The following is a 54,039-nucleotide window of genomic DNA, read 5'->3' as shown; positions in this document are numbered from 1 at the left end:
TCCGAACAGAGAAGTTAAGCCCGCCTGCGCAGATGGTACTGCATCATTGTGGGAGAGTATGTCGTCGCCTTTCTTTAGGAATCCTCATCATTGACTTGATGAGGATTTTTTTTTGCCTCATGGTTTATTAAAGATGAGAATGGAAGACCAGGTTCAAAAACCTGTGGAGCTCTAAAAAATTAAGCATAAACTTCCTTAGAATTGCTTTTCGAAAGCCATAATCTGCTTTTAAGCTTTTTTTTGCCATTATATTTTACTTTTGGATAAGAAGTTCTTTTGCTTAAAGAAGATTCTTTAGAAAGCATTTTTTTGTTGGTTTTATATTGTTCATTTTGATTTATTGATAAATTTGCTCTAAACATTTTGAAACATGAAAGAGCTTATTGAAGTTATTAATAGCTTTCAAAAATTAGATTTTGAAACGGAAGAAGCAATAAAAAAACATTTCGTTATTGAGGAATACAAAAAAGATGAATTTATTGTCGAAGAAGGCAAAATCTGTAGAAAAGTCTATTTTATAAAGACAGGTACTGTCCGTCGATTTTGTTTTGAAAATGAAATAGAAAAAACAAAATGGATTTATACAGATAATCAGTTTATAACTTCATTGAGCAGTTTTTTTGAGCAAAAACCATCGTTTGAGAATTTTCAGGCCTGTGAAGATACTGTACTTTATTCTTTGACCTATTCTGACGAAAAGACCTTATTAGAATATCCTCTTTTTTCAAAGTTTCATATTAATCAACTTCGCTTTTATCTTTCTAAGATTAATGAGTTCCATCATTTGTTTAGAGTAATGAGTGCTCATGAAAAATACTTATTTCTGCTTACTTCTTTTCCGCAAATTATTATCAAAACCAAACTGAAACATATTGCTTCATTAATAGGTGTCAGCCAAGAAACTTTGAGTAGAATTCGGGCTTCAATTTCTTGATATTACATCAAATAATGCGATTTATTATTTTCCAATTTTTGTAATTATATCAAAACAAATAAAATTGAAAAATAATAGCATAGGAAATAGAACAGTTTTTGGAAAGAATGTTCATATTGGAAATTTTACTACAATAGAAAATGATGTTGAAATTGGTGATAACAGCTGGATTGGCAATAATGTTACCATATTGAACGGAACAAGAATTGGCAAAAACTGTCAAATTCATTCGGGAGCAGTTTTAGGAGGTATTCCACAAGATTTAAAGTATAATAATGAATATACTCTCCTTGAGATTGGCAATTGCAATATAATTAGAGAATTTGTTACGATAAATAGGGGAACTGCATCAAAACACAAAACTTTTATTGGAAATAATAATTTGATAATGGCCAGTGCTCACATTGGACACGATTGTATCATCGGCAATAACAGTATTATCGGATTTAATGTTGGAATGGCTGGGGAAGTAATTGTTGGTGATTGGGTAAATTTAAGCGGTTTAACAGCAATTCATCAATTTTCGGTAATCGGTGATTATTCTATGGTGACTGGCTTGAGCCGTATAGTTAAAGATATCCCTCCGTTTGTGTTAGCTGCGCGCGAACCTTTGAGTTATGCGGGTCTAAATTCCGTCGGCTTAAAGAGACGTGGTTTCGAAGCTGAAAAATTAGATGAATTAAAATCAATTTATCGAATACTTTTTCAACAAAGAATGAATGTAAAAACAGCTTTAGAAATAATCGAAAAAGATTTTTGCCCAACTTTAGAGCGGGATGCTATATTAAATTTTGTTAGAGAATCTAAAAGAGGAATTATTAAAGGTTTTATTTGAAATTTTTTTCGCTAACTATTAAAACCAAATCAAAGTTTGATTGAGAATAATAGTAAAAAAATGAGTTTTTTTTTCTTTTTTGAGAGCGTTTGGAAAAAGCATAAAGAAATATTTTGAAGATTGTAAACGTAAGGTTTAAATGATTAATTTGCGCTTAGCTTTAGTAACCGAAATTAAGAAAAGCAGGTTTTTTTTGAGCATTTAATTTTTTCTATATGATATTAGCCTTTGATACGTATTACTATGACAACAAAGCCAAAACGGTCTGTCTTGAGTTTGAAAATTGGAATGACAGTACTGATTTTAAAATCCATAACGAAATTATAGAAAATGTTGCAGAATATATTCCCGGAGAATTCTATAAAAGAGAACTGCCTTGTATTTTGAGTCTGTTGCAACAAATCGATTTTAAAAATGCAGAAGCAATTATTGTCGACGGATTTGTCTATTTGAATGATGAGAAAAAGTATGGTTTAGGAGGATATTTATATGAAAAGCTAGATGAAGAAATTCCGATAATTGGTGTTGCTAAAACCAATTTTGCGAGTATCGAAAAAAATAAAAAAAGTTTACTTCGAGGTGATAGTCAAAAACCGTTATACATAACTGCGATTGGAATAAATCTAGAAGAGGCCTTTGATAAAGTAAGCAGTATGGCTGGTGAATTTAGAATGCCAATTTTATTGAAAGAATTGGATAGATTAACAAAAGAGCTTTAATTATATGAATATACAGCTTTGGACAGCAATCGAAAAATTTGATTTTGATAATCCTGCAGATGAATATGGCTTCTCTATACGACTAGCAGTCGAAAACAGCTGGACAATTTTCTTTGCAAAAACAGCCATTCTTGAATATAAAAAGTTTATGTATCTAGCTGCAACATCAAACGAAATGGTTTCTCCTTCGGAAATTGTTGATATAGTCTGGCATCAGCATTTGATTTTTACAAATTTATATTCTGACTTTTGTGCCATTTTAGGCAAACGAATAGATCATATTCCGTCAACTCATAATAAGGCTGAATTTGAGAAATTTCAAAAAGCGAAAGAAACTACTCAAAAACTGTATGAAATCAATTTTGGAAAACAGCCTCACGAATTCTGGGACAATTCAAATAATGTTTTTTCTTTAAATCTGGAAAGCAGCAATACGACGCCGAAGAAAATTGCACAAAAGTATATATTGGGATTTTTGATTATGCTTTTCCCATTTTATTGGGTTGTAAGTCCTGTTTTGACTCAAATTGATAATCCGTATTTTTTGTATTATTACATTTCACTCTATGCTTTCAGTGTGTTTTTATTGTTGCAGTACACGAAAAATGCCGGAAGCAAATTAATCGAAAATCTCAAATCAAACTTTATTGTCAATAATCTGACCGCTTTTGAATTGGTCTTTTTTCAAAAAGATCAATTAGAATTTGTAGTGCGCGGAGTGGTAAATAATTTGATTGAAAACCACAGGGTAAAAATTGTGAATAACAAATTGGAGTTGGTTGTGGAAGAAAAGACCGATAATCAGTATGAAAATTGTATTATCGAAATTATGAAGGAAAACGATCCAATGCCATATCCGCAATTGTTTCATACCGCTTGCAACAAACCGCTTTTTGAGCAGATTAGTAAAAGTGTTGGTAACATAAAATCGGTGATTCTCAATTCTAAAAAGTTTTTAAAAATTATCAAAATCTCAGTATTTGTTTTTGGATTTTTGTTAAGCATTGGCATGTGTAGAATTGTAACAGGTCTCTCTAGAGGAAAAGCGATTGGACTTCTTGTTGCCTTGATGTTTGTTCTTGTTATCGCTTCTTTTGCATTTTTTGATAAAATATTAAATGATTTGTTTTCAAAGCGAATGCATTCTTCACATTTGCAAGAAAAACAAAATACGGATGCTCAAAAGAATTGGGAATGGAATTATTTTTTATACGGAAATGTGGCTTTCGTTTTTATGCCACTAACAGTTCCGTTTAATAATACTAGTAGCGATAGTTCAAGTAGTAATTCTAGTTGCAGCAGTTCTTGTGGGAGTTCTTGCGGAAGCTCATGTGGCGGTTGTGGTGGTGGGGACTAGTCTTTGTAGTCAAATCAATTAAATTTTTCATTCATTACAATTAAATAATGCTTACTAAATATTATTTTTTAGGATTATTTTTATCAATCCATCTGTACGGTCAGGTTCCTGAAATCGAAACTAATTATACTAAAAAGGATTCTGCTACTAATCCGTTGCTTCAAACGTTTTTAAAAGATTATGATTTTGTTCTGACTTACTCGGAGCAATGTTGTGCTGAACAATATAATGTATTAGCATTGAAAAATGGAAAGTGGAAAAGCTGGACCTATTTAAGTAATTTTATTCAATGGAAAAAAGAAGGCAAAAATGGTCCAATTAAAATTGATACTATTAAAACAGGTACTTTTTTTGGCAACGGTAAAGACGTAAATAGCTCGAAAGTAAATAAGTTGCTGGCAAAATTTAAAGAAAATGATTTTTGGAAATTGAAAAATGATTCGCTGAATCAAACTCGAATTATTCAAACATACATAGATGGTGGTGATACTATTCGAAAAAAAGCAGTGATTACTGATGGTAAAAATTACGTTTTTAATGTGCTGACAAGAAATAATGCAAGAAAAATTCAATCTTATTATCCAGAGTATTTTGTGAAGTTATTTCCGGATATGACAGACAGAAAAAAGTTTATAGAAAGTAGAGATTATTTTCTGGATTGGTGGAAGAAATTTCATAAATAGGAAAATGGAAGATAAAGTAAGAGAAGGAATATTTGAAGTTATTGAAAGTTTTGCAATCAGAAATAGAAATGAATTCTACCTGATTGGCAAAATGAAAGAAGGAATTGTGAAGGAAAATTGGTTTTTGAATGTTCCATTTAATCCTTCACTGGCTCTAACTTTAAGAATAAAATCGATTGAAGAAGTTGAATTTTCAAGCGAAAGAAAAAATTATACATTAATAGTTATCGAAGCCGATTCTGAATTGACTGATTTTCTTTTAGATTTTAATATCGGAAGTGAATGTCTAGATGTTACTATTGAAGGGGAAGATTAAGTCAGTTCAAATTGCTAAGAATCTCTTTTAAAGGAAAACTAATTTGATTTGAATCATAATTATGTATATTTTGCAAGCTAAATGATCCTATACCATTTCAAAAAAGCAAATGAATACAAACAAAAATCCCGAATTGACCCTACAGAAAAAACAACATTTTGAAATTCTTGATGGACTTCGGGGAATTGCTGCCTTAGCAGTTGTGGTCTTTCATTTTATGGAATGGATTTTTACCGATCCGAGTCAGAATTTTATTGGCCATGGATTTTTGGCTGTTGATTTTTTCTTCTGCCTTTCTGGATTTGTAATCGGGTATGCATACGATGATCGAATTGCAGAAATGGGACTTCGAAATTTTTTTATTTCAAGAATCATAAGACTTCATCCGTTGGTTATTGCAGGTTCTGTATTGGGTTTGTTGGCGTTTTTGTTTGATCCTTTTGGAGGTCATCTCGAATTATACAGTACAGGAAAAATCATTCTGACATTTATCTGTTCGCTGTTTCTTATTCCATTTCCGGTAATTGCAGATCGAGGTTTTAATCTCTTTAGTTTCAACGCGCCAGCTTGGTCATTGTTTTGGGAGTATATCGCCAATATCGTTTATGCTTTTGTCCTGTTTAGAATTGGAAGAGTTTTGCTACTAGCAAGTACAATAATTGCAGCTTTTGCAATTTGTTACGTAGCTTATGTTTCTGGCAATCTGCTCGGAGGCTGGAGCGGTCCAACTTTTTGGGATGGATGTGCGAGAATTTCATATTCTTTTTTGGCAGGATTACTTATTTACCGATCTAATTGGATCATCAAAAATAAATTTGGATTTATAAGTCTGGCTGGTTTATTGCTTTTGGCTTTTGTAATGCCGTTCTCAAAATGGAATTGGATCTCAGAACCTCTTGTGGTTTTGTTTTACTTTCCGTTGCTTATTTCTTTGGGAGCAGGCGCCGTTTTAAAACCAAGTTTAAAAAAGATATGTCTCTTTTCGGGTAACATTTCATATCCGTTATACATGACCCATTATGCCGTTTTATGGATGTTTGGAAATTATTTTCTAAATTATAAACCCAATATGCCTCAACTCATATTTATTGTAACAACAAGTGTGGTGCTTTTAGTCGGTTTTGCTTATCTGGTAATGATTTTTTATGATATTCCGCTCCGAAAATATTTGACTGAAAGGAGGAAAAGATAATTGTAGAAAGCTATTTCAATAGAAATACTTCAGTATAAAAATTTTATGAAAAAACATTATTTAATTGTGATGCTTTTGCTTTTTAGTTTTTCAAAAGCACAACAAAACAAAAAAAATCCATCTCAAATGAAATCAGAAGCAACTGCAAATTTTATTAATGTCTGTAAAAGTAAGCTTGATATTTTTGATCGTTTTATGAATAAAGGTGCTACCGATGCCGAAATACTAGAATTGGAAAGTTTTACAGGTCAAAAGCTTCCTCTATCTTATGTTCAGCTATTGAGAACATATAATGGAGAAAAAAGAAGATTGGGTTTTCTAGGAGGATTTGGATATTTATCCATTGAAGAAGTTAAAAATGAATGGACATTTTTTAAAAATGCGCCTGATACAAAACCTGAAGGAGTTAATCAGGTAAAAAAACTGGCCAATGTGCTGTATTCTACAAAAAGAATTCCTTTTGCTCACGATGGTTCTGGAAATTTTCTTTGTATTGATTTTATTCCGAATTCCGAAGGTGTTTCAGGACAGATTATCTATCTTCCGTGTGGAAGTCCAGAGCCGGTTTCTGTAATTGCAGACAATTTTGATGCTTTTCTAAATTTGATGATTGAGAAAATTCGGTCTGAGAAATTAGAACTAGTTGATGAAAGAGAAGATTGGGACGCAAAAGACTGGGAAAAGGCAGAGGTTTATTTTTACCGTACATGGAAAAATGACTGGAGCGATATCGCTGAAGAATACAATTCAAAAAAATAAATCCTTTATTCACCATAATTAAGATGAAAAAAGCATTGGTTATTTCAATACTGAGTTCCTTTTTTTTGGCTCAGTGTTTTTATAAAGATTACAAGTATAAAGAAAGCCTGGCGAGTAATTTTTATTTGATGGAAAGCGACATGCTGCCTTCAAAATATGTTTCTATAGAAAATCAGAATTCTGGATTGGTGATTATTGATGATGTAATTGAATTAATCGGAAACGATTCTGAAATCCTTATTAAAACAAAAGACCAACAGAATAAAATCACTTATAATCTGATTAAAGTCGGTATTGTAGAATATCCAGAAGATGTGAAAGTTCTTTCTGCTGCTGAATTTTCCAAGAAAAAGAAAACATTAAAATCTGAATATTCGTATGATGAGAATAATGGCTTTGAGAGATATTTTAGGTTGAAATAATTACGGAATCGAATGCATTAATTTGGCAAGATTTAAAAAGAAGATTATTAAATTTCTAAATTCGCCAACACGAATAATTATAAAAGAAAAGTGGAAAATGAAGATGTAAACTGGGCAGCTTGTCCTGAATGCAAAGGACAGGGCAAAAAAAGCCGCGGACTCAGCAAGAAAATGAAACTTCGCTATCAAAATGAACTTAATCTCTTTGAGAAAAGTAATAGCGAAGGAAAACCCCCAATTCGCCCAAAAGCACATCAGCATAGCTGCAGCAATTGTTTGGGTTCGGGACTTGTGCGCGTGGCAAATCGTCTGGTAGCAGATGCTGGAACTTTTCCGCATGTTGCCATTATAGGAGGCGGAATTGGCGGTGTGGCTTTGGCTGTAGCTTGTCTTCACCGAAATATTCCTTTTACACTTTTTGAAAGAGATCAGAATTTTGAAGCCCGTTCACAAGGTTATGGACTCACCTTACAACAAGCCAGTAAAGCAATCGAGGGATTTGGGATTTTTTCGTTGCAAGATGGTGTCGTTTCGACAAGACATGTAGTTCACACAATGGAAGGGAAAATAATTGGAGAATGGGGAATCAGAAAATGGATTCAGTCCGATGCTGAGAAATACGAAAAAAGAACAAACATACATATAGCAAGGCAATTACTGCGGTTGCAACTTCTTAAACAACTTGGTGGCAGTAAATTTGTTCAATGGGGACATCAGTTGGTTGATTTTAAAGAATCGGAAAATCAAGGTCTTGAATTAACTTTTCAGACCAAAAACGGAATGAAAAAAACAAAAGCAGATCTTGTGGTTGGAGCCGATGGTATCCGTAGTTCTGTGCGAAGACAGTTGATAGGAGATGAGGCTACGCCTTTGCGTTATCTCGATTGTATTGTTATTTTGGGAATTTGTCCATTAGAAGCGCTCAAAGATATAGACGATTCTTTATTGGATTCGGCCACGGTTTTTCAGACAGCCAATGGTAACGAACGCATTTACATTATGCCTTATACGGCAGATTCGGTAATGTGGCAGCTTAGTTTTCCGATGCCAGAAGAAGAGGCAAAAGCGCTAAGTGTTCTCGGTACAAAAGCGCTAAAAGAAGAAGCCTGTCGCAGAATACAATGGCACAAACCGATTCCGCAGATTTTAGAGGCAACTCAAGAGTCAGAGATTTCAGGTTATCCCGTTTATGACAGAGAATTACTGACTTCTGAAATGCTTCAGAAAGGGAATAGTGTAACCTTAATTGGTGATGCTGCGCACCCAATGAGTCCGTTTAAAGGTCAAGGTGCAAATCAGGCTTTACTTGATGCGCTTTTGCTGGCGCGCGCAATATCGCTTGGTTGCAGATCTTCATCTGAATGGAAAAAAATTGGACTAAGAGAAAAAGTACTAAATGAATTTGAAGTAGAAATGCTTGCTAGAAGCGCTATAAAAGTAAAAGATTCCGCCGCAGCTGCAGAATTTCTGCATTCTGACATTGTACTTTATGAAAGCGATGAACCAAGAGGAAGATGTTTGAAGAAAAAGGATAAATGAAATTTTAGAAAACAGCATCATTTAGAAACAATAAAATAAAACAAAATGGGCTTTAATCGATTAGAAATTCAAAGATTCGATGAATCAGGTTATTATGTTTTAGACGAAGAATTCCTTTTTTCCTGTATTTATTCGGATGGTTGGACAGAACGTCTCTTAACATTTGAAATTTTCGTTGATATCTATTATGAATGCAGAGGCGAAATCTGTTTTTTTGCAAATGGATACGAAAAGAAAGAAATTGAAAGTTTATTAGGTTTTGAATTACCTACTGAAATTAAAAACCTAATCGGTCTTTTGATGAACCAGAAAGAATTGCAATTAAAAAAATACTATTCTGATTGGTTTATGGAAGATCCAAGTAAGGTTGATTTTGTTATTAATCGTGATGGAATTTCGCATAATACAAGAATTGCGATTATGCTGAAAAAACTCGAAAATCCGAACGAATCAGAAAAGTTGCTTTTTCTTTTAAATGAAGAATTCGAAAAACTCCGAGAAGATCTTTACAATAAAAAACTGTTAGAGCTGGGTTTGATTAAACCAGTATTGACAAAGAAGGAAAAGAGACGAAACAGACGTTTGTAAAATATCTTGTATTTGTAAAACGTTATTACCAATCTAATTTTTTTTCTGCTAATCGAGACTACATGAAAAATACATTTTTGCTGGCTTTTTTATTATTATGCTCGTTTTCATTTGGGCAAAATCTGACTTTCAAAATTAAATATTCAGAGCAACTGGCTGTTTTTGTGTTTTTAGAAAATTTATCCGAATATTATCCAGATAATGTTTTTAAAACAGAATTTCAAAAGTCAAAATATAATGTCGAGAAGTATAAAAATATAGTCTCAAAATTTGAACAGCTGTCTATTTATTATAGTTTTCGATTTGAAGATTTTCCATATGGCTCCAAAAAAACAATGCAGACATATGATGTTTTGAAAAAGAATTTGATTGAAACTGCCGACTTAAATGATTTCAAAGTTCGTTCTGTCGGAATGGTCTCCAATAAAACGCTCAGCGATTTAGCAGCATGCATTGTTGAATTTACCCCGATTTACAACGAGCTGATTTACAATCCAAACAAAGAAAAGTTTGAAAAACAGCTAGACGAAATTAGAAAATGCGCTAGGGAACATCAGATTGAAAATTATTTTAAAATGGGATTGGTTTTTTATAATTCCAGCTGGGATAACTCCATTCCGTTTGAAGCGGCTTTTTATCCGTTGCCCAATTCAAAAGGATTTACAGCTTCTGCATTTTGCAATAATTTTGTCAGCGCCATTCAAACCGATTTAAAATCGCATAAAGATTTGTTTAGTGTAATGATGCACGAAACCTTTCATATAATTTACGACGAACAACCGCTTGAAGTTAAAACACAAATTGATGTTTGGTTTAAAGAAAATAAATCAAAATCCAGCAATTATGCCTACCAGTTAATGAACGAAGTGCTCGCAACAGTATTAGGAAATGGCTATGTTTACGAAAAACTCGATAACAAAATTGATGAAGGCGAGTGGTATAACAATAAGTACATCAACTTGATGGCGAAGCAGATTTATCCTTTAACAAAAGAATATATTGAACAGAAGAAACCAATAGATGAAAATTTTATAGATCAATACATTCTGCTGTACGAAACTAATTTTCCTGATTGGATAAATGAGCTTAACAACATCATGACGTATCGTTATGTGATTACAGAAAACAAAAAAGATTTTAAGGTAATCGATAAAATCTTCCGTTATCGTTCGAGAACAGAATACGAAGACCAGATTACAGAAAGCAGTATCGAAAAAATGCTACAAACACCGCTGACCAAAATGGTGATTATCTCGAAAGACAGCAAAGTAAAATTAAAGCTCTTAAAAAATAAACTTAAAGAACTGAAAAACTGGAAAGCAAATCCCGACAAAGAATTCGTAGAAAAGATTCTTTTAGAAGACAAAAGTCAGCTGATTATTATCAATCAGAAAAATACCGATTTAGAAACGCTTATTAAGTTTGTGAAATAGTAGAAACGCTTATTCTCTACTTCTTCTTTTGTCGTTAGGGATGTTTACGATGCCACATCCGTCAACCAACCATTTTCCATTTACTTTTACCACTTTCATCGAAAGCGTAAATTCTGGCCAATCTTTTCCTTTTACGATAAGGTAATTTGTATTTTCATCTAAAGATTCAAGTTCAAAAGCATTCGGATTGTCTTGAGCATCAAATACTGGATCGCTTCCAAGACCTAATTCTGGATCTTCCTTATAAGCTTCGTCCATAATCCTTTTTAATTCTTTCTTAAAATGAGGAGTTGCCAAGGAGCTCGAATTAACCCATTCTTGCATACCTACTGCTTTATTCATTTTATTAGCATTATCGGTGTATCCATTAATAAAAGTCAAGGCGTTTTTAACTTTATCTTCTTTTGTTTCTACTTTTTCTCGTTCTAGAGGAGAACTTTTAAGAGGTTTATCTGCAGTTTTGTTTTGGTTGCATGCAGTCAATAAAATTGCGGTAAGAAATAGTGTTAGTTTGAACTTGATCATAATTTTTAGATGAAAGAAAAAGCGAATTTATTAAAATTAAAGAAAGTAATAAAGATGTTTTGAGATGCAAGTACAAAAACTCTTATATTAGCTTTAAATGTTGATTGGTATCATATAGGCAAAGCCATACTAAAAATCAATTTTACGATTAAAAACTTAAAAAAATAAAATGAAAGGTTTCTGTATTTTGACCGTAATTGCTTTTAAGTCTATTTTTTTGGTGTTAACTTTTTTATTCGTTGGCCAAATAGCAATTGCCCAAAACAGTAACGACTCATTAAATGATTGGGATAAAATAATTATCAAAGACTCTCATTTCGCTTGGTCACACTTTGAAAATGACTTTCAAATTAATAGGCATGATTTGTGGCTTACTCCTTTAGAAAAACCAGATTCGATAATCAAAAAAGTCGACTCTAAACAGGTTTCTGAACTAGTTAGATTAATCGGAAGAAGAGGCGTTAATGATTCAATATCTTTTGAAAAGCCTTTGATTTCTTTTGGAAGAGATTCTTTATGGCTTGTATCCAATGCTGAAAACCTCTGGAAAGAATATTCAAAGAAAAAAGAGAGACTAAAAGAAATGGATTCTATTGCCATAAACACGATAAAAGATTATAAAAAAGCAAATCAGGCCGCTTCGTCACTTGAAGGTGCGCCCAGCACAGATGATTACCCTTTTATTATGGTTCTTGTAATACAAAAAAGCGATACATTATCGGTATTTTCAAGTGGACAAAATCCATATATGTTGCCATGGCGTACAATGAAAAGGAACGTTTACGATTCAAAAATTTCTGAGTTAGTCGCTGCATTATTACCCGATCACATTCCAAGCAACAAAGAAAGAGTTAGCGGCAGAAATTTTAATAATTCATTTGTAAAAGCTCTTTATGATTCTTTTTTGGAGGATAAAGAAAATTATTTAGATGCCAGACATAAATTTCCAAGAACTTTTAAATCTTTACAAAAGGAGTTTGAAATTACTAAAGCAGAAATTGTAGATATGGCATCAATTGAGTGGGAAGGAAAGGAGTGTCTCGAAATGTACTTAAAAGATGTAAAAGGTTCAAAAAATATTCAGTTCAATACGATTTCTGGCGTAAATGAGCTGTTCAGTTCTAAGAAATCAATACTTCGTAAAAAGGATTATTTAATAAATTCATTAAAAGAAAATCCAGTTTATAAATATACGTTGAGTTGTGATAATTGTTTGGGAGAAATACATTGGGTTAAATCCAAGTCCTTAAGCGCGAAAGCCAAAAATAATTTTAAAGAAGATTTAGTAGAAAATGGTATCGATAAAAACAAATACGACAAGTTATACAAGGATGCGATTTTTTATGAATTAACAGAAAAAAGAGATTCCAAAAGTAGTTTTTCTCGCTGGATTTTCCTTAAAAACGGAACATTCATACTGTGGCAATTACAAGGAAATTATTTAATGAATTTTCCGAATGATTTTTTTGAAAAGCAAGGTTATATCTGTAAGGAGATTAAATTTTAATAAAAATCAATTGACTGTTCGAAGTGGGTTAAAGAATGCAACGATATTAAAGAAATAGTTTTTTTAATAAATCCCTACATCAAAAATTCGCATTATAACGATTGCCCCAACAAAAGTTCCAATAATGATATAATTGATTTTTTTTGGAACTTTCATCAATCCATGTAAAATAAGCATTAAACCTGTAAATAAAGAAAATACCGTTAATCGAGTCTTGTACACCTTTCGATTTTGATAAAATTCTTCTGGCGCCATTAAAGTATTTCCATTTAGACTAATGCCTCTTATTGTAATACCTTCTTCTCCTTTGCTAAGGTTTTCAAAGCTTGATGATGAGATGAGCAAATCGACTATTTGTCCGGCTTTTAAGTTTTCTATGGCTTCGTTTTTTCCTCTGGTTACACTTCCATTCAAAATGTTAAATTGATTATTGTAGTTTTTTGTCCACAACTTATAATCAACAGAACTTCTGCTTCCTTTTACAGTGGTTATATCTTTAAATAGTTCAACCGTTATTTTCTTTAATTCGGGTTGTTGTGATGTATTAGAATCTGGTAAGCTGAGATACAGCATTATAATTCCTATTAATAGAAAATACCAATTTATGCTTGATTTTTGTTTTGCCAATTTTTGCGGATTAAAATTACTGCGAAATATTTCAGTAAATATAGGAGTTCGTGGGCTGTTAAAAAAAGAAGTTTTTTAAAACTATTATTCAGTAATATTTACAAAAGTATGTTTTATATATTTGTTTAGAATTCCGCTTAATAGTGATTGCTTTAATAATTTGTCGACTATAAAGACATTAAAAACAAATGGAGATTAGACTCATTGTAATACGAACAAAAGAACAAAAGCGTTTAGCCAATTTTTATAATTTGCTTGGTTTGACATTTGACTATCATAAACATGGTAATTCTCCTATGCATTATTCCGCGACAATAGGAAGTTTGGTTTTTGAAATTTATCCGCTGACAAAAAATCAAACGGAAGCAGACAAAAGTACAAGATTAGGTTTTGCAATTGATAATTTTGAAAAGACCTTAGATCTGTTAAGGAACAACGGAATCGCATTTTCAGAACCTATACAAACAGATTTTGGTTTTTTGACTATAATTTCCGACCCTGACGGAAGAAAAATCGAACTTTATAAAAAGTAAATTAATTTGTAATGAACTGTCGACGACAAATCATAAGAGATACAAAACCAAATTTACATTAAGCGAATTACTGAAATCTGTCGAAAATAAAACTCTTAGCAAGTTAATTACCATATGAAATTCGTAATGTGGTTTCTACTAAATAATCGACTGCTATGCCTTTATTACTAGCTGCTTCCATTATTTTTATTTTGCTCACATTTTGCATTATTTCTTCACAAAGTTTCTTATTAGGATGTGATGCTTGAATGTTTATAATTTCTTTGTTTTTATCAACTATAAATTTTAATCCAATTCTTTGGATTCCAGGAGGCAAATTAAAATCTTCATAATCAACATTAATGTATCTTGTTATGCTTTCTATAAAACATCGTGCTGATTTGTCATTTTTGTTTAAGCACATTTTGGTAATAGGAACTTGGTCTACAGTATTAGCACGAAATAAATTCTTAGGGTCTATTTCGCGATATACTAATTCTTTCTTCGGTACAAATTGGTGTTTGAGTTTTCTTTCTCCTTCATTTCTTTGATATTCTAAGGTAATCACAATATACCCTGGTCTTTCCCTATCGAACTTGATAGAGACATCAGTATAGTCTTTAGTATCAGTAGATCCTGCTTTTACATTATCATTAGAATTGCTGTAAAGAGCTAATTTTTCAGATCTGATTTTTTCTATTTCAATTTTTTTATCTCGATAAAATATTTTTGCTGCTTTAGGATTTGAAAAATGATAATAGCTCCAGACAATTAGTAAATTTTGGTAATATTTGTCAATTTCTGAAGAAACAATTCCTCCAGTCGATAACAGAATTTTTATACTATCAGCTAATACGGTTGCAGGTTCTTTTGTATCTAAATAACCATGAAATGTTTTAATGATAGTATCATCTTGAGATACAGTTCCCTTGCGACCACTTTCTATGAAACCATATTTTTTAATTGCTGAGTAGATTGTATCCCTACTTGCTTCTAAAGGGAGATTAAAAAATAACCTATTAATGTCATTTTGAGCATATGAACTTAATACATTCAAAATGCATATTATAAGGATTGCTATTTTTTTGTTCTGTGGTTTCATATTTTGCTAATTGACTGCAACTTAAAAATGATTTCTCACTTATAACGCATGTCTTTCTAATTATGGATGTCTTTGCTCTCTAATACAATACTACAGAAAAAAGGAATGCTATTGTGAAAATTTTTAAAATTTCTGAAAAAAATACGCCTAAATAATTTGAGTAAATTATAAATATCTTTTAAAGACCTTAAAAAGGGAAACAATTAGTATATTTGTAATGGTAAAGTATAGACTATGCTCTATGCTTTGTTGTTTTGTTAAAAAAAAAATACGATGCTTATAAACGAATTATCAAAAAAGACAGGACTTTCAATTCATACGATTAGATATTATGAAAATTTAGGAATGATCAAGGGATTGACTAATGAAAATGTGAAATCTAATAACTATAAACATTACGATGCTAATACTATTGAACGTTTAGAAATTATTATAGAAGCGAGAGAAGTCGGTTTTAGCTTAGCTGAAATAAAAAAAATATTGACCAGTTGGTTTGAAACTATTGATGCGAAACCAGAGACACTAGAGCTTTTTCAAGCAAAAATTAAAGAAATCGATGATAAAATGAAATATTTCAGACAAACGAAGAGGCTTCTTGAAAAAGTATGTGAGAAGATTCAAAACAATGATTTACAGTAAATTGTTTGTAGAAAAGAAGAAAACTACCTAATTCGTTAAGTAATTTTTTGGCATATCTAAATCTATTTGTAAAACATCTAGAGAAATTTCTTTTTTAATTTCTCGAATGCAATTATGTCTGCTTGTAAAACAAAAGGATTGTTTTCTGAATCAATAGCAATCCATTCTAATTTTTCTAATCCAGGAATTTGAACCTTTAAATCTTCAAGATTAAGTATTTTGACAGTATAATAAATATTCAGAATTTGTTTGTTGTCTTTGATACGAGATTCTATAAAGCTTTCTTGAGTATAAAAATGATCTAGGATTTCAATTTTTAAGTTTAATTCTTCTTCAAATTCTCTGTGAAGACATTCAATGGTGCCTTCTCCAAACTCAAGGCCTCCTCCAGGTAATTTGCATATCTGTGTTCCTGCATATTTTTCATGCAACGCCAAAATTTTGTTGTCGTTTAAGCAAAATGCGTAAACTCTAACATTAAATCCAATTAATTGATTACTCATAAGTTTTTTTAGTTTTTCCCCAAAAAGCGTTCTTTTTTACATACAGAAGCTTTTCAATATAAATTGCAAGTCTTAATTGTAAGGTGTTGTTTTTAGCAAAATTAAAAAACATTGATTAGAGTTTGGCGAGAATTATTTTTGTTGGAACTAAATGAGATAAATTTGCACTTGAAAATTTTCTTATATTCGTAAGAAAAGAGATAAAAAAGACAAAACTGCTTTGTCTTTGTATGCTGAGGAATAATAAAAATCCAACTGTTTTATTTAGCTGATAAATGATCGAATCAAATCAATTACTTTTCTTTCTGAGCGCTTTAGGAGCTTTCAATGGTTTTATACTTTCGCTGTACTTTGCTGTAAATGCCAAAAAGAAAGTTTTTGCAAATTATTTTTTATCCTTGCTGCTGCTTGTTTTGAGTGTCAGAATTATTAAGTCGGTTTTTTTTTATTTTAATCCGCATTTATCAACTATTTTTATTCAGATTGGACTTTCGGCTTGTGTTTTAATTGGCCCATTTCTTTTTTTATATCTCAAAACGTATACAGAAGGAGGGAAACAAGATTGGCTGAAACATGTTTTTTCTCATTTGATAGGGATAACCATTTTAGGGATTTTTTATCCTTACGGTGAACATCGGGAAATTTGGAGTTTTTGGATTGTAAGGGTAATTTATTTTCAATGGTTTGTCTATATTGTTTTGTCCTTTCGATATGTTTTGCCAGTTGTACAAAAGCTAAAAAGAAAAGAGAATTTAAAGAAAATTGAGGTTTGGTCTCTGAGTATTTATTTAGGAGTCATCTTTATATGGCTGGCTTATTCTACAGCAACTTATACTTCGTATATCGTTGGAGCATTATCATTTACATTTATTTTGTATTTGATTGTTTTGCTTTTAGTTTTTAGAAATAGCAGTGATTCTACTTTTTTTGAAGAAAAACAGAAATACAAAAACAAAGAATTAGACGCAGAAAAACTGAATCTAATTGGTCAAAAGCTGTCTATAATAATCGAAAAAGAACTGTATCTCAATCCAGATTTCAGTCTGGAAGAAGCGGCAAAAGAATTAAAAATAACCAAGCATTTATTGTCTCAATATGTGAATGAGATTCTGGGTAAATCTTTTTCGAATCTTATTAAAGAATACAGAATTGAAAAAGCTAAAAGACTATTAGAAACCGAAAAAAACTTCACATTAGAAAGTTTAGGGTATGATAGTGGTTTTAGTTCCAAATCGACTTTTTTTACTGCTTTTAAAAAAGCGACTGGCTTAACTCCCGCCGAATATCAAAAAGAATACACAAAAGCGGGTCAGATATTATAAATTAAGAGTTCTACTTTATAAATTAAAACCTTTTAGATATCCGTCTTCGGGATATTTGCACTCATTATTAACAATTTAAAATTTTAAAAATGAGAAAAGTGGTTTTATTTATTTCCTTTAGTTTTGTGTTTCTTAATGTAAAGGCTCAGGCAAACGATTCTGAAAATGATTTGCTTTTAATTCAAAAAACGCTGAATTTTTACATTGATGGTCAGGCTACTGGTGATTCTGTTATGGTAGGTAAGTCATTTCATAGTGCGTGGCAACTAAAATACCTCGCCGATGACAAACTAAATATTGTTACCAAATCACAGTATTTGTCAGGTTTTAAAAAACCATATGCCAAGCAACCAAATTGGTCAGGACGTATTATCTCTATAGACATAACAAATCAGATTGCCAGTGCAAAAATCGAAATCAGTACTTCAAAGCTTTTGTTTATCGATTATTTCAATCTCATGAAAACGAGTAAAGGTTGGTTTATTGTAGACAAAATATCGACCAGAACGCCTCATAAAATTGTTGAAGCTACTGCTCCTAAACCAAAGGAATAAGAAAAGTTTAATCTTAATAATTCTTAGAGAATGAAGAAAATTATAGTTTTAGTGCTTATTCTGATATCCTTATATCCTGCAAATAATATTGCACAAAATAAAATCTTGTTTGTGACTTCAAATCAGGATTTTTATGGCGCAACTAGAATTGCGGCAGCCAATCATTTTGAGGAAATTATCGTTCCTTATGATGTGTTTATAAAAGCGGGATATACAGTCGATTTTATTAGTCCAAAGGGCGGCGCGATTCCTATTGGTTACATTAATGCATCTGATAGTTTGCAGAAAAAATACTTATACGATGGATGGTTTATGGATAAGTTAGAGCATACTTTGAAACCAAACGAAATTATTGCAGACGATTATTCCGCCATTTTTTACAGTGGAGGTGGAGCTGCTATGTTTGGCGTTGCGGAAGATGCTGTTATTCAAAAAACGGCAAGAGCGATTTACAGTAAAAATGGAGTCGTTTCTGCGATTTGCCACGGAACGGCAGGCATTAGTTATTTAAAAGATGAAAATGGAAAATCGCTTTATGCGGGAAGAAAGATTACGGGTTTTCCTGATGAATTTGAAAATAAAGAAGCGGCATATTACAAAACTTTTCCTTTTGCGATAGACAAGGCAATTCGAAATAATGAAGGGAATTTTGTATATTCTAAAAAGGGCGGAGATGCTTTTTGCGTTGTCGATGGCAGATTTGTGACTGGACAAGATCCAACTTCTGGCTCTAAAGTGGCAAATGAAGTAATACAAATTTTAAAAAAGAATTTAAAAAAAGGCAGTAAAGCCAATGGCGACTTAGAGCAGATTAAAGGAGTTTTGTTGGATTATATTGAAGGAACCGCCAACGGACAACCCGAAAGGCTAAGAAAAGCTTTTCATCCTAATTTTAATTTGTACACGGTTGTAAAAGATACTTTGTGGATTCGGTCTGGTGAACAATATATTTCGGATGTAAAAACGGGACAAAAAACAGATAGGATAGGAAGAATACTTTCAGTCGATATTGAAAAAGATGCGGCAATTGCCAAAGTAGAAATCAAAATGTCTAATAAGCGAATTTTTACAGACTATTTTTTAATGCTTAAATACAAAGGTTTCTGGAAAATAGTGCAGAAAAGTTATTCGTGGAGAGAATTAATTTGAAAGTTTGCCTATAAATCACAAAACTTCCAAATGTTTAAAATCTAAAACCTCCAAAATCAAATGACTTTGGAGGTTTTGAGTTTTGTAGTATTTCGAATCTCTTGACAGCCTTGAATTTTCATACCTAAAAAACGACTTTTCGTACCTAATCCCTGATTTTATAAGGAATTGAGTTGTCTTTGGGTTTATTTTGCCTCTCAAATCGAAACTAGATAATTTATGAAAAAACTGTGGATTAAGAGATTGCTGTACGCTTTTATTGTGTTTTTAGTTATTCTTGTCAGTGCTTTTATATGGGCAGATAATGAATTAAATAAAGTCTTAGGGAAATCCACCAAGGTTATTGCTATTTCTTCAATTGTTAAGCCTTCTAAAACAACTCAAATAAAAAATGTAAATGTCCTTTCAGAAGATTGCACCTATTTTATAGAAAATCTAGATGTACTTATTAAAGGTGGTGCCATAATTCAAATTGGAAAAAATCAACACCTTGATAGCACAGTTACAGTTATTGACGGAACAGGGAAATTTCTTATTCCGGGTCTTGTAGATAGTCATGTTCATCTAAAAGAAAGCAAAAATGATTTGTTTTTGTATTTAGTAAATGGAATAACCTCTATCAGAGAAATGGCTGGAAGCGATATGATTTTGGAATGGAGAAAAGAAATTCTGAAAGGAGAAATTGGTCCAAAAATGTTTATTGCCTCGCCTCCCATATTTAGTGAAAGCGGACTAACTGGTTATTATTACAGTTGGACAAGGCATTCCATTAATTATTCCACTCGAAAGGATGCGGAAAAAGCAATCAGAAAGATAAAAAATAAAGGGTATGATGCCGTTAAAATGTATGGTTTTGTTAATCCTCAAATGTTTAAAGCTACTGTAGAGATTGCTGCAAAACAGGATATTCCGATTATAGGTCATATTCCGTTAGTTGGTTTGGAGACTTTTTATCAATCCGGTCAAATTGAAGTGGCTCATATTGAAGAGCTAACCGTAAAAACAATCGATGAATTTGGGAAATCAATTTCAAAGAATCGAAAAGAATATCTTCAGTTTCTAAAAGTACGTTCTGAACAGATTGCAAAAAAAATAAAAGAGAACAATATCAGTGTTACTTCCACTATTTGGTTGTGCGAAAGTTTTTCGAATCAAAGGTTTGGCTTGAAATCTAAATTGAAAGAGATAGAACTTCGATATGTGAATCCAAAGATTATTGAAGGAACTCCGCTTTATAAAATGGGTTGGTTGCCTGGTAAAAATGGTTACGAATATGATGGGAAGAATGACGATGAGGCAAAAAGATTATCTCAAATTTTTTGGAATACCTATGCCGAAGCCATTCATATTATGACAAAAGCACTAGTGGATCATAAAGTTGTAATTATGGCTGGGACAGACGCTAATGTAGCTACTGTTGTTCCGGGATTTTCGCTTCATAGCGAATTAGAATCTTTATCAAAAACGGGGATGACAAATGCGCAAACGCTTTATTCGGCAACTGTGGCGCCAGGCAATTGGATGAAAAGGAATATAGGAAAAGTGAAAATAGGATATAAAGCCGATTTGGTTCTGCTTGCAAAAAATCCTTTAGAAGATATTGCAAATACAAAAACGATTGAATCTGTATTTTTTGATAACTATAGCATTGATAAAACTCAAATAAGAATTATTCTAAAAGCGATTGCAGAAGCAAACAATCAAAATAGAAGTGTAAATATTGATGAGTATAAATAAAAAAACTCCAAAATCATAAGGCTTTGGAGTTTTTGGAATTTTGTGGGCGATGATAGCTTGTTCCGATTTTTCATCGGAAGGTTCGAACCCCCGACCACTTCCGATGAAAAATCGGAATGCTCTGAGCCAGATGAGCTAATGTTTATTTTTGATTAGTTCTTGTATTTTAATTCTGCTTTTCCAAGATTTAATCTGTAGCTCTCTTTTGTTTGCTAGCTCTTTAGTTTCGTAATTTTCGGTATAAACAATTTTCCAGTCATTTGTATTTCCTGTAAAGCCTTTGCTTTTTTGATTGTGCCTAATGAGCCTTTCTTCTAGATTGGATGTGAATCCTATGTAGAATTTGTTCTTGCTTTCGCTAAATAGAATGTAGACAATAAAGTTCATAAATTGTATTAAAGCAAAAAACTCCAAAATCATAAGACTTTGGAGTTTTTGGAATTTTGTGGGCGATGATAGCTTGTTCCGATTTTTCATCGGAAGGTTCGAACCCCCGACCACTTCCGATGAAAAATCGGAATGCTCTGAACTAGGTGAGCTAATGTTTATTTTTGATTAGTTCTTGTATTTTAATTCTGCTTTTCCAAGATTTAATCTGTAGCTCTCTTTTGTTTGCTAGCTCTTTAGTTTCGTAATTTTCGGTATAAACAATTTTCCAGTCATTTGTATTTCCTGTAAAGCCTTTGCTTTTTTGATTGTGCCTAATAAGCCTTTCTTCTAGATTGGATGTGAATCCTATGTAGAATTTGTTCTTGCTTTCGCTAAATAGAATGTAGACAATAAAGTTCATAAATTGTATTAAAGCAAAAAACTCCAAAATCAAATGACTTTGGAGTTTTTGGAATTTTGTGGGCGATGAGGGGTTCGAACCCCCGACCCCCTCGGTGTAAACGAGGTGCTCTGAACCAGCTGAGCTAATCGCCCTATTTTATTAGGTTGCTATCATTTGTGATTGCGAGTGCAAATATACGTTTGTTTTTGAGTTCTGCAAAGAATTTTTAACTTTTGTGAGTTTTTAATATTCTTCTCAGTTTTCTTATGTAAAAGAAAAACTCCTTAATTTCTTAAGGAGTTTTTTTTGTGGGCGATGAGGGGTTCGAACCCCCGACCCCCTCGGTGTAAACGAGGTGCTCTGAACCAGCTGAGCTAATCGCCCTATTTTACTAGGTTGCTATCGTTTGTGATTGCGAGTGCAAATATACGCTTGTTTTTGAGTTCTGCAAAGAAAAACGAATAAAAAATAAGACTTTTTAAAAAAATGTTTTATATCTATTTGTTTATGAATTTGTTATTAAAATGATTTTTTCTAAACGCCTAATGTATTTTAGTCCAAAGGCAATTCCGCAACAACAAAAGTGCTTCCGCCAACATAAATAAAATCATTTTCTGAGGCATTTTTCTTTGCTTCCGCGAAAGCGCTTGCAACAGAATCGAATTTTTCTCCCATCAAATTGTGTTTTTGGGCTTCATTTTGTAAAATTTCTGTGCTTAATCCTCGAGAAGAATCCGGTCTGCAGAAATAATATTGGGCCTCTTTTGGGAATAATGGCAAAATAGAATCTAAATCTTTGTCGTTAACAACACCTAAAACAATATGAAGATTTTCGAAAGTCTCATTTTTCAACTGATTCATCACAACAGTCAATCCGTGTTTATTGTGTGCCGTGTCGCAGATAATTTTCGGATTTTCTCCCAATTGTTGCCATCTTCCTTGTAAACCTGTATTTCTTACAACATGCAATAATCCGTCTTGTAATTGTTCATTCGAAATTTTAAAATCGGTTTCATTATTCAAAATCGAAATCGTCTGCTGAACGGTTTTTTTATTGTGAAACTGATAATCGCCAATTAAGTCCGACAAATAAATCTGATCAATCAAATCGGATGCGAAAAAAATAGGCGACTTATTTTCTTCCGCTTTAGCCAAAAATACGGGTTTTGTTTCGTCTGTATATTCACCAATCACAACTGGAACATTCGGTTTGATGATTCCTGCTTTTTCCCCAGCGATTGCTTCCAAAGTATTTCCTAAAAACTGCGTATGATCTAATCCAATATTCGTAATTACCGAAACTAATGGCGTAATAATGTTTGTAGCATCCAATCTTCCCCCAAGACCAACTTCAATAATTGCAATATCCACTTTTTCGACAGCAAAATAATCAAAAGCCAAACCGACCGACATTTCGAAGAAACTCATGTCATTGGTTTCAAAAAACGATTTATGTTTTGCAATGAATTCAATAACAAACGCTTCAGAAATTTCTTTTCCGTCGATTTTGATTCTTTCCCTGAAATCTTTTAAGTGAGGAGAAGTGTACAATCCTACCTTATAGCCTGATTCTTGAAGAACAGACGAAAGCATATGCGATGTAGAACCTTTTCCGTTTGTTCCAGCAACATGAATACATTTTAGCTCACTTTGCGGATTACCAAGATGAGCAGCCAATATTCTAATATTGGTTAAATCTTCTTTATACGCAGAAGCACCTTGCAATTGGTACATTGGCAGCTGATTAAACATCCAATTGGTAGTCTCTTGATAGTTCATTTATTTAGATAAAATAGTTGTTGATTGAAATAAATTTCGATTTTTGTAGTTTAATATTACAGCGAAAATTATCTTTATTGCAAATTTCAAATATTTTTTAGAATTAATTATTAAAAACCAGAATTAATATATGTTTAGTTTTATTCAATTACAAACAGATACAATCGCAAATGCTTCAAATGTAGTGATCGAGAAGATTGCTCCTCAAAATGAAATTTCAATGTTTGGGTTTATCATGAAAGGAGGGGTTTTCCTGATTCCGATTGCGATATTACTGTTTTATACCATTTATATCATTTTTGAAAGATACATGTACATCAGCCGTGCGTCAAAAATCGACAGCCGTTTGATGCAGGATGTAGGCGATAAACTAAATTCAGGAAATATCGAACTAGCGAGAACAATTGTAGAAAGAAGCAATACCGCTGCTGGAAATATTCTAAAAGAAGGTGTTTTGGTAATCGGAAGGCCAATTGCAGAAATCGAATCTAATATGGACCGTGCCGCTGATATCGAAATCGGGGAAATGGAAAGGCATCTAGGTCACCTTGGACTTATCGCAGGTATCGCGCCAACTCTAGGATTTATCGGAACCATTTCTGGGGTAATTAAGATTTTCTACAGTATTTCGGTAACAGAAAATATTAGCATCGGAAACATTTCTGGAGGTTTATACGAAAAAATGATCAGTTCAGGATCCGGATTAATTGTTGGAATTATTGCCTATTCTGCTTACCACTTATTGAACGGAAAAATTGATGATTTTGCTTTAAAGATTCAGAAACAGATTTTAGAATTTGTCAATATAATTCAAAGAGCATAAGCCATGTCTATTAAGAGAAAAAGAAGATTTCATGCAGAGGTGGCGACATCGTCATTGAGTGACATTATGTTTTTCCTGTTGTTGTTTTTCTTGATTATTTCAACACTGGCAAATCCGAATGTGATTAAGATGACGTTGCCAAAAGCCAAAGCAAATGAAAAAACCAATAAACAGCTAATTAGTTTGTCGGTTACAGAAGATAAAAAGTTTTACATTGACAAGCAAGAGGTCGATTTTGAAAACCTTGAAACAAGCTTAATGTCAAAAATAGGAACAGACAAAGAACAAACCGTTGTAGTTCGAATTCCGTTTAATCTGCAAGTCCAAGATTTAGTCGATGTTTTGCAAATCGGTGTAAAGAACAATTTGAAGTTTGTAATTGCTACAAGTCCGAAATAGATTTATCATTAGGGCGTGACCATACCGAGATAAAAAGGCAAATATACTTTGCGTACATACGCCTTTTTATCTCGGTACGGTCGGGCTATCCGCGCTACTTCGGTAGCCAGCTCCTATCCCTCACGCAGAAAAGCGTCACATTTTGTCATTTCGACTGAAAGGAGAAATCACACGCGGGATTCGACAAAGATTGGAGAAATACTTTGTAGAGTTTCTAGTGTGATTTCTCCTTTCAGTCGAAATGACAAAGAAATATAAAAGGCTTTCAGAAATTCCTGAAAGCCTTTGTTATAAAGAAGAGATTCGTGAAAATCTGTGTAATTCGTGTTTTTAATTCAAATTGAAATTATAGATAATTTTCCCAATCTGTTTAGGCGCTGCATTTTCATCGGCAGACCATTTTGTGTTTAAAGCAGCAATTTTGGCTTGTTCTAATAAACAACTTGCTTTGTTTGTAGTTCCTTTTATTCCTGCTGTTGCATTTACGGTTTTTCCTGTTTTATCGACTGTAACTTCAACTACAACAGTGCCTTCTTCATTGCAAGTATATTTAGGAGCTGGTGTAGATAATGCTCTTCGACCGTTTAAAGTGTATCCTTTTCCTCCGCCAGAGCCTCCTCCGCTTCCGGCTCCATAACCACTTCCGGTTCCAATGCCATTTCCGGTTCCGTTACCGCCTCCTGTTCCTCCTCCAGAACCACCAGACCCGTAATAATCTTTAGAACCTAAACTTCCGTTTGCTTTTCCTTTATTTCCCGCAGCTTTATCATCTCCGTCGCCGCCTTTGTTCGAACCTTTTAGAATGCTTGATAAGGCATCGTTTGTAGAGTTCGAAACTTTTGGTTTTTCGGGAACAGGTTTGGTTTCCGGTTTTGTAACAGGAACTGGTTTCTTTGGTTTTTCTTTTGTTGGAATTACAACATCTGTTTCGTCAGTTGCAGAATTTTCCTGAGTAATAGTAGCGTCTTCCGGAGTTGCTTTTGCTGCAACTTGTTTTACATTGTTTTTTACATTCAAAACCTCGCTTTTGTAATTAGCTCCCGAACCAAGATCGCTGTCTCCAAAATTTACGGTTACGCCACCGCCACCTCCGCCACCGTCTGCAAGAGCTACATTGTTTTCAGGGTTATAGGGAGGCCAGAAACGAATTAAAAAAAGCAATGCTATTAAGATGGCATAGATGCCCGTAGTTAGTGCCAATGATTTTTTTTGATCATCAGAAAAGGCGGGCTCCTGTTTGCCGGTGTTTGTTTTATAAGGGTTCAGTTTTGGCGAACTCATCTCAAATCTTAATTATATAATTGTATTAAATAAAAACGTTTAAAAGTAGTAAAAATTGTTTAGAATAAAAGAGAGAATTTAACAGCAAGGAACGTAAAGGTTTACGCAAGGTGCGCAAAGCTGTTTGTTTTTTAATCTCGCAAAGTCGCAAGGTCGTAAAGTTTTTTTATAAGTTTCTTTGCGCCTTCGCGACTTTGCGAGAAACAAATTAGCGCTCCTTGCGTAAACCTTTGCGAACTTAGCGGTTAAAAAAAAACGAGCCAAATATAATTCAGCTCGCTTATAACGAAGTATAATAAAAATTACACTAACTGTTTCAATGCGATTTCAAAAGCCGTTGCACTGATATTGGTTTTAGAAGGATTTAAAGCATGCGCTTTTACAATTGCATTTTTAATTGTTTTTGAAGTGTCATTAAAAATAGCCTCATCCGTCATTTGTACTTTCTTTTCCATAAAATAGGCGAAAACTCTTGCCATTCCGCAATTTGAAATAAAATCAGGAATCAAGCTTACTTTTTGGTCGACTTGTTCCATAATAGATCCGAAGAAAATTTCTTTATCTGCAAAAGGAACATTCGCACCACATGAAATTACTTCCAATCCGTTTGCAATTAAACTGTCAATTTGAGCTTGCGTTACCAATCTTGAAGCGGCGCAAGGAGTAAATATTTCTGCACCGATTGTCCAGATTTTAGAATTGATTTCCTCAAACGGAATCATGTTTTCTGCAACTAATTTATTTCCGTCTTTATTCAAAAACAAAGTTTTGATTTCGTCAAAAGAAAAACCTTCTTCTTTAATTAATCCGCCATCTCGGTCGATAATTCCGATTACTTTCGCGCCCATTTCAGCCAAGTAAAAAGCCGCAGCAGAACCTACGTTTCCAAATCCTTGTACAATTGCTTTTTTGCCTTTAATTTCTCCACCATAAGAGGCATAAAAATGACGCACCGCTTCGGCAACGCCAAAACCAGTAATCATATCAGCAACAGTATATTTTCTGGTTACATCTGGTGAGAATTTCGGATTTTCGATTACTTTGATAACACCTTGGCGCAACTGTCCGATTCTATTGATTTTATCAGCTTCAGTTGGTTTGAAGTGGCCATTAAAAACACCTTCTTGCGGATGCCACACACCACATTCTTCAGTCATCGGAATTACTTCATGTATTTCATCAACATTCAAATCTCCCCCAGTTCCATAATAGCTTTTTAACAAAGGAGAAACCGCTTTGTACCAACGTTGCAAAACACCTTTTTTGCGCGGATCGTTTGGGTCGAAATTAATTCCAGATTTTGCTCCACCGATTGCAGGTCCCGAAACAGAAAATTTAACTTCCATGGTCTTGGCCAGCGATAAAACTTCATTCATATCCAAGCCTTTTCTCATTCTTGTTCCACCTCCAGCTGCACCTCCTCTAAGAGAGTTAATCACGGTCCATCCTTCTGCTTCAGTTTCAGAATCTTTCCAGTTAAAAACAATTTCCGGTTCTTTATTTTCAAATTGCTGTAATAAATCTTTCATTTCGTTGTGATATGTTTATTTTGCGTAAATGTATAAAATAGAATAATGCGAATAATGTATTTTATGCAAATTTATCAAACTAAAAAAAGAAAGCCGGAAATTTTTTGTTTTCCGGCTTGTGAATATCTTTATAATTTAAGGATTAAATTCCTAATAAGTGTTTTCTCAGGGTTTCGTCAACGGGTTTGTCAGAAAGCCAGATTCCGAAAAGTGCTTTTTTGAAATCAAAACCAGAAATTTTTCCTTTAAAGACCTCATTTTTTGTAACATTAATACTTTGGTCCATAGGATTGTAAGCTAAAATGAAAACATCTTTTTCTGTAATAGCGTCACTTAAAAACTTTTTAAGCTCTTCGATTCTTGGACGAAGATTTTCTAATTCTGCACCGGCAGATTTTTCAAAACCTGCATTTATGGCTTTGGTCAGTTTGCTAGAAGATACCATTGAAGATGTGATTTCGATTCTGATGGCCATTTCGGTATCGCTGTCTATAATAAATTGTGGATCCTGGCTCAACTGAGATAAATACAAAGCCTGAACATAAACTTCAAGCCACATTTTAGAGCGGCCTCCGGCTCCGTTAAGTTGTAAAGTTTTGCCTTGAAATTCTATTTTTCTTGGTACGGTAACGCCGTTGACATCTATGTGAGTTTGAGCTGAAACGGCAGAAAATTGCAGGCTTATTAGGAGTGTAAGCAGCAGTAAAATGTTTTTCATGTTTTGTCGATTTATTGTTTTTTGGGCAAAAATAATGTTAATTTATTAATGTTTGGTTCATTTTTAACATGTTTTTTTCTTTTAAATTTCTGATTTATACTTTGGTATTGTTTTAATAATCAAATTAGTAGTACTTGTTTTACGTACATTTACGCATTTTAAGAATTGTTGAATATTTTTTAAATAAGTCTTGTCAGAAAATGATGGTTTTTAAGCTGTTTTTTGAATGTCATTTTTTATTTAATTTTTGTTTTTTTGCTGCGAGATTTATATCGCCTTTGCGAAAAAAAGCAAATAATTACGAAAACGTTATCGTTATCGTTGCTGATCTGGTAATTTTATATGCATGCATTGTAATTTTGACTTTTAAAAAGTATCTTTGAAAGCATTTGAATACCAAAAAAGCAAAAAACAAAAACTTATAACTAAACCTGGCCAGATTTATTTTGGCTAAAGAAAAAAAATAAAATAATATGGATTTTAATCTTACCGAAGAGCATTTAATGATTCAGCAGGCTGCGAGAGATTTTGCTCAAAATGAATTGTTACCTGGTGTAATTGAACGTGATGAAAAACAGATTTTCCCAACTGAACAAGTTAAAAAAATGGGAGAACTGGGATTTATGGGAATGATGGTTGATCCAAAATACGGAGGAAGCGGACTCGATGCCATTTCGTATGTCATTGCAATGGAAGAAATTTCTAAAGTAGATGCTTCGGCTTCTGTGGTAATGTCTGTGAATAATTCTTTGGTTTGCTGGGGATTACAAGAATTTGGAACGGAAGAACAAAAACAAAAATATTTGCCAGGCCTTGCTTCGGGACAAATACACGGGGCATTCTGCTTAAGTGAACCAGAAGCTGGAAGCGACGCAACTTCGCAAAAAACAACCGCAATAGATATGGGGGATCATTATCTAGTAAACGGAACCAAAAACTGGATTACAAACGGAGGTACAGCTTCTGTTTATTTAGTAATCGCACAAACGCATCCAGAATTAAAACACAAAGGAATCAATGCTTTGATTATGACCAAAGATATGCCAGGATTTTCTATCGGGCCCAAAGAGCAGAAGATGGGAATTCGCGGTTCTGATACGCATTCTTTAATGTTTACGGATGTTAAAGTTCCGAAAGAAAACAGAATCGGTGAGGATGGTTTCGGATTTAAATTTGCGATGAAAACTTTGGCTGGAGGCCGAATCGGAATCGCTTCTCAAGCACTTGGAATTGCTTCGGGGGCTTATGAATTGGCTTTGAAATATTCTAAAGAGCGTAAAGCTTTTGGAACCGAAATCTGCAACCATCAGGCAATTGCTTTTAAATTGGCAGACATGGCTGTAAACATCGAAGCGGCGCGTCATTTGTGCATGAAAGCTGCTTGGGACAAAGACAATCACAAAAACTATGATGTGAGCGGTGCAATGGCAAAACTTTTTGCTTCGCAGACTGCGATGGATACTTCGGTTGAAGCTGTACAAATTCATGGTGGTAACGGATATGTAAAAGAATATCATGTTGAGCGTATGATGCGAGATGCCAAGATTACTCAGATTTACGAAGGAACTTCTGAAATTCAGAAAATTGTAATTTCTAGAGCTGTAATTGCGGGATAACAATATAAAAAGCATAATGACCCTTTCAATTTCGTTTGGAAGGGTTTTTTTATGATTTTATTCTAAGTTTTCATAAGTTTATGCTTTAAAAACCATAATTGCTTTCTATTAAAACTAACTCAAACTTAAATAAATGAAAAAACTATATTTTTTACTGCCTTTTGTTTTCTTTGCCTGCAAATCTGGAACTTCAACAGGAAATGAAAAAGACACTCAGTCAAATGAAAAACCTTTAGAAATAAGTTACAAGGTTAAAGAATCTGAAGTTTCGGACTTCTTAAAATATCTTTCTTCTGATGAACTTGAAGGCCGCGAAACCGGAACGAAAGGAATTGAAAAAGCGGCTGTTTTTTTGGAAGATTATCTGAAAAAGAATCATATAAAACCTTACTTTAAAACGTATCGAGATACTTTGACCAACTTTAAATCTCCAGCTTACAATATTGTTGGTGTTATAGAAGGAACCGATTCTGAACTTAAAAAAGAATATGTGGTTTTGAGCGCACATTACGATCATATCGGGCTTGAGAAAAAACAGCAGGCCGACATGATTAATAACGGAGCCAATGATGATGCGTCTGGCGTTACTGCAGTTGCTCAGATAGCAAAATATTTCAGCGAAACGAAATCTAATAAACGAAGCATTTTGATAGTTTTTTTTGCTGGTGAAGAAAAAGGCTTGTTGGGGTCTAAAAGTCTGGTTGAAAAACTGAAAAAGCAGGATTTCAACATTTACACGCAATTGAATATTGAAATGATCGGAGTTCCGATGAAACGCGATTTCCTTTCGTATGTGACAGGTTTTGATAAATCAAATATGGCTCAGAAAATTAATGAATATACAGGTAAAAATACAATCGGTTTTCTGCCAAAAGAAGCAGAATACAAATTGTTTTACAGATCAGATAATTATTCGTTTTACGAAGCTTTTAAAAAACCATGCCAGTCAATAAGTACTTTTGATTTTGAAAACTTTGATTTTTACCATCATGTTTCAGATGAATTCAAATTGATGGATATTACGCATATTACTGCTTTTACACAAGAATTTCTTCCAGCCGTAACGCAAATTACGAATTCCAAAACACAGGAAATTACAATGAATAATTAACGATTCTTTTTACGGGTTTTGTTTATTTTTGCTTTATGAAAAATATTATTGTTACCGGAACAAGCAGAGGAATTGGTTATGAATTGGCATTGCAGTTCGCCAATGCAGGAAATCAGGTTTTAGCCATTTCGAGAAAAACACCCAAAACTCTTTTAGAACATCAAAATGTAACTTGTCTATCGGTTGATTTAGCAGAAGAATCCGAATTGCAGCAAGTAGCCGATTTTCTTTCCAAAACATGGAAAAAAGTAGACGCAGTGGTTCATAATGCGGGAGCGTTGCTTTTGAAACCTTTTGCAGAAACAACCCAAGCAGATTTTGAAAGTATTTATAAAGTGAATGTTTTTGCAGTGGCAAACTTAACAAGAATCTGTCTTCCGTATTTAGAAAAAGGAAGTCATGTAGTCACCATCAGTTCAATTGGCGGCGTTCGCGGAAGTTTGAAATTTGCAGGACTTGCTGCTTACAGTTCCAGCAAAGGTGCTGTGATTACTTTGACAGAATTATTGGCAGAAGAATACAAAGAAAGAGGAATTTCGTTTAATGTTCTGGCGTTAGGCTCTGTTCAGACTGAAATGCTGAATGAAGCTTTCCCAGGCTATCAGGCGCCAATTTCGGCAGAAGGAATGGCAGATTATATTTATGATTTTACGCTTAATGGTAATAAATACTTTAACGGAAAAGTACTAGAGGTTTCATCGACAAATCCGTAATTAAATTCCAATAATTAAATCCCAAATTCTGTTGGTGGTTTTTAACTTTTGACAAATAACATTTAACTTTAAATTGAGCGATACTTTAGCAAAATATATTCCTGAACATGCGGTAAAACCCGTTTTCGATTTGATAGTTACCAATCAGGTGCATTTGAAAATTGTAAACGAGCGTCAAACGCGCCACGGTGATTATAGACGCGGACCAAGCGGAAAACATGAAATCACGGTTAATGCAAGTTTGAATAAATATCGTTTCTTAATCACATTGATTCATGAAATTGCGCATTTAGTCGCATTTGAAAAATTTGGACGGAATATTAAACCGCATGGAAATGAGTGGAAATTTACTTTTCAGCGTCTTATGGTTCCGTTTATCAGGCCGGAGATATTTCCGAGCCAGATTATTCCTTTGTTGGCGAGGCATTTCAAAAATCCCTCGGCGAGTAGTGATACCGATACTACCTTGTCTTTGGCTTTAAAACAATACGACAAGGATAATGATAAGAATTATGTTTTTGAAATACCCTTTGGAAGTGTCTTCAAAATTAAAAATGGAAAAGTTTTTAAAAAGTTGGCAGTTCGAACCAAACGTTTTGAATGCATCGAAGTAAGTTCTGGAAAAACCTATCTTTTTAATCCGAATGCCGAAGTTGAGCTTATGAATGTTAAATAGAAATAAAAACACATTATGGCAAAAAAACTACTTAAAATTATTTTTGTTCTGTTGCTTTCAAATTTAACTTATGCACAAGAAAGCAATGACATTGGATTAAAAGAAAAAAAGAATCCAATTATTTATGCTGAAGCTTTTGGTGGTTTTTCATATATGAATTATTTTGGTCTTGCTGGTGGAGGAGAAGTGAATTATCAATACAAGAAAAGTTTATTTACTTTAAGATATTCACATTTTTCAGGTTATGTAAAAAAGGATAGTGTTTTTGTTTTTCAAAATGCACAAGACAATGATGAGTATGCTGTAATGTATGGGAGAAGATGGATAAAGAACAGTCATTCTTTTAGTGTCTCAACCGGAATAAGTTCTAATAACTTAAAAATAACTAGTAAAGATTTTGAAAACAATCGCAATTATAGATATGAAAGATATTATGCTGTTCCTTTTGAAGTAAATTTTAAATGGTTTAAACCCAAAAGAAAAAGAAAGTCTAATTTAGTATTGAATGCAGTAACTCCTAGTGTTGGATTTAAAGTATTTGGAGCAATATCTAAAAATACATTTGCAGGAGTTGGATTGATAATAGGTTTTGGACTTAATAAAGAATATGACGAATAGCTTTCAATAAAAAAATCCCAAATTCCAAGTTTAAACAATTGGAATTTGGGATTTCAAATATTTGGAATTTTAAAAGGCTTTAGCCTTTCAAATAAGCTTCTCTTACTTTTTTGAATAAGTTCGAAGAATAAACAAATTTTACAATAGCTTCATTGTCTGTTCTAAAGATTTCTTCTTTGTTCCCCTGCCAAGCTTTTAGTCCTTTTTTCAGGAAAAGAATATTTTCTCCGATCTCCATTACCGAATTCATATCGTGTGTGTTGATTACGGTCGTAATATTGTATTCTTTCGTAATTTCCTGAATCAAATTATCGATTAGCGTTGAGGTATTCGGGTCAAGACCAGAGTTGGGTTCGTCACAAAATAAATATTTAGGATTATTTACAATCGCACGCGCAATTGCCACACGTTTCTGCATACCTCCCGAAATTTCAGAAGGAAGTTTTTTGTGTGCATCGACTAAATTTACTCTTTCTAAAACAAAATCAACACGTTCTTTAATTTGAGCTTTATTGTTATTGGTGAACATTCTTAATGGAAAAGCTACATTTTCTTCAACCGTCATCGAGTCAAACAAAGCGCTGCCTTGAAATACCATTCCGATTTCAGTTCTTAATTCTCGTTTTTCATCCTTGTCTAAATCAGAATATACTCTTCCGTCAAATTCGATTGTTCCAGAATCTGGAGTATGAATTCCTAAAAGTGTTTTTAGTAAAACTGTTTTTCCAGATCCACTTTGCCCGATAATCAAATTGGTTTTACCAGTTTCAAAAACTGTCGAAACACCTTTTAAAACTTTGCTGTCGCCAAATGATTTTTCTATGTTTTTTACTTCTATCATTATCCTAATAATAATTGGGTTAATATATAATTTAAAAGAATAATGCAAACCGATGTCCATACAAACGAAACTGTACTTGCTTTACCAACTTCTAATGCACCACCTTTCATGTAATAACCATGAAAAGATGGAATTGTAGCCAATAGCATTGCAAAAATCAACGTTTTAATAAAAGCATAGGTAATGTGAAAAGGAATAAATTCCATTTGAGCACCTTGGACAAAATCCTGACTTGTCGAAAAACCTCCATAAGCACATGCCAGCCATCCTCCAAAAATTCCTAAAAACATACTGATTCCAATAACAAAAGGATACATTAAAAGCGCAATAATTTTTGGGAAAACAAGATAGTTTAAGGAGTTAACTCCCATAACTTCTAAAGCATCAATTTGTTCGGTAACACGCATGGTTCCGATACTTGAAGTAATGTACGATCCCATTTTTCCGGCCATAATTACCGAAATAAAAGTAGGTGCAAACTCCAAGATTACAGATTGACGTGTCGCAAAACCAATTAAATATTTTGGGATTAATGGATTAGTCAAGTTCAACGCTGTTTGAATAGCCACAACTCCTCCAATGAAAAATGAAATAAAACAAACAATTCCAAGCGAGTCAATAATTAAATCATCAATTTCTTTAAAAATTAAGTTTCGCATAACAGGCCATTTGGTCTGTTTATTGAAAATTTCTTTAAGCATTAAAAAATATTTCCCTATTTGGGATAAATAACGAATGAGCATCATAGTTTTTGAAATATTGGCTAAGGTAAAAAGAAGTTATGAGTTTTGAGTTATGAGTTCCCTTTTTTCGAGTGTTTTGCGAATCAAATTAACTTTTGTTTCATTTTCTGTAAACGATAATTTCTAATAAATTTAGCTTGTTCTGGAGTTACTAATAAAGGAGTTTTGGCTCTTTTGGCTTTTGTAAATCCTTTAATGTAATCTAAAAATAGAAGTGGTTTTTTCTTCATCATGGCCAGTTTTGCAGAGGCAATAGCCGTAATCCAAAAACCGTATCCTAAAGTATAAAAAGCTTCGCCTTGTTTGTATCGTGCTGTTTTGTTGTAATTGGCGCCGGTTGGTTTAAGATGTTTTACATGAAGAGATTGATCGGTAACTATTTTCCAACCATAATATTTACACAATAATTCATCTACAGTGTCCCAGCCCATGGCAGGTTTTAATCCGCCAATTTGTTGAAATGTTTCTTTGCGGTATGCTTTGAGTGCGCCTCGAATATGATCTTTGTCGGTCAGGTTTTCTAAAACCCATTCGCCGTTTTTATCGATATAACAGAATCCGCCAGCCATTCCAATTTTAGGATCCGATTCGAAATGTTTGATTATAGTTTCGAAATAGTTTGGAGGAAAAATTAAATCGCCGTCGATTTTTACAATAATGTCATAATCAGAATCCAGTGTTTCAAAGCCTTTCTGAAAAGCCTGAATTACCTTGCTTCCCGGTAAATGAATCGCATCTGAAGTTTTGTTGACAACCGAAATGTACGGATTCTCTTTTGCAAAACTTAATACAACTTCTTCTGTTTTATCAGTCGAATTGTCATTGACAACCACCACTTTTGACGGCAGAACGGTTTGAGAAACCAAAGATTGTAAGGTCAGGCCAATTAAATCTTGCTCATTGTGCGCGGGAATGACGATGTAATATTTCATGGAAAAAATTTTAGATTTTAGATTTTAGATTTTAGATTATTTGGAAGTCATCTAAAATCAAAAATCAAAAATCGTTAATCTGCAATCTTAATTCTTAACTTTCTCCGCTACAACAATATAATATCTTGGAGTAAAATATCTCAATAGTGGTCTAAGTCCAAACTTTTTTACCGGATGTGTAAATTGTAGACGATCTGTTATTTTCCAGCCTGTTTTTTCTAAAAGCCAGTCTAACTGCCAGTCTTCAAATTCATGATAATGTCTGTCCCACATATCTGTTTTAGAACGATATGCTGGTGAAAACCATAAACGTAACGGAATTGAAATTAACAGTTTGTCACATTTTACATTTTGTAAAATAGTGTATGGATTTAGTAAATGTTCGAAAATTTCAAATGCAGTAAAAACAGTGTATTCTTCTGTTTGTAAAGCAGTTTGATCGTTATCTAAATCTTCGCCTTTAGTGTTTTTTACTGTATAACCGTTTTCTTCCATTATTTTAGAAAATGGATTTGGAACACCAAAATCAAAAATAGTTTCTGATGTGCTAACGTGTTTTTTTAAAAACTCTAAGGTAAGTTTGAATCGTTTATTTGGAAATGTTTTTTCGTACATTTTATGGTTTTTAACAACAAAGGCGCAAATATACAAAGTTATCTTCTTTCTTGTTTTTTAATTTGAAGGAAGTTAATTTAAAAGCATTGAATTTATCTCTCGCAAAGACGCGAAGTCGCAAAGTAATAAATATAAAAACTTTGCGACTTCGCGTCTTTGCGAGATTAAACTCGGCCTAAAAAAAACTTAATTTATTTAGCTATACTTAGTATCGATAAACAAAAGCATTAATGTTCATTCCTGCTCCTACTGAAGCAAAAATCACAACATCGCCTGTGTTGATTTCGTGATTTTCGATTTTTCCTTGAAGAATTAAATCAAAAAGTGTAGGAACCGTTGCAACACTGCTGTTTCCTAAATCATGAATGCTCATTGGCATGATATCTTTTGGAGGGGTTTTGTCATAAAGTTTGTAAAAACGTTCTATGATTGCTTCGTCCATTTTTTCGTTTGCCTGATGAATTAGGATTTTTTTTACTTCATCAATCGAAATACCGCTTTTATCTAAACAGCTTTTCATTGCGACAGGAACATTGCTTAAAGCAAATTCATAGATTTTACGTCCATACATTTTGATGTATTTGATGTCTGGATCTAAATCTGGATTATAAGATTTTCCGAAGAAAAGAAAATTTGCTTCATCATTAGCGTAAGTAGCACTTTCGTAGGATAAAAGACCAGCTTCATCAGTTGATGCTTCTAAAATTGAAACTCCGGCTCCGTCTGAATAAATCATCGAGTCACGGTCGTGATCGTCAACCACTCTTGATAAAGTTTCGGCACCAATTACCATCACTCTTTTTGCCATCCCAGATTTGATGAAAGCATTGGCTTGTAAAACGCCTTCAATCCATCCTGGACATCCGAAAAGAATATCGTAAGCGACACATTTAGGATTTTTAATTCCTAGTTTGTTTTTCACACGAGTTGCTAAACTTGGTAAAATATCAGTTTGATGTGTTCCTGTTTTTACGTCGCCAAAATTATGGGCAAAAATAATGTAGTCTAAAGTTTCGGCATCGATTCCTGCATTTGCGATTGCTTTTTCGGCTGCAAAAAAAGCTAAGTCAGATGCTGTATATTGAGGTTCGGCATAACGGCGATTTTCGATTCCGGTAATACCTTTAAATTTTTTAATTACGACTTCGTTCGGGTAACCAAATGGAGTTCCATCTTCATTTAAAAAAATATGTTTGTCAAAATCTGTATTCTTAACTTCTAGGTTAGGAATGTAACTTCCAATACCAATTATTTTTATTTTCATTTTTCCCTTTAATTATCCGATAAATATCATGCTAAAGTATAAATAAAAAAATGATAACTATCATAAAATATACTATGCATGCATATAATTATGAAATAACGATTTTTTGTGAAATATATTGTTTATTTTTTAATGATTTTTTAATTTTTGCGAGATTTCAAACGATTGAAATGAAATGTTTGAGAAAGTTTTTTTAGTTTGCTTCGCCAGTTCGAGCAAAGCTCTCGAGTCAGGTTTCAAGTTTCAGGTTCTTGTAGGGACTTGAAATCTGAAACGTGAAATTATTTTGTTTGCGTGAGGGATAGGAGCTAACTGCCGAAGCAGTGGGGATAGCCCGACAGCATCCCGATAAAAGGGCGAATAAGCAAAAAGTGAGTTAGCCCTTTTATTGGGATGATGGCACGCCCAGATTATTTTTGTTTTAATTGTTTCAAGTTTCAAGTTCCTGCATAACGTGAAACCTGAAACTTTAAACTTGAAACAAAAAATAAACCCGACAGGTTTTTAAAATCTGTCGGGTTTGAATATGTATAAGAAAACTAAATTTTAGCTTTCCATATATGCTTCGATTGGAGCACAGCTACAAACTAAGTTTCTATCACCATAAGCATCATCTACACGACGAACAGATGGCCAGAATTTATTGTCAGCGATGTAATCTAATGGGTAAGCTGCTGTTTCTCTTGAATAAGGGAAATCCCAAGAATCAGAAGTTAACATTGCCAATGTGTGAGGTGCATTTTTCAATACGTTGTTTTTGTCATCAGCAGTAGCCGCTTCGATTTCTTTTCTGATAGAAATAAGTGCATCACAGAAACGATCCAATTCTGCTAAATCTTCAGATTCAGTTGGTTCGATCATTAAAGTTCCTGCTACAGGGAAAGAAACCGTTGGAGCGTGGAAACCGTAATCCATTAAACGTTTTGCGATATCACCAACTTCGATTCCGTTTTCTTTAAATGCACGACAATCTAAAATCATTTCGTGAGCTGCTCTTCCGCATTCTCCAGTATAAAGAATTGGATAGTGGCCTTCGAAACGCGCTTTCATGTAGTTAGCATTCAAAATAGCATGTTCTGTAGCGCTTTTTAATCCTTCAGCACCCATCATAGTGATGTAACCGTAAGAAATTAAACATACTAAAGCAGATCCGTAAGGTGCAGATGAAATAGCTGTAATTGCTTGCTCACCACCAACGTTTAAGATTGGGTTTGTTGGCAAGAACGGAACTAATTTTTCGTTCACACAGATTGGTCCAACTCCAGGTCCACCACCACCGTGAGGAATAGCGAATGTTTTGTGTAAGTTTAAGTGACAAACGTCAGCGCCAATTGTAGCAGGATTTGTTAATCCAACTTGTGCGTTCATGTTTGCACCGTCCATATATACTAATCCACCGTTATCGTGGATTAATTTTGTGATTTCAATAATTGAAGATTCGAAAACTCCGTGAGTAGAAGGATACGTTACCATTAAACAAGATAAATCATCTTTGTGTTCAATTGCTTTTTCTCTTAAATCTTCTACGTCAATGTTTCCTTCTGGAGTCGTTTTAGTAACGATGATTTTCATTCCGGCCATCGCTGCAGAAGCAGGATTTGTTCCGTGAGCTGATGATGGAATTAGACATACATTACGGTGACTATCGCCTCTTGATAAATGGTAAGCACGGATTGCCATTAAACCAGCATATTCTCCTTGCGCGCCAGAATTTGGTTGTAATGTTGTTCCAGCAAAACCTGTAATTACATTTAATTGTTGCTCTAATTTTTTAAGCATTGTGATATAACCCTCAGCTTGTTCAATTGGTGCAAACGGGTGAATGCTATTCCAGTTTGGCATTGATAAAGGCAACATTTCTGAAGCCGCGTTTAATTTCATTGTACAAGAACCTAACGAAATCATTGAATGATTCAACGATAAATCTTTACGCTCTAATTTTTTGATGTAACGCATTAACTGACTTTCTGAATGATGGTTGTTGAAAACATCATGTGTCAAGAAAGAAGATGTTCTTTCTAATGAAGCAGGCAATTGACTAGCTTCAGTTAATTCAGAGACAGAAACAGTTTCTTTTCCTACCGCTTCAGCAAAAATCGCAATAATTTGATTGATGTCAGCAACAGAAGTTGTTTCGTTTAACGAAATCGAAACCGAGTCAGCATCAGGATAGAAGAAATTTACTTTGTTTTTCTCCGCAGCTGCTTTTACTTTTTGTGCATCAGCTTTTACTAAGATAGTATCAAAGTAAGCAGTATTTGTTTGGTAAACTCCTAATTTATTTAAAGCTTCCGCAGTAGTAACTGCAGAGGCGTGAACTTTATTTGCAATATATTTTAATCCTTCTGGACCGTGGTAAACTGCGTACATTCCGGCCATAACTGCCAATAAAACCTGAGCAGTACAAATGTTAGAAGTTGCTTTTTCACGTTTAATGTGTTGCTCACGAGTTCCTAAAGCCATACGTAAAGCACGGTTTCCGTTAACATCGATAGAAACTCCGATGATACGACCTGGCATAGATCGTTTGTACTCATCTTTAGTTGCAAAAAAAGCAGCGTGAGGACCACCGTAACCCATTGGCACACCAAAACGTTGTGAAGTTCCAACCACTACTGCAGCTCCCATTTCTCCTGGAGAAGTTAAAGCAGCAAGTGATAAGATATCAGCAGCAAATGCAACTTTGATTTCGTTTTCTTTTGCTTTAGCAACAAAAGCGCTGTAATCGTTTACCTGACCATATTTTCCTGGATATTGTAAAATCGCTCCGAAAAACTCATTTGAAAAATCAAATGTTTCGTGATTTCCAACCACTAATTCAATTCCAATTGGAGTCGAACGTGTTTGAAGTACAGATAAAGTTTGTGGTAAAATTTCTTCAGAAACGAAGAATTTATGTGTATTGTTTTTCTTTTGATCTCTTGTACGAACGTCGAATAATAACGCCATAGCTTCTGCAGCAGCAGTTCCTTCATCTAGTAAAGAGGCATTGGCAATTTCCATTCCGGTTAATTCGATAACAGTAGTCTGGAAATTTAAAATCGCTTCCAAACGACCTTGCGCAATTTCTGCTTGATAAGGTGTGTAAGCGGTGTACCATCCCGGATTTTCGAAGATATTTCTTTGAATTGGAGCCGGAACGATAGTTGGGTGATAACCCAAACCAATGTATGATTTAAATGTTTTGTTTTTCTTTCCTAATTCGCGAATATGATTTGCAAATTCGAATTCTGTCATAGCAGGATCTAAATTCAAAGGTGCTTTTAGACGAATGTCATCCGGAAGGGTTTCGTAAACCAGTTGTTCGATCGAGTCAACTCCAATAGTCTTCAACATGTGTGGAAGATCGGCTTCTCTTGGGCCAATGTGTCTTAAAGCAAAAGCATCTGTTCTCATTTGTATGGTCTAATTTTTTTAGGTCAATGCAATTCTCAGTTTTACTGAGTAAATCACATTTGAAAGTAAATGTGTTGTTTTTTTGTGGCGCAAAATTAAGTATATTTAATAATTTAATGGGTATTTTTAACTTCAATTTTTATGAAATTTCTAACTAAAGACTTGATTTGTTAATAATTGATTAGATTTGAGTTATGAAACTCCTTAAACAGCTCTTTAATTTTTACCTCAATGCCAGTATTCATGTGGCTTTGTCTTGTTTTGCACTGGTTCATATTACTTTTCATGTCTTTCATATTCAATATGATAACGCGATGGCTTTGTTTGTTTTTTTTGGAACCGTTGTTGGGTATAATTTTGTGAAGTACGATAGCTTGGTTCGGGTCAACCGAAAAATAGTGGGAAGGCAATTGAAGGTAATTGCAGTTTTGAGTTTTTTTTCGCTGCTTTTGGTGGGGTATTATTTTTTTCATCTCAAGAGAATTACTCAAATTGTCTCTTTCGGAATCTTGGCCGTTACGGCGCTTTATACCTTGCCGTTTTTTCCAAATAAAAAAAATGCAAGAAACTGGGCTGGAGTCAAAATTTATATCGTTGCGCTTTGCTGGGTAGGTGCTACTTTGGTTCTGCCGTTGGTGAATGCCGAAATTCCATTTTCTACTGATTTTTTTATAAAATGCATTCAGCGGTTTGTTTTGGTTTTTGTCTTGATTTTGGTTTTTGAAATTTTAGATTTGACCAAAGACGATCCGCATCTTAAAACAGTTCCGCAAAGTATTGGAGTTAAGAAAACCAAAATTCTGGGATTTGCATTATTGATACCGTTTTGGTTTTTGGAGGTTTTTATTTCGACTTTTAATTATCATGACGCTGTCATCAATCTTATAATGGTTTTGATGCTTCTGTCGTTTATTTTCTTTGCAACACCCAATCGTCCAAAATATTATACCTCTTTTTGGGTAGAAAGCGTACCCATTTTTTGGTGGCTGATGATTGCTTATTTGAAATAGTATAGATTGCCTGACTATTATTTGAATAGATATAAAATGCTCATATACAGTAGATATGAGCATTTTTTTTGTTTAAAGCAGGTATTTCTACGCAGTCATTTATCTGATGCCATTCTTAACCTTATTTCATGTCAAAGAATAATCGTCTTGTGACATTTTTTTCTTAAATCCTATAAATCTGATATAGTTTTGATACAGCTAAAATGAAGTTGTTAAAGTTTTTATTTACTGATTTTTAGTCTGTTAATGTTTTTAAATCTTTTCCAAAAACATTTAAAGCAACCCATCAAACAAGTGGAGCAGAACCCACTGAAAAAAACGAGGCGGTTCCGAAAAGCCATACGAGTAGGAAACCTAAAAACAAAAAGTTATGTCAGAATTATTAGCAGGTGCTTATTTAGCAAAAGGCACAATCGGAAATGTAGGAACACCAGGTGCTCCAATTGCAACATTTAGTTTAGTAGTTGTACCGTCACAACACAGTGTAACTGGTACAGTTGTTATCACACAGGCAGTACATGGTCCTGATAGTCATATCGTGGTTCAAGTAAAAGGAAGAATTTATTCTACAGGATTTGGAAAATTTACTCAGGTAGTGAGTCTTCAAGGACAGTATGTACAGTCTTTCCCACCACCAGCAATCGGTTCTTTCTTAGCAGATTTCAATGCTCACTTAGCAATTGATAATGCTTGGAATGGTGAAGGAGGTTTCGCTTACTACCAACACCAAATCGAAAAAGTACCAGTTGCTTCAGCTAAAAAACCAGAGTTGGTATAATTAACGCAACTTTTTATAACAGAAATACTATGAATCAGCATAGGATTTCTTACTCGAAAGAGTTCTGATTTGAAAAGGCCGCCTGATGAGGTGGTCTTTTGCATTAAACTTATTTTGCTCCCAAAGCGCATCAAAAAAAAATACAAAAAACGAATCCACCAAAAGCTAAAAAAATGAAAAGAAAACCTATTATCATCACCTTATTAGTTGTTTTTCTAATAACCTCCCTTACCGTGTTTTTTTTAAACAAGGAAAAAATATTAGAAAAAATCGGAATATCTTCGGACTACGCTGGCACAAGTAAACCTTGTGATTGTGAAACAAGTTGGTTTCCGCACGAAAAAACACCAGCTCCCGCAGAAGGAGACGGAAGCCCTTTTGATTCTAGCACGACTACAAACTGTATGTTTCATCAATGGTCTTGGCAGAAATTTTTATGGGTTACAAAACCGATGCCAAACGGCAATCCGTTTTTTTTAGATTCGCTGCAGTTAGTTAGTTCGCAGATGGAAGATGTCGCACCGCAATTAGGAATAAAGCTTGTGTTGAGTTCTATCAATCAAGCAGGTTTTAGAGGAGTTTTGGTTTCCAATCCAAAGTTCAACAATGTGGCCGATACCGTATTTTATTCCATTCATGTTAATAATCTTTTGAAAGAAAAAGCAGTTTTAATGGCTTCATTAATCAACAGCGGCAAAATGCCAGTTTCTAATCTAGAGACTTTTCCGGTTGGAGCTTTAGAGCTAAAAGTTTCTTGGATTGATATCAATGCAATTCCGAAAAACGAACAAGCTAACTATTTTACCACCAAAGCGGCGGTTCTCAATAAGAAAAAGCAATATGTTGAAAAAACGGTTGCATTACTGGGCATGCATGTGGTTGGCGTTGTCAAAAATCATCCCGAATTTATCTGGGCTACTTTTGAACATAAAGATATGGCGCCTGTTTATGACAAGAAAAGAGATGAAGTATCGTCGGCAAAAGAAATGCTGTTTTACGAAAAAGGAAAAACTACTGGCATAAAAGGGATTACTTGGGATACCATTACCAATTTGCCAGCGGTTGCCAATAAAGCTTTTATACTTTATGAATATGGTGTTCCAAAAGATTTGAAAACGGGGAAATTTATGAAAACCAGCCAGTCTGAACCGACCAATTTTGACAACATTGCGAACATCAATAAATGTGTCGCAGCCAATCTTAAAGATGTTTTTAAAAATTATTTCTATAATGGTTCTGTGTGGTTAGACTTTGATGGAGTTTCTCCAGAAAATCAAGCTAAGGCGATTGTTACAAGAGATATTTCAAGCGCTTTGCCCGATTCTTTGGTAAGGGGTTCTGTAAATCTTGCCAATATTACAATGGAAACGTATACACAGACCTTTAAAAGTGACATTCACGGTATCAACAACACCAATTTGGTAAGCTGTTTTGACTGTCATCAGGCTTCGAATTTTGATTCTACAAGACCGGGCAATTCTCCATTATTCTTGAGTCATATATTTGGAGATTATTTATTGTTGACAAAACCAAAAGCGACTTTAAGTGCTAAAAACGCCAATAAATCTAAATCTGCAAAAGAAATACGCATTGAAGAAATAGAAGCGAAAAAATTTGAGCAACTTAAAGAGTTCATCAAAAAGAATCAATAAGCCGATTCTTTTTCGGCCATCACGGTTAGTGTTTTATTTCTTTCTAAAAGGAATTTGATAAGGTGTTTTTTTAGGAATAAAACATCAAAACATTTTCCGAAAATACCAAACGGAGTCTCATATTGTAACAGATCTGTCATAATAGTGACTCCGTTTGTTTCTTTAAAATGGTGTTTGTGCTTAAAAGATTTAAATTTTCCTTCTTCCATTTCATCCACAAAATAATCGTAGAAACTCATCGCGCTTATTCTGCTTTTGTGTGTGAGATAAAATCCGAAATGTTTGCCGCGCCAAGTAACGGTTTCATTTAAATTGATCAATCCAGATGTTATTCCAGCGATTGCTTTTTCTTTTGATTTGCTTGCCGACTGCTGATGAATATCAATATTTCTTGAAACATCAAAAACTATTTTTTTAGATGCATTTATTTTGGTTGTGAGATAAATTGTCGTCATGATTTTTCTTTTTCAAAATTTAATTTTAAAAACACAGCTGTAATTATAGAAGATAGCGAATAACTTATTGCAAAATCGAACCACTTTTTTCCTATGAAAATATACATAGTGACCAAAATTCCTAAAATTGATATTAAAACTAAAATTCCTTTGATATGTAAAGTCGAAAATTCTTTTCGTGATATAACTGGAAATACTAAAGCCGAAAGAATATATGTTGGAGCAGAGAAAATTAAGCTTACGATTAGTGTAATAGGATAAACTCCTAAAAGACTAACTATCTCGCGCGGATTGGGGAAAAAATAAAAATACAACTGCGAAATGAAAGGAGCTAGCAACAATGTAAAAAGACAATGTTTAAAGAAAAAAGTCCAGTCTGTATTTTGTGTTTTCATTTGCGTAGTAAATTTTTAAAAGTCGCATCAATATCTCTAAACTTAAACTGAAAACCATTTTCTAAAAGTCGTTTCGGAATTACATTTCTGCTTTTCAAAACCAATTCGGTTTCTGTTCGGATAAAAAAAGAGCCAATTTCTAAAAGTGTTTTATTTAACGGAATTCCGAATGGAGAACCAATTGTCTTTCTGAGTTTTTGCATAAATAAAGTATTACGAACAGGTTCTGGAGCTACGACATTTATTTTTCCATCCATTTTATTTTCGATGATAAATTCTATTGCGTGGGCAAAATCTTCTTCATGAATCCAGCTTACAAACTGATTGCCGCTTCCTTGTTTTCCTCCAAAACCAAATTTCGCTAAATTCTTTAACGGAATAAAAGCACCGCCATTTTTTCCTAAAACAATAGAAGTTCTCAAAGCCGTTTTTAAGGTTTTTGGAGTTTCGGTTTTAAAGAATGCTTTTTCCCAAGAAAGCGCCACATTTATAGAAAAATCATTTCCGATTTCGCCATCTACTTCATCCATTTGTTTGTCTAAAGAAAAACGATAAATAGTAGCGGTTGAAGAATTCAGCCAATGTTTCGGCGGATTTTGGCAATTTAGAACAGCTTCGTTCAGAATTTTGGTGCTTTCAATTCGAGACAATAAAATTTCTTTTCTGTTTTTTTGTGTATAACGGCAGTCAACAGATTTTCCGGCAAGATTAATTAAAACCGAAGCATTTTCGAGTTCCTTTTCCCAACCAGAAAAAGTTCGGGCATTCCAGTTTACATATTTTATTCCGTCAATTAATTGAGATTTTCCTCTGGTCAGAATTACAATTTCATCAAATTTATTTTTGAAATGATTGACCAGAACTTGTCCGAGAAACCCAGTTCCTGCAGCTATGATAAGTTTTGTCATTTTTTTGTTTCGTTAAGAGATTAATTTAAAATTAGAAACAACGCAATAATTCGATAAAGAATCCATGGGAAAGATAGAAAAAAAGGAAGCTTTAAAATTTTAATTCTTCTAGAATGCTCTAAAAACATAATCAAAACCGTAGCGCCAAACCAACCTAGAATCATCATTTGCGGAAGCATAATAAATTGACTTAAAATTAAGACGGGACTTAAAATCAAAGACCCAAATAAAGAGACCGTCATTAAATTGCCCGCATAATTGACAATTGTTTTGCTGTCTAATTTGAATAAAAACAAAGCCTGAAAAACGATTTGTCCGAAAGCCAAAATAAGTTCTCTTGTAATGGTGCTTTTAGGAAAGTTTACAATCAAATTAGAATAAGAGAACAAAACCAAGGTTGTAACGCTGATCGCAAATAAGATAAAAAGAAATCTGTATTTGAAATTGAAATCAGGAACGCATTCGAGTTTGTCTTTTTTCGCTTGTGCGGGAATAATAACTTTTCGATTGTAAGACACAAAAGAATAGAGTTTTCTTAATAGAAAATAAACTGGTTTTGTCGCAATAATTTTTTCAATCCATGGAAAAGAAAAACCAATTACTTTAATCAAACTGTCAATGCCATACGTTGTAGTTTTTGTATTGTAATCGATTAGAGCAATTTCATTTGCTGCACGTTTTACATCTACAAAATCTTGTTCTTCGATGCTAACATTACAGTACGGTTTTCTGCCGTTTTGGTCAAGCATGCCTGCTTTTATAAAGCCAGTTGTATACAAACTGCAAAGCGGACAATCTTCGTCATATAATAAAGTTTGGTTTTCGAGCGTTTTCATGGCATTAAGATTTAAGGTGCGAATTGTACCAATTAATTCAGGTTGAATAAGTAAAAACAGATTTAGTTAAACCTAACAGATTCTAAAAATCTGTTAGGTTTCTACTGTAGCATTAAGCTTTAAAAACCAAACGTTCTTCTTGTAGTGCTTCTTTAGCTTTTCTTTTTCCTCTAAAAAAGAAATATAGATTGAAGAATAACATGATTCCGAGATAAATTGCAAAACCTCCGATTTTGTAGCTTAATCTTTCTACCAATTCTTGATAGGTATTTGTGTCTAAATTTAATCGTAAAATCATTAACGCAAAACCAATATTTAAAAGATAAAATCCGGTTTCAAAAATTCTGTTGGTTGCTTCGGCGATTTCTTCACGGCCTTTAAAAATGTCTAGCATAAAGATTTTTCCATTTTGAAACAAAGTTTTAGAAACATAATACGTTAAAAATAGCGCAACTGGTAAATAAATGATGTATCCGATTAAAATTTTTGTAGTTTCCATAGTTGTTTGATTTTAAGTTATTTGATTAGTTTTTGAATGTATTTTGTAATTATAAAAATGTTGAAGTAATGCAGAACTGAAATAATAAAAATTATAACAGCCGTTTTTGTACTGATTATTTCGATTAACTGAGTCCAGGAAATAATTTTTTGCCAGGAAATCAAGGTCATGGCACAGTAACCGATATTTAAGAGGTAATAACCCATGAGCAAAACCTGATTTAATTTTTGGCAGATTTCGGTATGATCCGGAATCAGTTCTGCGACATAAACATTTCCGTTTTTATAGCAGATTTTTCCAACTTTCACAATAATGAGAATCGTGATGCTGAGGTAAATGAAATAAGCTGGTATATTAAGGTTCATGATTTAGATATTTAGATTGCCATTTCATATTCTTCTTTAATTTCGAGTTTCCTTTTATTCTTAACTTCGATTTTAGAACCTTTTGCCAAGAAAACAGATGTAGGTTTTACATTTTGAAGACACTCAAAATCTGGTCCGTATGTTTTTCCAAAATCAATAGCTGTTTTTTGATTTAGAACTTTCAATTGTTCCCATCTCGGATGCGTAACTTCATACTCAAAAGTGGTTTTGTCATTTATTTTGGTATATCCGAAGTAATCTTCGGTAATGAACTCGGCTTCAGAACCTGTTTCGATTTCTGTTAGATTTTTTTGCGTCTCTAACGTAATCGTATTCCATTTTCCTTTATTTTTCCATTGATAAACAAAAGTGTTTGTCTCTTCGTTTTCGATGATTTCATGTTGCATCTTTTGAGTTTCATAATGTTCCTGATACAAAGTATTCGCAATAAAAGTGATGGCTTTTTTCGGGACAATTTCTTTGATGAAAACTACGCCACGTTTCCATTCTCCATTTTCAAAACGTTTTACATAAAATCGCAAATTCACTTCTTCAAAATTGACATGAAACGGTACTTTTATTCCTAAAACTTTTGTGTTTTTAAACATAAATCCGACCAAGCTTACATAACATTTGTTGTTCCAAACATCAATCTCAGTTCCGGCGGGAATATATTTTTCTAATATTTTAGCATCAATTTCGTAATTGAAAAGTGCTAAATTTTTCCATTCTGCTTTTAAGAAGTTCATGATATTTTTTGGTATTTAGTTAGTATTCTAAGAAAATATATTGCTGTAACATTTGGAATTATTGTTACAAAAACGACCTGCAAAAAATCATTCCACATTATGATGCTGAAGAACCAAAATAAGATTACCATATTCAAAATTGTAATAAGCCAGTACAGGCGAAGCTGTTTTTTGATTTGAATATTTTTAGGTTTCGAAAAAAGTATGATGCTCAGAATTATTGCCGTAACAATTTGAACTACTGTGAGAAACGCTTGTCCTGCGAAACGGAAGTAACATGTCAGATAAAGCAGTATACAGATTACGAAAGCTAGAATATTAATTTGTCTTAATGTGTTCATTTTTTTATTTTTTAAACTTTCAGAAAATAATGAAAGATGTTTTTAAATTTTTTTAAGTGAAAATGAATTATTTAATCTTATAAATTAATACAGAAAGATAAAGCGCTAATAATGGTGGGAGCGAAAATATGAAATAGGAAATGGTCAAATAGAAATTAGTTTCTGGATAAATGTTCCATAAAACAAAAAACAGTACGACTCCAGCAAAATAGATATAAATCGGCTTAGCAAATCTGTTGTCGAAAAGCAATTTTAATGCAATTAAAAGCTGTAGTGCTCCGGTAACAATCGTAGCTAACAAGGCATAAATAAAAGCGCCTTCTTTAGTAATAGGATAAGTCATCAGGATTATAAGTGGCAGTCCGACAGCAAATGCGTTAATGTTTTTTATTGTTTTCATAACTACTGATTGTTTTAAACTTTCAGAAAAAAATGAAAGTTTTTATTAAATTTTTTTATTTCATCATTTTTATAACCAGTTTTCCAAGCCAATTATCATTAAATTCAGTCATTTTATCCAGCATATTATCCGCTTTTAAAACAAAATCGTATAGTTTAGAAGTCTGTTCTACGAAGTGTTTTTCTTCTTCTGACTGATTCGCTTCGATAGTAGAAACTTCTTTTAAGATTTTAAGCGCAGGTTTGATTTCGCGTTTGCTTCTTTCTCTCGAAATTTTTGCCGCCAATTCATCTAAATCTTTTTCGGCCGTAAAAAACTCTTTTCTTTCTCCGGCTTTAAATTCTTTATAGACAATTCCCCAATCCATTAAAGCTCTTAGGTTCATGCTGGCATTGCCACGTGAAATCTGCAATTCTTCCATAATTTCTTCCATAGAAACAGCATCGCTAGAGACCATTAATAAAGCATGAATCTGTGCCATGGTTTTATTAATTCCCCATTGAGAACCTAAAGCTCCCCAAGTCTGAACGAATTTATTTTTTGCTTCTTTGAATTCCATGAGACAAATGTATGCAAAAGTTTTCAAACTTTCAAAAATATTTGAAAGTTTATTTTGAGCAAGAACTTTATTTTAGGAATTATCTTATAACTTGTTTTTTGTCTTTTATGACATAGAATATTCAGTTCTGTGACATTTTTAGATAAAGGTCTAGCTATCAAGAGTAATTTTAGAATGAGATTAATGCAGCTGCTTATATTTTACATTTTTAATTGTGGAGCAGAACCCACAAAAAAAAACGAACTGATCCGCACAGTAAAAAGTGGAGGCGAAACCTGAAAAGCCATACGAGTAAGACCCAAAAAATTAAATATTATGCAACCTATACCTAGAAAAGTCAAAAATGTAAATGTGTATCCTTATATAGATTGGAAAGGCGGGGGAATCGGACCTGTTATTCTTCCTGTAATCGAAGGAGCGAGTGGGACATATGCTGTAGGAACATTACTTACTTCTATATTTTACAATTTAAATTTAACTGATGCAACGCAAAAAAACAAACTTGGAGTACACCAAAAGTATTTTGCAACAGGAGAAACAGAGGATGGAAGTTCGTTTACTACTCCATGGATGTATTGCACAAACACAAGCGATAACCCTGAATTTGGTAGAACAATTACACTTCTTAAACCAGAAAATGATACGTTTAATGCAGAAGCTTTACCCGAGTACATAACACTTGGACCTTTAACGGATATTACTGTTACGCAGTCATTTCCGCCACCAGCAATTGGAGAAATACTGTTAATCGAAAACGGATCAGGAAATGTTATCGCTACAAGAACTGGTACACCACACGAAATGGGAGTAGAAGTGAAAAGCGGTAATCGTGTCGGGCCATTAAGACCAGGTTTGAAAAATATTATGATTACCGGAAAAAACAAAGACGGCCAAACATTTACAATGGGGAATCTGACTTGCATTAATCCCAACGAACCGGCTATTTTTCTTCATCAGTTTGGACCTTTTGAATAAAAGGCTATTCCAAAATCAGTTTAATTAATCTAAAAAATAGAATCATGGGAGTAATTATGCCATACGGAGCAGCAATCAGAGAAGCATTAGCTTCAAATGATTTAGCACAAATGCAGGCTATTGCAGAACAGGCAAAACAAACTTTAAAAGAACAAGGCGATTTAGCCGGTGCTCTTCTTGAGTTGCTTGCAGCAATAGAAACTTTAGAAAACGAAAAATAAAGAGCAAAACAACTGTCTTGTTCAGTAAAAACAAGGGTGGAACCGAAAAACCTTACGAGTAGGAATAACTAAAAAACAAAAAGATTATGGGAGTAATAGTGCTTTACGCCGCAGGAATCAGAGAGGCAATCGCTTCAAATGATTTGGAAAAAATGAAAGCAGTTGCAGAACAAGCCAAACAAACTGTGAAAGAACAGGGAGACTTAAGCGCTGCGTTGGTAGAATTGCTTGAAGCAATTGAAAGCTTGAAAAAGTAGTCTTGAGAAGAACGGTTTATGAAGCAAGACTTGATAAACCGTTTTTTAAAATAAGTAAGAAAACCCTAAAACGAATTATGATGGATAAGACTTCTATACGATACAGAGTGAGAGACGATTATGAAACGGCAACACCCGTTCATGTTGTGTGGGAGATTACACTTGCCTGTAATCTAAAATGCTCGCATTGCGGTTCGAGAGCCGGAAAAGTGAGACCTGGCGAACTAACTACAGAACAATGCTTTGAGGTTATTGATAGTCTGAAGCGTCTTGGTACAAGAGAAATAACCATCATTGGAGGGGAAGCTTTTTTACGAAAAGACTGGCTTGAAATAATTGAAAGAATCAACGAAAGCGGTATTGAATGTTCTATGCAGTCTGGCGCTTATAATCTCAACGAAGAAAGAATCAGCAGTGCCAAAATCGCTGGGATAAGAAATATAGGTGTTTCTATTGATGGAATGCCTGAAACACATAATAAAATAAGAGGAAGAAGAGATTCTTTTGAACATGTTATTCATTGTCTTCAACTGCTTAAGGCACATGATATTCCGTCAAGTGTCAATACAGTTATCACAAAATTGAATGTAGACGAACTGAGTGATCTTCTAGATGTTTTGATAGCGAATGGCGTGAGAAACTGGCAGATTCAGTTGGCTGTTGCCATGGGAAATGCCGTTGACCATGCAGACGAATTGCTGCTGCAACCTTATGAATTAATAGACTTTTACGAAAAGCTGATAGTATTATACCGCAAAGCTTTGGCAAACAATGTATTGGTGCAGGCCGGAAACAACATTGGTTATTTTGGACCGTACGAACATATTTGGAGACAGGGCAACGAAAAATATTTTACAGGTTGTTCGGCCGGACATACCGGAATCGGTATTGAAGCAGATGGAAAAATAAAAGGCTGTCCGTCTTTACCCACCAACGGCTACACCGGAGGAAACGTAAAAGATATGAAAATCGAAGATATCTGGAAATACAGCGAAGAAATGGTTTTCTCTAGATATAGAAATAAAGAAGAATTATGGGGAGGATGTAAAGGCTGTTATTATGAGTCTTCATGCCTTGCAGGATGTACTTGGACCAGTCATGTTCTTTTTGGAAAGAGAGGAAATAATCCTTTTTGCCACCATCGTGCTTTGGAATTAAAAAAGAAAGGACTTCGCGAACGCATTAGAAAAATTCAAGAAGCGCCAGGATTGTCATTTGATATCGGTTTGTTTGAAATAATCGTAGAGAACGAAAAAGGAGAAATCGTCGAAATACAATCACCTCATAACAGTCCCATAATTCCGAAAGAAGATTTTACAGACAGAGCGCCAAGAATGCCAAAAGCACTTAAACTCTGCAACGGTTGCGATAATTATGTTTATGAAGAAGAATCAACCTGCAGTTTCTGCAACGCCGATATTCAGAAAGTAAATGATGAATATGCCGTGAAAATGGAAAAGGCCAAACGCTCACTAGAAAAATTAGAATTATTAATGATGAGATAATATGGAACTGCTTAAAAAAATTCAATTAGAAATTGACCGACAACTAGACACTATTGAAGAAAATCTGAGCCTGTCCGAAATTACAATCAGATACGGTCTAAATTCTTATCGTTATGGATCTTCCAGTTTTTTATCGAATCTTTTTGATCATCTGGAGATGACAAACAAAACGGTTTTTTATGATTTAGGTTCGGGTTACGGAAACATCATTTTATTCGGAGCCATAAAATATCCTGATGCGTCATTTAAGGGAATTGAAATCCTGAAAGAACGCCACGAGGTTTGCAGTACTTTAATTGAAGATGAAAAATTAAAAAACGCAACAGCAACCTGCGGCGATATTTTAAAAACCAACATTTCAGACGGGACGATTTTTTATATCTACAATCCTCTTTTTGATTTTCAGTATGCCGAATTATTAGACAAGCTTTATCAGATTTCATTAAACAAATCTATTGTAGTTATCGCCGAATCAAGATGCGTTTATTTTGATCAGGCCGAATGGCTCCAACAATATCATGTTGAGGATATTGATGTCATCAGAAAAATAAAATATTACCGCTCAAAATCCTAGACTGAAAATTCTGCAATAGAATTTCAGTTAAACTAAAATCCAAAAACAAATAAATCAAATAGTAACTAATTAAAACTAAAAATCATGTCCAATCTAAGTTCAATCATTCTTCCGGTTATCGGTGATATGGAAGAATCACATTTAAAAACACAATTATTGAAGTATCTTCCAACTCATGAGAATGAATTTTCAAAAATTGAAAAAAGTTTTCAGCAACTAACATCAAAACCTCAGGACAACGAGCGTTTAAAAAGATTTTTTCACAGCTGGAGCCAAACCAACAACAGTGCAATGACGGTTGCCGGAATCAGTAACCGAATCACAATGTTAGTTCACAAAAACAAACCGATTGAAGACGAAAAAGCATTGTTACAGGCTATTACCAGTTTAAACCGAATTGTCGATGAAGATTTGGCAGTCGTTGGCCGTGTCCTGCATTCTCAGTTGTTTTATACTATGGCAACCGATATTACTCGAAATGATGATTGGCTTTCACGTCGTTACCTAAACGAAAGTGCCTATGATTTTAAGAAATGGAAAGACCAGAATTCGCTTCGAAATAAAGATATCATGATTGCTTTGCTTACAACTTTGATTCATGAAATCTATACGCACGGAGAAGTTGAATATATTCTTCCAAAATTTGAAGCTTGGCTTACAAATGATTACGGATTTTCTGAGGAAGAACGCGAGAAAACGTTGGCGTGGATAAGCGTGCACTGCGGGCCTACTGAAAAAAATCACTTCTTTTTTGCCGTAAGCGCAATTTTTCATTATGCC

The 54,039-nt window shown here is 33.7% G+C and carries 61 protein-coding genes and 2 tRNA genes (1 of these 63 cut by a window edge); 35 read left to right on the top strand and 28 right to left on the bottom strand.

The window, feature by feature from the left end; translation table 11 throughout:
* Nucleotides 1-179: 179 nt before the first annotated feature.
* Nucleotides 180-362: a hypothetical protein gene (locus ACFFLS_RS18635; RefSeq protein ID WP_379683620.1), complete on the bottom strand. Its 183-nt coding sequence runs from the start codon at nucleotides 360-362 to the stop codon at nucleotides 180-182.
* A gap of 8 nt (nucleotides 363-370) precedes the next feature.
* Between ACFFLS_RS18635 and ACFFLS_RS18630 the strand changes: the two genes are divergently transcribed.
* The 12 genes from ACFFLS_RS18630 (at nucleotide 371) to ACFFLS_RS18575 (ending at nucleotide 10,777) form a co-directional block, all read left to right on the top strand.
* Complete coding sequence (locus ACFFLS_RS18630) at nucleotides 371-934, top strand: Crp/Fnr family transcriptional regulator (RefSeq protein WP_379683619.1); 564 nt, start codon at nucleotides 371-373, stop codon at nucleotides 932-934.
* 64 nt (nucleotides 935-998) lie between these two features.
* Nucleotides 999-1,769 carry an acyl-ACP--UDP-N-acetylglucosamine O-acyltransferase gene (gene lpxA / locus ACFFLS_RS18625; protein WP_379683618.1) on the top strand — a complete coding sequence of 257 codons (771 nt, stop codon included), beginning with the start codon at nucleotides 999-1,001 and terminating at the stop codon, nucleotides 1,767-1,769.
* Nucleotides 1,770-1,984: 215 nt separating this feature from the next.
* Entirely contained in the window at nucleotides 1,985-2,488 is a 504-nt protein-coding gene (locus ACFFLS_RS18620; protein ID WP_379683616.1) for an endonuclease V, read from the top strand.
* Nucleotides 2,489-2,492: 4 nt separating this feature from the next.
* Entirely contained in the window at nucleotides 2,493-3,845 is a 1,353-nt protein-coding gene (locus tag ACFFLS_RS18615; RefSeq protein WP_379683615.1) for a glycine-rich domain-containing protein, read from the top strand.
* Nucleotides 3,846-3,892: 47 nt separating this feature from the next.
* Complete coding sequence (locus ACFFLS_RS18610; RefSeq protein ID WP_379683614.1) at nucleotides 3,893-4,528, top strand: hypothetical protein; 636 nt, start codon at nucleotides 3,893-3,895, stop codon at nucleotides 4,526-4,528.
* Between the two features lie 4 nt (nucleotides 4,529-4,532).
* Nucleotides 4,533-4,844, top strand: a complete 312-nt coding sequence (locus ACFFLS_RS18605; protein WP_379683613.1) for a hypothetical protein — start codon at nucleotides 4,533-4,535, stop codon at nucleotides 4,842-4,844.
* Nucleotides 4,845-4,953: 109 nt separating this feature from the next.
* Entirely contained in the window at nucleotides 4,954-6,036 is a 1,083-nt protein-coding gene (locus ACFFLS_RS18600) for an acyltransferase family protein (RefSeq protein ID WP_379683612.1), read from the top strand.
* A 45-nt stretch (nucleotides 6,037-6,081) separates the two neighbouring features.
* Nucleotides 6,082-6,795 (top strand): SMI1/KNR4 family protein, encoded by a 714-nt coding sequence (locus ACFFLS_RS18595; protein ID WP_379683611.1) that lies wholly within the window; start codon nucleotides 6,082-6,084, stop codon nucleotides 6,793-6,795.
* A 23-nt stretch (nucleotides 6,796-6,818) separates the two neighbouring features.
* Nucleotides 6,819-7,217 carry a hypothetical protein gene (locus tag ACFFLS_RS18590; RefSeq protein ID WP_379683610.1) on the top strand — a complete coding sequence of 133 codons (399 nt, stop codon included), beginning with the start codon at nucleotides 6,819-6,821 and terminating at the stop codon, nucleotides 7,215-7,217.
* 90 nt (nucleotides 7,218-7,307) lie between these two features.
* A complete protein-coding gene (locus ACFFLS_RS18585; RefSeq protein WP_379683609.1) occupies nucleotides 7,308-8,756 on the top strand; it encodes an FAD-dependent monooxygenase in 1,449 nt (482 codons plus the stop codon).
* Nucleotides 8,757-8,801: 45 nt separating this feature from the next.
* Entirely contained in the window at nucleotides 8,802-9,344 is a 543-nt protein-coding gene (locus ACFFLS_RS18580) for a hypothetical protein (RefSeq protein WP_379683608.1), read from the top strand.
* 62 nt (nucleotides 9,345-9,406) lie between these two features.
* Nucleotides 9,407-10,777 carry a hypothetical protein gene (locus ACFFLS_RS18575; protein ID WP_379683607.1) on the top strand — a complete coding sequence of 457 codons (1,371 nt, stop codon included), beginning with the start codon at nucleotides 9,407-9,409 and terminating at the stop codon, nucleotides 10,775-10,777.
* A 9-nt stretch (nucleotides 10,778-10,786) separates the two neighbouring features.
* Here ACFFLS_RS18575 and ACFFLS_RS18570 read toward each other — a convergent pair whose 3' ends face one another.
* Nucleotides 10,787-11,302 carry a hypothetical protein gene (locus ACFFLS_RS18570; protein WP_379683606.1) on the bottom strand — a complete coding sequence of 172 codons (516 nt, stop codon included), beginning with the start codon at nucleotides 11,300-11,302 and terminating at the stop codon, nucleotides 10,787-10,789.
* 169 nt (nucleotides 11,303-11,471) lie between these two features.
* Between ACFFLS_RS18570 and ACFFLS_RS18565 the strand changes: the two genes are divergently transcribed.
* A complete protein-coding gene (locus ACFFLS_RS18565) occupies nucleotides 11,472-12,809 on the top strand; it encodes a hypothetical protein (protein WP_379683605.1) in 1,338 nt (445 codons plus the stop codon).
* Between the two features lie 63 nt (nucleotides 12,810-12,872).
* On the opposite strand, the gene ACFFLS_RS18560 is transcribed toward ACFFLS_RS18565, so the two are convergent.
* A complete protein-coding gene (locus ACFFLS_RS18560) occupies nucleotides 12,873-13,436 on the bottom strand; it encodes a hypothetical protein (protein WP_379683604.1) in 564 nt (187 codons plus the stop codon).
* A 188-nt stretch (nucleotides 13,437-13,624) separates the two neighbouring features.
* On the opposite strand from ACFFLS_RS18560, the gene ACFFLS_RS18555 reads away from it, so the two are divergent.
* Nucleotides 13,625-13,969: a VOC family protein gene (locus tag ACFFLS_RS18555; protein WP_379683603.1), complete on the top strand. Its 345-nt coding sequence runs from the start codon at nucleotides 13,625-13,627 to the stop codon at nucleotides 13,967-13,969.
* A gap of 103 nt (nucleotides 13,970-14,072) precedes the next feature.
* Here the strand turns inward: ACFFLS_RS18555 and ACFFLS_RS18550 are convergent, their stop codons facing one another.
* On the bottom strand, nucleotides 14,073-15,050 hold the full coding sequence (locus tag ACFFLS_RS18550) for a hypothetical protein (protein WP_379683602.1): 978 nt from the start codon (nucleotides 15,048-15,050) through the stop codon (nucleotides 14,073-14,075).
* Between the two features lie 273 nt (nucleotides 15,051-15,323).
* Here ACFFLS_RS18550 and ACFFLS_RS18545 point away from each other — a divergent pair, with 273 nt between their 5' ends.
* Nucleotides 15,324-15,689: a MerR family transcriptional regulator gene (locus tag ACFFLS_RS18545; protein WP_379683601.1), complete on the top strand. Its 366-nt coding sequence runs from the start codon at nucleotides 15,324-15,326 to the stop codon at nucleotides 15,687-15,689.
* A 77-nt stretch (nucleotides 15,690-15,766) separates the two neighbouring features.
* Here ACFFLS_RS18545 and ACFFLS_RS18540 read toward each other — a convergent pair whose 3' ends face one another.
* Entirely contained in the window at nucleotides 15,767-16,192 is a 426-nt protein-coding gene (locus ACFFLS_RS18540) for an NUDIX domain-containing protein (RefSeq protein WP_379683600.1), read from the bottom strand.
* Nucleotides 16,193-16,467: 275 nt separating this feature from the next.
* Here ACFFLS_RS18540 and ACFFLS_RS18535 point away from each other — a divergent pair, with 275 nt between their 5' ends.
* The 4 genes from ACFFLS_RS18535 (at nucleotide 16,468) to ACFFLS_RS18520 (ending at nucleotide 20,954) form a co-directional block, all read left to right on the top strand.
* On the top strand, nucleotides 16,468-17,514 hold the full coding sequence (locus ACFFLS_RS18535; protein ID WP_379683599.1) for a helix-turn-helix domain-containing protein: 1,047 nt from the start codon (nucleotides 16,468-16,470) through the stop codon (nucleotides 17,512-17,514).
* A gap of 89 nt (nucleotides 17,515-17,603) precedes the next feature.
* Entirely contained in the window at nucleotides 17,604-18,068 is a 465-nt protein-coding gene (locus ACFFLS_RS18530) for a nuclear transport factor 2 family protein (protein WP_379683598.1), read from the top strand.
* A 30-nt stretch (nucleotides 18,069-18,098) separates the two neighbouring features.
* Nucleotides 18,099-19,217: a nuclear transport factor 2 family protein gene (locus ACFFLS_RS18525; RefSeq protein WP_379683597.1), complete on the top strand. Its 1,119-nt coding sequence runs from the start codon at nucleotides 18,099-18,101 to the stop codon at nucleotides 19,215-19,217.
* Between the two features lie 219 nt (nucleotides 19,218-19,436).
* Nucleotides 19,437-20,954 (top strand): amidohydrolase family protein, encoded by a 1,518-nt coding sequence (locus ACFFLS_RS18520; RefSeq protein WP_379683596.1) that lies wholly within the window; start codon nucleotides 19,437-19,439, stop codon nucleotides 20,952-20,954.
* A gap of 135 nt (nucleotides 20,955-21,089) precedes the next feature.
* Here ACFFLS_RS18520 and ACFFLS_RS18515 read toward each other — a convergent pair whose 3' ends face one another.
* The 5 genes from ACFFLS_RS18515 to ACFFLS_RS18495 form a co-directional block, all read right to left on the bottom strand.
* A complete protein-coding gene (locus ACFFLS_RS18515) occupies nucleotides 21,090-21,341 on the bottom strand; it encodes a GIY-YIG nuclease family protein (protein WP_379683595.1) in 252 nt (83 codons plus the stop codon).
* 151 nt (nucleotides 21,342-21,492) lie between these two features.
* Nucleotides 21,493-21,744 carry a GIY-YIG nuclease family protein gene (locus ACFFLS_RS18510; RefSeq protein WP_379683595.1) on the bottom strand — a complete coding sequence of 84 codons (252 nt, stop codon included), beginning with the start codon at nucleotides 21,742-21,744 and terminating at the stop codon, nucleotides 21,493-21,495.
* A 59-nt stretch (nucleotides 21,745-21,803) separates the two neighbouring features.
* Nucleotides 21,804-21,878 (bottom strand) — tRNA-Val (locus ACFFLS_RS18505).
* 157 nt (nucleotides 21,879-22,035) lie between these two features.
* Nucleotides 22,036-22,110: transfer RNA gene (locus tag ACFFLS_RS18500), tRNA-Val, on the bottom strand.
* Nucleotides 22,111-22,278: 168 nt separating this feature from the next.
* The gene (locus ACFFLS_RS18495) at nucleotides 22,279-23,505 is read right to left on the bottom strand and encodes a bifunctional folylpolyglutamate synthase/dihydrofolate synthase (protein WP_379683594.1); all 1,227 of its coding nucleotides are present in this window, start codon (nucleotides 23,503-23,505) and stop codon (nucleotides 22,279-22,281) included.
* Nucleotides 23,506-23,635: 130 nt separating this feature from the next.
* Between ACFFLS_RS18495 and ACFFLS_RS18490 the strand changes: the two genes are divergently transcribed.
* Both ACFFLS_RS18490 and ACFFLS_RS18485 read left to right on the top strand, forming a co-directional pair.
* Nucleotides 23,636-24,328 carry a MotA/TolQ/ExbB proton channel family protein gene (locus ACFFLS_RS18490; RefSeq protein ID WP_379683593.1) on the top strand — a complete coding sequence of 231 codons (693 nt, stop codon included), beginning with the start codon at nucleotides 23,636-23,638 and terminating at the stop codon, nucleotides 24,326-24,328.
* A 3-nt stretch (nucleotides 24,329-24,331) separates the two neighbouring features.
* Nucleotides 24,332-24,727 carry an ExbD/TolR family protein gene (locus ACFFLS_RS18485; protein ID WP_008464192.1) on the top strand — a complete coding sequence of 132 codons (396 nt, stop codon included), beginning with the start codon at nucleotides 24,332-24,334 and terminating at the stop codon, nucleotides 24,725-24,727.
* A 330-nt stretch (nucleotides 24,728-25,057) separates the two neighbouring features.
* Here the strand turns inward: ACFFLS_RS18485 and ACFFLS_RS18480 are convergent, their stop codons facing one another.
* The 3 genes from ACFFLS_RS18480 to ACFFLS_RS18470 all read right to left on the bottom strand — a co-directional run bounded on the left by ACFFLS_RS18480 (nucleotide 25,058) and on the right by ACFFLS_RS18470 (nucleotide 28,255).
* On the bottom strand, nucleotides 25,058-26,008 hold the full coding sequence (locus ACFFLS_RS18480) for an energy transducer TonB (RefSeq protein ID WP_379689571.1): 951 nt from the start codon (nucleotides 26,006-26,008) through the stop codon (nucleotides 25,058-25,060).
* A gap of 302 nt (nucleotides 26,009-26,310) precedes the next feature.
* Nucleotides 26,311-27,537: a Glu/Leu/Phe/Val dehydrogenase dimerization domain-containing protein gene (locus ACFFLS_RS18475; RefSeq protein WP_379683591.1), complete on the bottom strand. Its 1,227-nt coding sequence runs from the start codon at nucleotides 27,535-27,537 to the stop codon at nucleotides 26,311-26,313.
* Nucleotides 27,538-27,679: 142 nt separating this feature from the next.
* Nucleotides 27,680-28,255 carry a chalcone isomerase family protein gene (locus ACFFLS_RS18470; protein WP_379683590.1) on the bottom strand — a complete coding sequence of 192 codons (576 nt, stop codon included), beginning with the start codon at nucleotides 28,253-28,255 and terminating at the stop codon, nucleotides 27,680-27,682.
* A 473-nt stretch (nucleotides 28,256-28,728) separates the two neighbouring features.
* Here ACFFLS_RS18470 and ACFFLS_RS18465 point away from each other — a divergent pair, with 473 nt between their 5' ends.
* From ACFFLS_RS18465 to ACFFLS_RS18445, 5 genes are all read left to right on the top strand, one after another.
* Complete coding sequence (locus ACFFLS_RS18465) at nucleotides 28,729-29,871, top strand: acyl-CoA dehydrogenase (protein WP_379683589.1); 1,143 nt, start codon at nucleotides 28,729-28,731, stop codon at nucleotides 29,869-29,871.
* A 133-nt stretch (nucleotides 29,872-30,004) separates the two neighbouring features.
* Complete coding sequence (locus ACFFLS_RS18460; protein ID WP_379683588.1) at nucleotides 30,005-30,982, top strand: M20/M25/M40 family metallo-hydrolase; 978 nt, start codon at nucleotides 30,005-30,007, stop codon at nucleotides 30,980-30,982.
* A 35-nt stretch (nucleotides 30,983-31,017) separates the two neighbouring features.
* Nucleotides 31,018-31,695: an SDR family NAD(P)-dependent oxidoreductase gene (locus tag ACFFLS_RS18455; protein WP_379683587.1), complete on the top strand. Its 678-nt coding sequence runs from the start codon at nucleotides 31,018-31,020 to the stop codon at nucleotides 31,693-31,695.
* A gap of 73 nt (nucleotides 31,696-31,768) precedes the next feature.
* A complete protein-coding gene (locus ACFFLS_RS18450) occupies nucleotides 31,769-32,371 on the top strand; it encodes a SprT-like domain-containing protein (protein ID WP_379683586.1) in 603 nt (200 codons plus the stop codon).
* Nucleotides 32,372-32,386: 15 nt separating this feature from the next.
* Nucleotides 32,387-32,989 (top strand): hypothetical protein, encoded by a 603-nt coding sequence (locus tag ACFFLS_RS18445; protein WP_379683585.1) that lies wholly within the window; start codon nucleotides 32,387-32,389, stop codon nucleotides 32,987-32,989.
* A 79-nt stretch (nucleotides 32,990-33,068) separates the two neighbouring features.
* On the opposite strand, the gene ACFFLS_RS18440 is transcribed toward ACFFLS_RS18445, so the two are convergent.
* From ACFFLS_RS18440 to gcvP, 6 genes are all read right to left on the bottom strand, one after another.
* Complete coding sequence (locus ACFFLS_RS18440) at nucleotides 33,069-33,830, bottom strand: ABC transporter ATP-binding protein (protein ID WP_379683584.1); 762 nt, start codon at nucleotides 33,828-33,830, stop codon at nucleotides 33,069-33,071.
* Complete coding sequence (locus ACFFLS_RS18435; RefSeq protein WP_379683583.1) at nucleotides 33,830-34,576, bottom strand: MlaE family ABC transporter permease; 747 nt, start codon at nucleotides 34,574-34,576, stop codon at nucleotides 33,830-33,832. Before ACFFLS_RS18435 ends, ACFFLS_RS18440 begins: the two co-directional genes overlap by 1 nt.
* A gap of 80 nt (nucleotides 34,577-34,656) precedes the next feature.
* Nucleotides 34,657-35,505 carry a glycosyltransferase family 2 protein gene (locus tag ACFFLS_RS18430; RefSeq protein WP_379683582.1) on the bottom strand — a complete coding sequence of 283 codons (849 nt, stop codon included), beginning with the start codon at nucleotides 35,503-35,505 and terminating at the stop codon, nucleotides 34,657-34,659.
* 87 nt (nucleotides 35,506-35,592) lie between these two features.
* Nucleotides 35,593-36,120 carry a methyltransferase gene (locus tag ACFFLS_RS18425; RefSeq protein WP_379683581.1) on the bottom strand — a complete coding sequence of 176 codons (528 nt, stop codon included), beginning with the start codon at nucleotides 36,118-36,120 and terminating at the stop codon, nucleotides 35,593-35,595.
* Between the two features lie 205 nt (nucleotides 36,121-36,325).
* On the bottom strand, nucleotides 36,326-37,384 hold the full coding sequence (locus ACFFLS_RS18420) for a 3-oxoacyl-ACP synthase III family protein (protein WP_379683580.1): 1,059 nt from the start codon (nucleotides 37,382-37,384) through the stop codon (nucleotides 36,326-36,328).
* 546 nt (nucleotides 37,385-37,930) lie between these two features.
* Complete coding sequence (gene gcvP, locus ACFFLS_RS18415; RefSeq protein ID WP_379683579.1) at nucleotides 37,931-40,780, bottom strand: aminomethyl-transferring glycine dehydrogenase; 2,850 nt, start codon at nucleotides 40,778-40,780, stop codon at nucleotides 37,931-37,933.
* 194 nt (nucleotides 40,781-40,974) lie between these two features.
* Between gcvP and ACFFLS_RS18410 the strand changes: the two genes are divergently transcribed.
* The 3 genes from ACFFLS_RS18410 to ACFFLS_RS18400 all read left to right on the top strand — a co-directional run bounded on the left by ACFFLS_RS18410 (nucleotide 40,975) and on the right by ACFFLS_RS18400 (nucleotide 44,220).
* On the top strand, nucleotides 40,975-41,790 hold the full coding sequence (locus tag ACFFLS_RS18410) for a UbiA prenyltransferase family protein (protein WP_379683578.1): 816 nt from the start codon (nucleotides 40,975-40,977) through the stop codon (nucleotides 41,788-41,790).
* Nucleotides 41,791-42,160: 370 nt separating this feature from the next.
* Nucleotides 42,161-42,568: a DUF1842 domain-containing protein gene (locus tag ACFFLS_RS18405; RefSeq protein ID WP_379683577.1), complete on the top strand. Its 408-nt coding sequence runs from the start codon at nucleotides 42,161-42,163 to the stop codon at nucleotides 42,566-42,568.
* A 173-nt stretch (nucleotides 42,569-42,741) separates the two neighbouring features.
* On the top strand, nucleotides 42,742-44,220 hold the full coding sequence (locus tag ACFFLS_RS18400; RefSeq protein ID WP_379683576.1) for a hypothetical protein: 1,479 nt from the start codon (nucleotides 42,742-42,744) through the stop codon (nucleotides 44,218-44,220).
* Here the strand turns inward: ACFFLS_RS18400 and ACFFLS_RS18395 are convergent.
* From ACFFLS_RS18395 to ACFFLS_RS18355, 9 genes are all read right to left on the bottom strand, one after another.
* Nucleotides 44,214-44,675 carry an SRPBCC family protein gene (locus ACFFLS_RS18395; protein ID WP_379683575.1) on the bottom strand — a complete coding sequence of 154 codons (462 nt, stop codon included), beginning with the start codon at nucleotides 44,673-44,675 and terminating at the stop codon, nucleotides 44,214-44,216. The genes ACFFLS_RS18400 and ACFFLS_RS18395 overlap by 7 nt on opposite strands.
* Nucleotides 44,672-45,070 carry a hypothetical protein gene (locus ACFFLS_RS18390; RefSeq protein WP_379683574.1) on the bottom strand — a complete coding sequence of 133 codons (399 nt, stop codon included), beginning with the start codon at nucleotides 45,068-45,070 and terminating at the stop codon, nucleotides 44,672-44,674. The genes ACFFLS_RS18395 and ACFFLS_RS18390 overlap by 4 nt, the downstream gene beginning before the upstream one ends.
* The gene (locus ACFFLS_RS18385; RefSeq protein ID WP_379683573.1) at nucleotides 45,067-45,978 is read right to left on the bottom strand and encodes a TIGR01777 family oxidoreductase; all 912 of its coding nucleotides are present in this window, start codon (nucleotides 45,976-45,978) and stop codon (nucleotides 45,067-45,069) included. The genes ACFFLS_RS18390 and ACFFLS_RS18385 overlap by 4 nt, the downstream gene beginning before the upstream one ends.
* Nucleotides 45,979-45,998: 20 nt before the next feature.
* A complete protein-coding gene (locus ACFFLS_RS18380; RefSeq protein ID WP_379683572.1) occupies nucleotides 45,999-46,814 on the bottom strand; it encodes a thiol-disulfide oxidoreductase DCC family protein in 816 nt (271 codons plus the stop codon).
* A gap of 112 nt (nucleotides 46,815-46,926) precedes the next feature.
* The gene (locus ACFFLS_RS18375; RefSeq protein ID WP_379683571.1) at nucleotides 46,927-47,313 is read right to left on the bottom strand and encodes a hypothetical protein; all 387 of its coding nucleotides are present in this window, start codon (nucleotides 47,311-47,313) and stop codon (nucleotides 46,927-46,929) included.
* A gap of 17 nt (nucleotides 47,314-47,330) precedes the next feature.
* Nucleotides 47,331-47,678, bottom strand: a complete 348-nt coding sequence (locus ACFFLS_RS18370) for a hypothetical protein (protein WP_379683570.1) — start codon at nucleotides 47,676-47,678, stop codon at nucleotides 47,331-47,333.
* An 11-nt stretch (nucleotides 47,679-47,689) separates the two neighbouring features.
* Nucleotides 47,690-48,427, bottom strand: coding sequence for a YqjF family protein (locus ACFFLS_RS18365; protein WP_379683569.1), 738 nt, complete (start codon nucleotides 48,425-48,427; stop codon nucleotides 47,690-47,692).
* A gap of 408 nt (nucleotides 48,428-48,835) precedes the next feature.
* The gene (locus ACFFLS_RS18360; protein ID WP_379683568.1) at nucleotides 48,836-49,168 is read right to left on the bottom strand and encodes a hypothetical protein; all 333 of its coding nucleotides are present in this window, start codon (nucleotides 49,166-49,168) and stop codon (nucleotides 48,836-48,838) included.
* A gap of 55 nt (nucleotides 49,169-49,223) precedes the next feature.
* Nucleotides 49,224-49,727, bottom strand: coding sequence for a GbsR/MarR family transcriptional regulator (locus tag ACFFLS_RS18355; protein WP_379683567.1), 504 nt, complete (start codon nucleotides 49,725-49,727; stop codon nucleotides 49,224-49,226).
* A 315-nt stretch (nucleotides 49,728-50,042) separates the two neighbouring features.
* Between ACFFLS_RS18355 and ACFFLS_RS18350 the strand changes: the two genes are divergently transcribed.
* From ACFFLS_RS18350 to ACFFLS_RS18325, 6 genes are all read left to right on the top strand, one after another.
* Nucleotides 50,043-50,702: a hypothetical protein gene (locus ACFFLS_RS18350; RefSeq protein ID WP_379683566.1), complete on the top strand. Its 660-nt coding sequence runs from the start codon at nucleotides 50,043-50,045 to the stop codon at nucleotides 50,700-50,702.
* 44 nt (nucleotides 50,703-50,746) lie between these two features.
* Complete coding sequence (locus ACFFLS_RS18345) at nucleotides 50,747-50,923, top strand: DUF1843 domain-containing protein (protein ID WP_379683565.1); 177 nt, start codon at nucleotides 50,747-50,749, stop codon at nucleotides 50,921-50,923.
* An 86-nt stretch (nucleotides 50,924-51,009) separates the two neighbouring features.
* Nucleotides 51,010-51,180: a DUF1843 domain-containing protein gene (locus ACFFLS_RS18340; protein ID WP_379683564.1), complete on the top strand. Its 171-nt coding sequence runs from the start codon at nucleotides 51,010-51,012 to the stop codon at nucleotides 51,178-51,180.
* A gap of 2 nt (nucleotides 51,181-51,182) precedes the next feature.
* Nucleotides 51,183-52,685, top strand: coding sequence for a radical SAM protein (locus tag ACFFLS_RS18335; RefSeq protein WP_379683563.1), 1,503 nt, complete (start codon nucleotides 51,183-51,185; stop codon nucleotides 52,683-52,685).
* A 1-nt stretch (nucleotide 52,686) separates the two neighbouring features.
* Nucleotides 52,687-53,259: a class I SAM-dependent methyltransferase gene (locus tag ACFFLS_RS18330; RefSeq protein ID WP_379683562.1), complete on the top strand. Its 573-nt coding sequence runs from the start codon at nucleotides 52,687-52,689 to the stop codon at nucleotides 53,257-53,259.
* An 84-nt stretch (nucleotides 53,260-53,343) separates the two neighbouring features.
* Nucleotides 53,344-54,039, top strand: partial view of a hypothetical protein gene (locus tag ACFFLS_RS18325; protein WP_379683561.1) — the 5' portion only. It continues 117 nt past the right edge of the window; only the first 696 of its 813 coding nucleotides appear in the window; it begins with the start codon at nucleotides 53,344-53,346; its stop codon lies off the right edge, out of view.

This window comes from Flavobacterium procerum (genome assembly GCF_042431625.1).
Lineage (GTDB): Bacteria > Bacteroidota > Bacteroidia > Flavobacteriales > Flavobacteriaceae > Flavobacterium > Flavobacterium procerum.
This window is presented reverse-complemented; position numbering and strand designations above follow the sequence as displayed.

Bases quoted from the DNA above. Each gene is read 5' to 3' on its own strand.
- ACFFLS_RS18635 (WP_379683620.1), bottom strand. From the start codon at position 362: ATGTTTAGAGCAAATTTATCAATAAATCAAAATGAACAATATAAAACC.
- ACFFLS_RS18630 (WP_379683619.1), top strand. From the start codon at position 371: ATGAAAGAGCTTATTGAAGTTATTAATAGCTTTCAAAAATTAGATTTT.
- ACFFLS_RS18620 (WP_379683616.1), top strand. From the start codon at position 1,985: ATGATATTAGCCTTTGATACGTATTACTATGACAACAAAGCCAAAACG.
- ACFFLS_RS18615 (WP_379683615.1), top strand. From the start codon at position 2,493: ATGAATATACAGCTTTGGACAGCAATCGAAAAATTTGATTTTGATAAT.
- ACFFLS_RS18610 (WP_379683614.1), top strand. From the start codon at position 3,893: ATGCTTACTAAATATTATTTTTTAGGATTATTTTTATCAATCCATCTG.
- ACFFLS_RS18605 (WP_379683613.1), top strand. From the start codon at position 4,533: ATGGAAGATAAAGTAAGAGAAGGAATATTTGAAGTTATTGAAAGTTTT.
- ACFFLS_RS18600 (WP_379683612.1), top strand. From the start codon at position 4,954: ATGAATACAAACAAAAATCCCGAATTGACCCTACAGAAAAAACAACAT.
- ACFFLS_RS18595 (WP_379683611.1), top strand. From the start codon at position 6,082: ATGAAAAAACATTATTTAATTGTGATGCTTTTGCTTTTTAGTTTTTCA.
- ACFFLS_RS18590 (WP_379683610.1), top strand. From the start codon at position 6,819: ATGAAAAAAGCATTGGTTATTTCAATACTGAGTTCCTTTTTTTTGGCT.
- ACFFLS_RS18580 (WP_379683608.1), top strand. From the start codon at position 8,802: ATGGGCTTTAATCGATTAGAAATTCAAAGATTCGATGAATCAGGTTAT.
- ACFFLS_RS18575 (WP_379683607.1), top strand. From the start codon at position 9,407: ATGAAAAATACATTTTTGCTGGCTTTTTTATTATTATGCTCGTTTTCA.
- ACFFLS_RS18570 (WP_379683606.1), bottom strand. From the start codon at position 11,302: ATGATCAAGTTCAAACTAACACTATTTCTTACCGCAATTTTATTGACT.
- ACFFLS_RS18565 (WP_379683605.1), top strand. From the start codon at position 11,472: ATGAAAGGTTTCTGTATTTTGACCGTAATTGCTTTTAAGTCTATTTTT.
- ACFFLS_RS18555 (WP_379683603.1), top strand. From the start codon at position 13,625: ATGGAGATTAGACTCATTGTAATACGAACAAAAGAACAAAAGCGTTTA.
- ACFFLS_RS18550 (WP_379683602.1), bottom strand. From the start codon at position 15,050: ATGAAACCACAGAACAAAAAAATAGCAATCCTTATAATATGCATTTTG.
- ACFFLS_RS18545 (WP_379683601.1), top strand. From the start codon at position 15,324: ATGCTTATAAACGAATTATCAAAAAAGACAGGACTTTCAATTCATACG.
- ACFFLS_RS18540 (WP_379683600.1), bottom strand. From the start codon at position 16,192: ATGAGTAATCAATTAATTGGATTTAATGTTAGAGTTTACGCATTTTGC.
- ACFFLS_RS18535 (WP_379683599.1), top strand. From the start codon at position 16,468: ATGATCGAATCAAATCAATTACTTTTCTTTCTGAGCGCTTTAGGAGCT.
- ACFFLS_RS18530 (WP_379683598.1), top strand. From the start codon at position 17,604: ATGAGAAAAGTGGTTTTATTTATTTCCTTTAGTTTTGTGTTTCTTAAT.
- ACFFLS_RS18525 (WP_379683597.1), top strand. From the start codon at position 18,099: ATGAAGAAAATTATAGTTTTAGTGCTTATTCTGATATCCTTATATCCT.
- ACFFLS_RS18520 (WP_379683596.1), top strand. From the start codon at position 19,437: ATGAAAAAACTGTGGATTAAGAGATTGCTGTACGCTTTTATTGTGTTT.
- ACFFLS_RS18515 (WP_379683595.1), bottom strand. From the start codon at position 21,341: ATGAACTTTATTGTCTACATTCTATTTAGCGAAAGCAAGAACAAATTC.
- ACFFLS_RS18510 (WP_379683595.1), bottom strand. From the start codon at position 21,744: ATGAACTTTATTGTCTACATTCTATTTAGCGAAAGCAAGAACAAATTC.
- ACFFLS_RS18495 (WP_379683594.1), bottom strand. From the start codon at position 23,505: ATGAACTATCAAGAGACTACCAATTGGATGTTTAATCAGCTGCCAATG.
- ACFFLS_RS18490 (WP_379683593.1), top strand. From the start codon at position 23,636: ATGTTTAGTTTTATTCAATTACAAACAGATACAATCGCAAATGCTTCA.
- ACFFLS_RS18485 (WP_008464192.1), top strand. From the start codon at position 24,332: ATGTCTATTAAGAGAAAAAGAAGATTTCATGCAGAGGTGGCGACATCG.
- ACFFLS_RS18480 (WP_379689571.1), bottom strand. From the start codon at position 26,008: ATGAGTTCGCCAAAACTGAACCCTTATAAAACAAACACCGGCAAACAG.
- ACFFLS_RS18475 (WP_379683591.1), bottom strand. From the start codon at position 27,537: ATGAAAGATTTATTACAGCAATTTGAAAATAAAGAACCGGAAATTGTT.
- ACFFLS_RS18470 (WP_379683590.1), bottom strand. From the start codon at position 28,255: ATGAAAAACATTTTACTGCTGCTTACACTCCTAATAAGCCTGCAATTT.
- ACFFLS_RS18465 (WP_379683589.1), top strand. From the start codon at position 28,729: ATGGATTTTAATCTTACCGAAGAGCATTTAATGATTCAGCAGGCTGCG.
- ACFFLS_RS18460 (WP_379683588.1), top strand. From the start codon at position 30,005: ATGAAAAAACTATATTTTTTACTGCCTTTTGTTTTCTTTGCCTGCAAA.
- ACFFLS_RS18455 (WP_379683587.1), top strand. From the start codon at position 31,018: ATGAAAAATATTATTGTTACCGGAACAAGCAGAGGAATTGGTTATGAA.
- ACFFLS_RS18445 (WP_379683585.1), top strand. From the start codon at position 32,387: ATGGCAAAAAAACTACTTAAAATTATTTTTGTTCTGTTGCTTTCAAAT.
- ACFFLS_RS18440 (WP_379683584.1), bottom strand. From the start codon at position 33,830: ATGATAGAAGTAAAAAACATAGAAAAATCATTTGGCGACAGCAAAGTT.
- ACFFLS_RS18435 (WP_379683583.1), bottom strand. From the start codon at position 34,576: ATGATGCTCATTCGTTATTTATCCCAAATAGGGAAATATTTTTTAATG.
- ACFFLS_RS18430 (WP_379683582.1), bottom strand. From the start codon at position 35,505: ATGAAATATTACATCGTCATTCCCGCGCACAATGAGCAAGATTTAATT.
- ACFFLS_RS18425 (WP_379683581.1), bottom strand. From the start codon at position 36,120: ATGTACGAAAAAACATTTCCAAATAAACGATTCAAACTTACCTTAGAG.
- ACFFLS_RS18420 (WP_379683580.1), bottom strand. From the start codon at position 37,384: ATGAAAATAAAAATAATTGGTATTGGAAGTTACATTCCTAACCTAGAA.
- gcvP (WP_379683579.1), bottom strand. From the start codon at position 40,780: ATGAGAACAGATGCTTTTGCTTTAAGACACATTGGCCCAAGAGAAGCC.
- ACFFLS_RS18410 (WP_379683578.1), top strand. From the start codon at position 40,975: ATGAAACTCCTTAAACAGCTCTTTAATTTTTACCTCAATGCCAGTATT.
- ACFFLS_RS18405 (WP_379683577.1), top strand. From the start codon at position 42,161: ATGTCAGAATTATTAGCAGGTGCTTATTTAGCAAAAGGCACAATCGGA.
- ACFFLS_RS18400 (WP_379683576.1), top strand. From the start codon at position 42,742: ATGAAAAGAAAACCTATTATCATCACCTTATTAGTTGTTTTTCTAATA.
- ACFFLS_RS18395 (WP_379683575.1), bottom strand. From the start codon at position 44,675: ATGACGACAATTTATCTCACAACCAAAATAAATGCATCTAAAAAAATA.
- ACFFLS_RS18390 (WP_379683574.1), bottom strand. From the start codon at position 45,070: ATGAAAACACAAAATACAGACTGGACTTTTTTCTTTAAACATTGTCTT.
- ACFFLS_RS18385 (WP_379683573.1), bottom strand. From the start codon at position 45,978: ATGACAAAACTTATCATAGCTGCAGGAACTGGGTTTCTCGGACAAGTT.
- ACFFLS_RS18380 (WP_379683572.1), bottom strand. From the start codon at position 46,814: ATGAAAACGCTCGAAAACCAAACTTTATTATATGACGAAGATTGTCCG.
- ACFFLS_RS18375 (WP_379683571.1), bottom strand. From the start codon at position 47,313: ATGGAAACTACAAAAATTTTAATCGGATACATCATTTATTTACCAGTT.
- ACFFLS_RS18370 (WP_379683570.1), bottom strand. From the start codon at position 47,678: ATGAACCTTAATATACCAGCTTATTTCATTTACCTCAGCATCACGATT.
- ACFFLS_RS18365 (WP_379683569.1), bottom strand. From the start codon at position 48,427: ATGAACTTCTTAAAAGCAGAATGGAAAAATTTAGCACTTTTCAATTAC.
- ACFFLS_RS18360 (WP_379683568.1), bottom strand. From the start codon at position 49,168: ATGAAAACAATAAAAAACATTAACGCATTTGCTGTCGGACTGCCACTT.
- ACFFLS_RS18355 (WP_379683567.1), bottom strand. From the start codon at position 49,727: ATGGAATTCAAAGAAGCAAAAAATAAATTCGTTCAGACTTGGGGAGCT.
- ACFFLS_RS18350 (WP_379683566.1), top strand. From the start codon at position 50,043: ATGCAACCTATACCTAGAAAAGTCAAAAATGTAAATGTGTATCCTTAT.
- ACFFLS_RS18345 (WP_379683565.1), top strand. From the start codon at position 50,747: ATGGGAGTAATTATGCCATACGGAGCAGCAATCAGAGAAGCATTAGCT.
- ACFFLS_RS18340 (WP_379683564.1), top strand. From the start codon at position 51,010: ATGGGAGTAATAGTGCTTTACGCCGCAGGAATCAGAGAGGCAATCGCT.
- ACFFLS_RS18330 (WP_379683562.1), top strand. From the start codon at position 52,687: ATGGAACTGCTTAAAAAAATTCAATTAGAAATTGACCGACAACTAGAC.